Annotated in this window: 60 protein-coding genes, 2 tRNA genes and 1 pseudogene (1 of these 63 cut by a window edge); 48 read left to right on the forward strand and 15 right to left on the reverse strand. The window is 27.5% G+C overall.

Features of this window, described 5'->3' with window-relative positions; translation table 11 throughout:
* Both ACQY5W_RS04755 and ACQY5W_RS04760 read right to left on the reverse strand, forming a co-directional pair.
* Nucleotides 1-212 (reverse strand): annotated as a pseudogene (locus ACQY5W_RS04755) (C4-dicarboxylate ABC transporter); the annotation flags it as partial.
* 161 nt (nt 213-373) lie between these two features.
* On the reverse strand, nt 374-1,399 hold the full coding sequence (locus ACQY5W_RS04760) for a TRAP transporter substrate-binding protein (RefSeq protein WP_428023804.1): 1,026 nt from the start codon (nt 1,397-1,399) through the stop codon (nt 374-376).
* 277 nt (nt 1,400-1,676) lie between these two features.
* Between ACQY5W_RS04760 and gltB the strand changes: the two genes are divergently transcribed.
* The 34 genes from gltB (at nt 1,677) to ACQY5W_RS04930 (ending at nt 37,645) form a co-directional block, all read left to right on the forward strand.
* Nucleotides 1,677-6,113 carry a glutamate synthase large subunit gene (gene gltB, locus ACQY5W_RS04765; protein ID WP_428023805.1) on the forward strand — a complete coding sequence of 1,479 codons (4,437 nt, stop codon included), beginning with the start codon at nt 1,677-1,679 and terminating at the stop codon, nt 6,111-6,113.
* 3 nt (nt 6,114-6,116) lie between these two features.
* The gene (locus ACQY5W_RS04770; RefSeq protein WP_428023806.1) at nt 6,117-7,490 is read left to right on the forward strand and encodes a glutamate synthase subunit beta; all 1,374 of its coding nucleotides are present in this window, start codon (nt 6,117-6,119) and stop codon (nt 7,488-7,490) included.
* Nucleotides 7,491-7,666: 176 nt separating this feature from the next.
* Entirely contained in the window at nt 7,667-7,921 is a 255-nt protein-coding gene (locus tag ACQY5W_RS04775) for a YfhL family 4Fe-4S dicluster ferredoxin (protein WP_428023807.1), read from the forward strand.
* Nucleotides 7,922-7,924: 3 nt separating this feature from the next.
* Complete coding sequence (locus ACQY5W_RS04780; protein ID WP_428023808.1) at nt 7,925-9,394, forward strand: Ppx/GppA family phosphatase; 1,470 nt, start codon at nt 7,925-7,927, stop codon at nt 9,392-9,394.
* Between the two features lie 3 nt (nt 9,395-9,397).
* Nucleotides 9,398-10,408 carry a lipopolysaccharide heptosyltransferase I gene (waaC, locus tag ACQY5W_RS04785; RefSeq protein WP_428023809.1) on the forward strand — a complete coding sequence of 337 codons (1,011 nt, stop codon included), beginning with the start codon at nt 9,398-9,400 and terminating at the stop codon, nt 10,406-10,408.
* On the forward strand, nt 10,401-11,291 hold the full coding sequence (locus ACQY5W_RS04790; protein ID WP_428023810.1) for a lipid A biosynthesis lauroyl acyltransferase: 891 nt from the start codon (nt 10,401-10,403) through the stop codon (nt 11,289-11,291). Before waaC ends, ACQY5W_RS04790 begins: the two co-directional genes overlap by 8 nt.
* Nucleotides 11,272-11,985 (forward strand): glycosyltransferase family 2 protein, encoded by a 714-nt coding sequence (locus ACQY5W_RS04795; protein ID WP_428023811.1) that lies wholly within the window; start codon nt 11,272-11,274, stop codon nt 11,983-11,985. Before ACQY5W_RS04790 ends, ACQY5W_RS04795 begins: the two co-directional genes overlap by 20 nt.
* Nucleotides 11,982-13,091: a putative lipopolysaccharide heptosyltransferase III gene (gene rfaQ, locus ACQY5W_RS04800; RefSeq protein ID WP_428023812.1), complete on the forward strand. Its 1,110-nt coding sequence runs from the start codon at nt 11,982-11,984 to the stop codon at nt 13,089-13,091. The genes ACQY5W_RS04795 and rfaQ overlap by 4 nt, the downstream gene beginning before the upstream one ends.
* On the forward strand, nt 13,081-14,172 hold the full coding sequence (locus tag ACQY5W_RS04805) for a glycosyltransferase (RefSeq protein ID WP_428023813.1): 1,092 nt from the start codon (nt 13,081-13,083) through the stop codon (nt 14,170-14,172). Before rfaQ ends, ACQY5W_RS04805 begins: the two co-directional genes overlap by 11 nt.
* On the forward strand, nt 14,172-15,251 hold the full coding sequence (locus ACQY5W_RS04810; protein WP_428023814.1) for a glycosyltransferase family 9 protein: 1,080 nt from the start codon (nt 14,172-14,174) through the stop codon (nt 15,249-15,251). Before ACQY5W_RS04805 ends, ACQY5W_RS04810 begins: the two co-directional genes overlap by 1 nt.
* Nucleotides 15,239-17,173, forward strand: coding sequence for an asparagine synthase (glutamine-hydrolyzing) (gene asnB / locus ACQY5W_RS04815; RefSeq protein WP_428023815.1), 1,935 nt, complete (start codon nt 15,239-15,241; stop codon nt 17,171-17,173). The genes ACQY5W_RS04810 and asnB overlap by 13 nt, the downstream gene beginning before the upstream one ends.
* Nucleotides 17,154-18,131 (forward strand): glycosyltransferase family 9 protein, encoded by a 978-nt coding sequence (locus ACQY5W_RS04820; protein WP_428023816.1) that lies wholly within the window; start codon nt 17,154-17,156, stop codon nt 18,129-18,131. Before asnB ends, ACQY5W_RS04820 begins: the two co-directional genes overlap by 20 nt.
* On the forward strand, nt 18,132-18,887 hold the full coding sequence (locus ACQY5W_RS04825; RefSeq protein WP_428023817.1) for an FkbM family methyltransferase: 756 nt from the start codon (nt 18,132-18,134) through the stop codon (nt 18,885-18,887). It begins immediately after the preceding gene.
* A 10-nt stretch (nt 18,888-18,897) separates the two neighbouring features.
* Nucleotides 18,898-20,028 (forward strand): glycosyltransferase, encoded by a 1,131-nt coding sequence (locus tag ACQY5W_RS04830; protein WP_428023818.1) that lies wholly within the window; start codon nt 18,898-18,900, stop codon nt 20,026-20,028.
* A gap of 8 nt (nt 20,029-20,036) precedes the next feature.
* Nucleotides 20,037-21,059 carry a glycosyltransferase family 9 protein gene (locus ACQY5W_RS04835; protein WP_428023819.1) on the forward strand — a complete coding sequence of 341 codons (1,023 nt, stop codon included), beginning with the start codon at nt 20,037-20,039 and terminating at the stop codon, nt 21,057-21,059.
* Between the two features lies 1 nt (nt 21,060).
* The gene (locus ACQY5W_RS04840; RefSeq protein ID WP_428023820.1) at nt 21,061-22,221 is read left to right on the forward strand and encodes a glycosyltransferase family 4 protein; all 1,161 of its coding nucleotides are present in this window, start codon (nt 21,061-21,063) and stop codon (nt 22,219-22,221) included.
* On the forward strand, nt 22,218-23,570 hold the full coding sequence (locus ACQY5W_RS04845; protein ID WP_428023821.1) for an O-antigen ligase family protein: 1,353 nt from the start codon (nt 22,218-22,220) through the stop codon (nt 23,568-23,570). The genes ACQY5W_RS04840 and ACQY5W_RS04845 overlap by 4 nt, the downstream gene beginning before the upstream one ends.
* Nucleotides 23,567-24,607, forward strand: coding sequence for a glycosyltransferase family 4 protein (locus ACQY5W_RS04850; RefSeq protein WP_428023822.1), 1,041 nt, complete (start codon nt 23,567-23,569; stop codon nt 24,605-24,607). The genes ACQY5W_RS04845 and ACQY5W_RS04850 overlap by 4 nt, the downstream gene beginning before the upstream one ends.
* The gene (locus tag ACQY5W_RS04855; protein WP_428023823.1) at nt 24,591-25,517 is read left to right on the forward strand and encodes a glycosyltransferase family 9 protein; all 927 of its coding nucleotides are present in this window, start codon (nt 24,591-24,593) and stop codon (nt 25,515-25,517) included. The genes ACQY5W_RS04850 and ACQY5W_RS04855 overlap by 17 nt, the downstream gene beginning before the upstream one ends.
* The gene (locus tag ACQY5W_RS04860; RefSeq protein ID WP_428023824.1) at nt 25,510-26,382 is read left to right on the forward strand and encodes a glycosyltransferase; all 873 of its coding nucleotides are present in this window, start codon (nt 25,510-25,512) and stop codon (nt 26,380-26,382) included. Before ACQY5W_RS04855 ends, ACQY5W_RS04860 begins: the two co-directional genes overlap by 8 nt.
* 61 nt (nt 26,383-26,443) lie before the next feature.
* A complete protein-coding gene (gene rpmB, locus ACQY5W_RS04865) occupies nt 26,444-26,632 on the forward strand; it encodes a 50S ribosomal protein L28 (protein WP_428023825.1) in 189 nt (62 codons plus the stop codon).
* 26 nt (nt 26,633-26,658) lie between these two features.
* Entirely contained in the window at nt 26,659-27,789 is a 1,131-nt protein-coding gene (locus ACQY5W_RS04870) for a potassium channel family protein (RefSeq protein WP_428023826.1), read from the forward strand.
* Nucleotides 27,789-28,970 (forward strand): bifunctional glutamate N-acetyltransferase/amino-acid acetyltransferase ArgJ, encoded by a 1,182-nt coding sequence (gene argJ, locus ACQY5W_RS04875; RefSeq protein ID WP_428023827.1) that lies wholly within the window; start codon nt 27,789-27,791, stop codon nt 28,968-28,970. Before ACQY5W_RS04870 ends, argJ begins: the two co-directional genes overlap by 1 nt.
* A 143-nt stretch (nt 28,971-29,113) precedes the next feature.
* Entirely contained in the window at nt 29,114-29,335 is a 222-nt protein-coding gene (locus ACQY5W_RS04880) for a YdcH family protein (protein WP_428023828.1), read from the forward strand.
* A 114-nt stretch (nt 29,336-29,449) separates the two neighbouring features.
* Entirely contained in the window at nt 29,450-32,008 is a 2,559-nt protein-coding gene (gene gyrA / locus ACQY5W_RS04885; RefSeq protein WP_428023829.1) for a DNA gyrase subunit A, read from the forward strand.
* Nucleotides 32,009-32,010: 2 nt separating this feature from the next.
* Nucleotides 32,011-33,048 carry an aspartate-semialdehyde dehydrogenase gene (locus ACQY5W_RS04890; protein ID WP_428023830.1) on the forward strand — a complete coding sequence of 346 codons (1,038 nt, stop codon included), beginning with the start codon at nt 32,011-32,013 and terminating at the stop codon, nt 33,046-33,048.
* Entirely contained in the window at nt 33,048-33,560 is a 513-nt protein-coding gene (locus tag ACQY5W_RS04895; protein WP_428023831.1) for a YqhA family protein, read from the forward strand. The genes ACQY5W_RS04890 and ACQY5W_RS04895 overlap by 1 nt, the downstream gene beginning before the upstream one ends.
* A gap of 22 nt (nt 33,561-33,582) precedes the next feature.
* Nucleotides 33,583-34,614, forward strand: a complete 1,032-nt coding sequence (gene hemE / locus ACQY5W_RS04900; RefSeq protein ID WP_428023832.1) for a uroporphyrinogen decarboxylase — start codon at nt 33,583-33,585, stop codon at nt 34,612-34,614.
* A complete protein-coding gene (locus ACQY5W_RS04905) occupies nt 34,614-35,522 on the forward strand; it encodes a radical SAM protein (protein ID WP_428023833.1) in 909 nt (302 codons plus the stop codon). Before hemE ends, ACQY5W_RS04905 begins: the two co-directional genes overlap by 1 nt.
* Nucleotides 35,523-35,594: 72 nt before the next feature.
* Nucleotides 35,595-35,669, forward strand: a tRNA-Asn gene (locus tag ACQY5W_RS04910).
* 37 nt (nt 35,670-35,706) lie between these two features.
* Nucleotides 35,707-35,781 (forward strand) — tRNA-Asn (locus ACQY5W_RS04915).
* 258 nt (nt 35,782-36,039) lie between these two features.
* A complete protein-coding gene (locus ACQY5W_RS04920; RefSeq protein ID WP_428023834.1) occupies nt 36,040-36,357 on the forward strand; it encodes a nucleotidyltransferase family protein in 318 nt (105 codons plus the stop codon).
* A complete protein-coding gene (locus tag ACQY5W_RS04925; protein WP_428023835.1) occupies nt 36,350-36,715 on the forward strand; it encodes a HepT-like ribonuclease domain-containing protein in 366 nt (121 codons plus the stop codon). Before ACQY5W_RS04920 ends, ACQY5W_RS04925 begins: the two co-directional genes overlap by 8 nt.
* Nucleotides 36,716-37,021: 306 nt before the next feature.
* Nucleotides 37,022-37,645, forward strand: a complete 624-nt coding sequence (locus ACQY5W_RS04930) for a LysE family translocator (RefSeq protein WP_428023836.1) — start codon at nt 37,022-37,024, stop codon at nt 37,643-37,645.
* An 81-nt stretch (nt 37,646-37,726) separates the two neighbouring features.
* Here the strand turns inward: ACQY5W_RS04930 and ACQY5W_RS04935 are convergent, their stop codons facing one another.
* Together ACQY5W_RS04935 and ACQY5W_RS04940 are read right to left on the reverse strand one after the other, a co-directional pair.
* Complete coding sequence (locus tag ACQY5W_RS04935) at nt 37,727-37,993, reverse strand: type II toxin-antitoxin system RelE/ParE family toxin (protein ID WP_428023837.1); 267 nt, start codon at nt 37,991-37,993, stop codon at nt 37,727-37,729.
* On the reverse strand, nt 37,993-38,241 hold the full coding sequence (locus tag ACQY5W_RS04940; protein ID WP_428023838.1) for a type II toxin-antitoxin system RelB/DinJ family antitoxin: 249 nt from the start codon (nt 38,239-38,241) through the stop codon (nt 37,993-37,995). Before ACQY5W_RS04940 ends, ACQY5W_RS04935 begins: the two co-directional genes overlap by 1 nt.
* A 145-nt stretch (nt 38,242-38,386) precedes the next feature.
* Between ACQY5W_RS04940 and ACQY5W_RS04945 the strand changes: the two genes are divergently transcribed.
* Nucleotides 38,387-38,638 carry a type II toxin-antitoxin system Phd/YefM family antitoxin gene (locus ACQY5W_RS04945; protein WP_428023839.1) on the forward strand — a complete coding sequence of 84 codons (252 nt, stop codon included), beginning with the start codon at nt 38,387-38,389 and terminating at the stop codon, nt 38,636-38,638.
* The gene (locus ACQY5W_RS04950) at nt 38,628-38,912 is read left to right on the forward strand and encodes a type II toxin-antitoxin system RelE family toxin (RefSeq protein WP_428023840.1); all 285 of its coding nucleotides are present in this window, start codon (nt 38,628-38,630) and stop codon (nt 38,910-38,912) included. The genes ACQY5W_RS04945 and ACQY5W_RS04950 overlap by 11 nt, the downstream gene beginning before the upstream one ends.
* 69 nt (nt 38,913-38,981) lie before the next feature.
* Here the strand turns inward: ACQY5W_RS04950 and ACQY5W_RS04955 are convergent, their stop codons facing one another.
* A complete protein-coding gene (locus ACQY5W_RS04955) occupies nt 38,982-39,311 on the reverse strand; it encodes a hypothetical protein (RefSeq protein WP_428023841.1) in 330 nt (109 codons plus the stop codon).
* A gap of 197 nt (nt 39,312-39,508) precedes the next feature.
* Between ACQY5W_RS04955 and ACQY5W_RS04960 the strand changes: the two genes are divergently transcribed.
* Entirely contained in the window at nt 39,509-39,964 is a 456-nt protein-coding gene (locus ACQY5W_RS04960; RefSeq protein WP_428023842.1) for a hypothetical protein, read from the forward strand.
* A 19-nt stretch (nt 39,965-39,983) separates the two neighbouring features.
* Here the strand turns inward: ACQY5W_RS04960 and ACQY5W_RS04965 are convergent, their stop codons facing one another.
* Nucleotides 39,984-42,242, reverse strand: a complete 2,259-nt coding sequence (locus ACQY5W_RS04965) for a glutamine--tRNA ligase/YqeY domain fusion protein (protein ID WP_428023843.1) — start codon at nt 42,240-42,242, stop codon at nt 39,984-39,986.
* A 195-nt stretch (nt 42,243-42,437) separates the two neighbouring features.
* Here ACQY5W_RS04965 and ACQY5W_RS04970 point away from each other — a divergent pair, with 195 nt between their 5' ends.
* A complete protein-coding gene (locus ACQY5W_RS04970) occupies nt 42,438-42,932 on the forward strand; it encodes a redoxin domain-containing protein (RefSeq protein ID WP_428023844.1) in 495 nt (164 codons plus the stop codon).
* A 20-nt stretch (nt 42,933-42,952) separates the two neighbouring features.
* On the opposite strand, the gene ACQY5W_RS04975 is transcribed toward ACQY5W_RS04970, so the two are convergent.
* Entirely contained in the window at nt 42,953-43,702 is a 750-nt protein-coding gene (locus ACQY5W_RS04975; RefSeq protein ID WP_428023845.1) for a hypothetical protein, read from the reverse strand.
* A gap of 162 nt (nt 43,703-43,864) precedes the next feature.
* On the opposite strand from ACQY5W_RS04975, the gene ACQY5W_RS04980 reads away from it, so the two are divergent.
* The gene (locus ACQY5W_RS04980) at nt 43,865-44,695 is read left to right on the forward strand and encodes a bifunctional helix-turn-helix domain-containing protein/methylated-DNA--[protein]-cysteine S-methyltransferase (RefSeq protein ID WP_428023846.1); all 831 of its coding nucleotides are present in this window, start codon (nt 43,865-43,867) and stop codon (nt 44,693-44,695) included.
* On the opposite strand, the gene ACQY5W_RS04985 is transcribed toward ACQY5W_RS04980, so the two are convergent.
* Genes ACQY5W_RS04985 through ACQY5W_RS05005 form a run of 5 tightly spaced genes read right to left on the reverse strand, consistent with a single transcriptional unit; the run spans nt 44,685 to nt 48,723 of the window.
* Nucleotides 44,685-45,305 carry a LysE family translocator gene (locus ACQY5W_RS04985; protein WP_428023847.1) on the reverse strand — a complete coding sequence of 207 codons (621 nt, stop codon included), beginning with the start codon at nt 45,303-45,305 and terminating at the stop codon, nt 44,685-44,687. The two genes, ACQY5W_RS04980 and ACQY5W_RS04985, sit on opposite strands and share 11 nt — an antisense overlap.
* A gap of 25 nt (nt 45,306-45,330) precedes the next feature.
* A complete protein-coding gene (locus ACQY5W_RS04990; protein WP_428023848.1) occupies nt 45,331-45,912 on the reverse strand; it encodes a class I SAM-dependent methyltransferase in 582 nt (193 codons plus the stop codon).
* Nucleotides 45,913-45,944: 32 nt separating this feature from the next.
* Nucleotides 45,945-46,544, reverse strand: a complete 600-nt coding sequence (locus tag ACQY5W_RS04995; RefSeq protein ID WP_428023849.1) for a pyridoxamine 5'-phosphate oxidase family protein — start codon at nt 46,542-46,544, stop codon at nt 45,945-45,947.
* An 8-nt stretch (nt 46,545-46,552) separates the two neighbouring features.
* Nucleotides 46,553-47,134: a DJ-1/PfpI family protein gene (locus tag ACQY5W_RS05000; RefSeq protein WP_428023850.1), complete on the reverse strand. Its 582-nt coding sequence runs from the start codon at nt 47,132-47,134 to the stop codon at nt 46,553-46,555.
* Between the two features lie 11 nt (nt 47,135-47,145).
* Nucleotides 47,146-48,723 (reverse strand): molybdopterin-dependent oxidoreductase, encoded by a 1,578-nt coding sequence (locus ACQY5W_RS05005; RefSeq protein WP_428023851.1) that lies wholly within the window; start codon nt 48,721-48,723, stop codon nt 47,146-47,148.
* 87 nt (nt 48,724-48,810) lie between these two features.
* Between ACQY5W_RS05005 and ACQY5W_RS05010 the strand changes: the two genes are divergently transcribed.
* Entirely contained in the window at nt 48,811-50,178 is a 1,368-nt protein-coding gene (locus ACQY5W_RS05010) for a PLP-dependent aminotransferase family protein (protein WP_428023852.1), read from the forward strand.
* Here ACQY5W_RS05010 and aat read toward each other — a convergent pair.
* Entirely contained in the window at nt 50,173-50,844 is a 672-nt protein-coding gene (gene aat, locus ACQY5W_RS05015) for a leucyl/phenylalanyl-tRNA--protein transferase (protein WP_428023853.1), read from the reverse strand. The two genes, ACQY5W_RS05010 and aat, sit on opposite strands and share 6 nt — an antisense overlap.
* Before the next feature lie 81 nt (nt 50,845-50,925).
* Here aat and ACQY5W_RS05020 point away from each other — a divergent pair, with 81 nt between their 5' ends.
* A complete protein-coding gene (locus tag ACQY5W_RS05020; protein WP_428023854.1) occupies nt 50,926-51,258 on the forward strand; it encodes a DUF6172 family protein in 333 nt (110 codons plus the stop codon).
* On the opposite strand, the gene ACQY5W_RS05025 is transcribed toward ACQY5W_RS05020, so the two are convergent.
* On the reverse strand, nt 51,259-52,116 hold the full coding sequence (locus ACQY5W_RS05025) for a damage-control phosphatase ARMT1 family protein (protein WP_428023855.1): 858 nt from the start codon (nt 52,114-52,116) through the stop codon (nt 51,259-51,261). It lies immediately after the preceding gene.
* A 144-nt stretch (nt 52,117-52,260) separates the two neighbouring features.
* Here ACQY5W_RS05025 and ACQY5W_RS05030 point away from each other — a divergent pair, with 144 nt between their 5' ends.
* From ACQY5W_RS05030 to ACQY5W_RS05060, 7 genes are all read left to right on the forward strand, one after another.
* Nucleotides 52,261-53,559 (forward strand): NCS2 family permease, encoded by a 1,299-nt coding sequence (locus tag ACQY5W_RS05030; protein ID WP_428023856.1) that lies wholly within the window; start codon nt 52,261-52,263, stop codon nt 53,557-53,559.
* 3 nt (nt 53,560-53,562) lie between these two features.
* Nucleotides 53,563-54,012: a phosphoribosyltransferase gene (locus ACQY5W_RS05035; protein ID WP_428023857.1), complete on the forward strand. Its 450-nt coding sequence runs from the start codon at nt 53,563-53,565 to the stop codon at nt 54,010-54,012.
* 77 nt (nt 54,013-54,089) lie between these two features.
* Nucleotides 54,090-54,344 carry a hypothetical protein gene (locus ACQY5W_RS05040; protein WP_428023858.1) on the forward strand — a complete coding sequence of 85 codons (255 nt, stop codon included), beginning with the start codon at nt 54,090-54,092 and terminating at the stop codon, nt 54,342-54,344.
* 69 nt (nt 54,345-54,413) lie between these two features.
* Complete coding sequence (locus ACQY5W_RS05045; RefSeq protein WP_428023859.1) at nt 54,414-54,815, forward strand: DUF423 domain-containing protein; 402 nt, start codon at nt 54,414-54,416, stop codon at nt 54,813-54,815.
* 83 nt (nt 54,816-54,898) lie between these two features.
* Nucleotides 54,899-55,399: a YajQ family cyclic di-GMP-binding protein gene (locus ACQY5W_RS05050; RefSeq protein WP_428023860.1), complete on the forward strand. Its 501-nt coding sequence runs from the start codon at nt 54,899-54,901 to the stop codon at nt 55,397-55,399.
* A 16-nt stretch (nt 55,400-55,415) separates the two neighbouring features.
* Nucleotides 55,416-56,081 (forward strand): response regulator transcription factor, encoded by a 666-nt coding sequence (locus ACQY5W_RS05055; protein ID WP_428023861.1) that lies wholly within the window; start codon nt 55,416-55,418, stop codon nt 56,079-56,081.
* On the forward strand, nt 56,068-57,240 hold the full coding sequence (locus ACQY5W_RS05060) for a sensor histidine kinase (RefSeq protein ID WP_428023862.1): 1,173 nt from the start codon (nt 56,068-56,070) through the stop codon (nt 57,238-57,240). Before ACQY5W_RS05055 ends, ACQY5W_RS05060 begins: the two co-directional genes overlap by 14 nt.
* A 6-nt stretch (nt 57,241-57,246) precedes the next feature.
* Here ACQY5W_RS05060 and ACQY5W_RS05065 read toward each other — a convergent pair whose 3' ends face one another.
* Nucleotides 57,247-57,671: the 3' portion of a hypothetical protein gene (locus ACQY5W_RS05065; RefSeq protein WP_428023863.1), read on the reverse strand. It continues 169 nt past the right edge of the window; 425 of the gene's 594 nt are visible here — the last part of the coding sequence; its start codon lies beyond the right edge, outside the window — the gene reads right to left on this strand; its stop codon occupies nt 57,247-57,249.

Below are 57,671 nucleotides of genomic sequence, written 5' to 3' on the forward strand. Positions count from 1 at the left end.
TCTTCTAATCTTTTTTCAAAAAATTCAGCTGCTTTACCTTTTGGTGTATTTGGGCTTACAACGTGTGAAAATTTAAGCACGTATTGAGTAGAGCTAGTTTCTACAGGAGAAGTAGTCTTTGTATCTTCTACTTTACTATCTCCACAACCAGTAAATAAAAGTAAAGAAGTAATTGCTGCACTACTTACAAAACTTTTCATAGTAATTTTCATTTAATCTCCTTTTGTAATATATATAAATTATAATAAAATATTGTGTATATGTTATGTAGTTTTGTAAAGAAATTTATAATATTTTTTTATAATTATAGATTTTGATGAGAATATGTATCATCGGTTATACCGATGATACATGAGAAACATTTTAATAAATGTTATTTAGTGTTAAGAGCACCTTCAATTAAATCTTTTCCAATTAAATTATTATCATAAAATTCTGGATAGATTTTACTAACAGCTTTTTTCCAAGAAGCTCTTTGTTCAGGAGTTAATTCTAAAATCTCAAGTTTACCAGTAGATTTTGCATAATCTTTGATTAATCCAAATTGTTCATCATTTAACTCTTTTGCCCAAATTCTCTCTTTTTCAGTTGCCTCATTCATAGCTTGAGCAACATTTTTTTGTAAATCTTTAGGTAAAGATTCCCAGAATTTTTTAGACATAACAACTAAGTAACCTAAATAACCATGGTTTGAAATAGTTAAATATTTTTGTACTTCATGGAACTTTTTAGTCCAAATGTTAGAGATAGGATTTTCAGCCGCATCAATAACACCTTGTTGTAATCCAGAGTAAACTTCAGAGAAAGGCATCATTTGTGGATTTGCTCCTACAGCATGAAATTGTGCTTCAAGTACTTTTGAAGACATAATTCTAAACTTTTGACCTTCTGCATCACTTGGATTAATTAAAGCTTTTTTAGAAGATGATAATTGTTTAAATCCATTATCCCAAAATGACAATGCAACATAACCTTTAGCTGTAACTAAACCTTTAAGTTTTTTACCAACTTCACCATCTTGAACTCTATGTAAGTGATCCATGTCATTAAATAAAAATGGTAAATCAAATAGTGCTAATTGAGGTACTATTTTACCAAATTTTGAAAAAGATGGTGCTGCCATTTGAACTGAATTTAGTGTTAAAGCTTTTAATACTGCACTATCAGTATATAATTGCGAAGATGGATAAACTTGAACATCAATTCTTCCACCAGATAATTCTTCTAATCTTTTTTCAAAAAATTCAGCTGCTTTACCTTTTGGTGTATTTGGGCTTACAACGTGTGAAAATTTAAGTGTGTACTCAGCAGCCAATCCTGAAGTTGCCAATAAAGCAGTAGCAACTGCACTCATTACAAATTTTTTACCTGTAAACAGGATTCCATTACTTTTCATCATTTATTCTCCTTAGTTTTTGTTCTTAGGAAAAAGTATAATTAAAAGTTATGTCAAAGTTATGTATTTAGTAGTAAAAATTCAACAAATTTTAAGTTAGCGTAGCATTAGAATAGCATTTTGTATTTATGTATATTTTCAATAATGTAAATCTTTTAAATAGCTTTGCCGTATATTTATTAACCATTATTTAAACATTTATTTTATACAATAGCCCACTTTTTACGGAATATAAATGGTAAAATCCTGATTTCAGGTAAAAATTTTTAAAAGGACAATAATGGGTTGTAATTTAGATTTACTTACATCTTTTAAAGACAACTGTGGTTTTGGTTTAATGGCTGATTTAAAAAACAGACCAAGCCATAGCAATTTAGAAGATGTTATTCATTCGTTAGAGCGAATGATGCACAGGGGTGCAATAGCTGCTGATGGTAAAACTGGAGATGGGTCTGGTTTATTACTATCTATGCCTGATAAATTTATGAGAAAAATAGCATTTAATGAGGGAATAGATTTACCTGAATTATATGCAGTAGCAATGATTTTTACAAAAGAAGATTCTGAATTAGAAGTATTTATAGATTTTTGTGAAAAAAATGATTTAAAAGTATTATTAACTAGAAATGTTCCTGTTGATACAGAAGCATTAGGAGTGCAAGCTCTAGAGAGTTTACCAAATATTATACAAGTTTTTGTTAGACCAAATAGTTTAATGTCATCAAAAAGATTTGATGCCATGCTATATCTTACAAGAAAAGAGTGTGAACACAAATTAAAAGATAAAAAAGATTTTTATATTCCAACGTTTTCGTCAAAAGTGATTGCTTATAAAGGGCTAATTATGCCTACTCATATTAAGCATTTTTATATTGATTTAAGAGATGAAGATTTTCAAATATCATTTGCCTTATTTCACCAAAGATTTTCAACAAATACGCTTCCAAAATGGAAGCTAGCACAGCCATTTAGAACAATAGCACATAATGGAGAAATTAACTCTGTTGAAGCGAATAGATTTAATGTTGAAGTTAAATCAGAACTTGTTAAATCAGAAGTATTTACTGATGAAGAGATAAAAAGAATTTTACCAATTTTACAAACAGGTTCATCTGATTCTGCTTCATTGGATAATATGTTTGAGTTCTTAATTGCAAATGGTGTTGACTTTTTTAAAGCTGCTCGTTCTCTTGTACCTGCTCCATGGCAAAATGCACCACAAATGGATTCTGATTTAAGAGCATTTTATGAGTATGTATCAACAGCTATGGAAGCTTGGGATGGACCAGCTGCTGTATCTTTAACTGATGGAAGACATATTGGATGTTTAATTGATAGAAATGGATTAAGACCAGCAAAATATGTAATTACAAAAAATCATAAAATGTATATTACTTCAGAGTATGGAACACTAGAAATTGATGAAAATAATATTAGTGAGAGAGGAAGATTACAATCAGGTCAAATGATTGGATTAGACTTAAACCATGGAAAAGTTTTAAAAGAAGAAGATATAAATAACTACTTAAAATCTTCTCAAAACTATGTTCAATGGTTAACTAAAGACATGGAATATTTACAAGAATATATTGATGAGTCTTTCTTAGATGTAAGTGATTATAAAGTAAAAGATTTAGAGACAAAACAAAAATATTTTAATATTACATATGAAGTATTAGATCAAGTAATTGAGCCAATGGCAAATGATGGAAAAGAACCAGTAGGATCTATGGGGGATGATACTCCTTTAGCATGTTTCTCAAAAGTAAATAGAAATTTTACAGATTATTTTAGACAAAAATTTGCACAAGTAACAAATCCTCCTATTGATCCATATAGAGAAAAAGTTGTTATGTCTTTGGAAACAGGATTTGGTCCTATTCATAATATTTTAGATGAAAAACCAGAATATGCAAAAAGATTAAAAGTAGTAAGTCCAATATTAATGAAAGAAAAATATGAAGTATTGAGATCTTTTGGTGATAGTACAAACCCAAGATATAATTCTCAATATAAAAATAAAATATTTTCTACTACTTTTAAATCTGATTTAAAAGCATCATTGGAAGTATTAGCTTTAAAAGTTATCAAAGCAGTTAACGAAGATAATATTACTGTAATAATTTTAGATGATAGAAAAGGTTCTAAAGATAATAAACTAATTCCAGCAGCAATGGCAGTTGGGTATTTAAATAGAAGACTTCTTCAAGAAGGTATTAGACATCAAGTATCACTTGTAGCTGTGACTGGTGAAGTTTATGATGCACATATGGCTGCTGTTCTTTTAGCTTATGGGGTAACAGCTATTTATCCATATATGATGTATGCGTCAGTTGTTTCATTATTTACTAGAAAAGAAGTTTCTAAATATGAGATGCAAACACTACTTAAAAATACTCAAAAATCAGTAAATGCAGGATTACTTAAAATCATGTCTAAAATGGGTATTTGTACAGTTGCATCTTATAGAAATTCAACTTTATTTGATGTAATTGGATTAAGTGATGAAATTATCAATGATTGTTTCCATGGTAGTCATTCAGATTTAGCAGGTTTAACTTATGCAGATATTGAAGAGAGAATAGAAAAAATTCATTTCAACGCATACTGTGATGATACATATATGTTCCCACTAAATTTAGGTGGATTTTACAGATATATTAAAGGTGGCGAATACCATGATTATGGACCAGCTACTACAAATGCTATGCACAATAAAAAAGCAACTGAAAAAGAAGATATTACAGATTTTGATACCTTAAGAACACTTGTAGAAACAAGAGATAAAAAATTTATCAGAGATTTCTTTGAATTTAATTCAGATAGAAAAGCTATTGATGTAAGTGAAGTAGAATCTTTAGAAGATATTTTCAAAAGATTTGCAACTGCTGCAATGTCTTTAGGATCAATCTCTCCAGAAGCACATGAGGCAATGGCTATTGCTATGAATACTATTGGTGGTATGAGTAACTCAGGAGAGGGTGGAGAAGACCAAAAAAGATTTGGAACAATCAAAAACTCTAAAATCAAACAAGTTGCATCTGGAAGATTTGGGGTTACACCTGGATATTTAAGAAGTGCAGAAGAGATTCAAATTAAAGTTGCACAAGGTGCAAAACCAGGAGAAGGTGGACAATTACCAGGGCATAAAGTTACTCCATTAATTGCAAGTTTAAGACATACAGTTGAAGGTGTTACACTTATCTCTCCACCACCACACCATGATATTTATTCTATTGAAGATTTAGCTCAGTTGATTTTTGACTTAAAACAGATTAATCCAGAAGCTAAAATCACAGTAAAACTTGTTTCAACTATTGGTGTTGGAACAATTGCAGCTGGTGTTGCAAAAGCATATGCAGATAGAATTGTTATTTCTGGTTCAGATGGTGGGACAGGTGCTGCTCCACTTACATCTATTAAACATACAGGTAATCCTTGGGAAATGGGACTTGCAGAGGCTCACAATGCTTTAAAAGCTAACCATTTAAGAGAGTTTGTACATGTTCAAACTGATGGTGGGTTAAAAACTGGGCTTGATGTTGTAAAAGCTGCAATGTTAGGTGCTGAATCTTATGCTTTTGGAACAGCTGCACTTACACTTCTTGGATGTAAGATTTTAAGAATTTGTCATACAAATAAATGTTCTGTTGGGGTTGCAACTCAAGATGAAGATTTAAGAGGTCATTTCGCAGGAACTGTTGAAAGACTTATTTCATATTTTACATTTATTGCTGAAGATGTTAGAAAAATACTTGCATCTTTAGGTTATAAAACTATTGAAGAAATCGTAGGAAGAAGTGATTTATTAAAAGTAATTGATGATGAATTTGCTAAAAAATTTGATTTCCAAAATGTTTTAAGACGAGTTGATGGAGTTGATACATGTCAAAAAGCAAAAAATGAACCATATGACAAAAATGAGTTTGAAAAAGCATTATTAAAAAAAGTTCATAGAACAATAGAAAACCCTAAAATGCCTATCAAAGTTAAAGAGACTATTTGTAATTTAAATAGATCATTTGGTACTTTAATTTCTGGTGAAATTGCAAAATATTATGGGGATAAAGGTTTACCTGATAACTCTATTAATTTTGAATTAAATGGAATTGCTGGACAATCATTTGGAGCACTATTATCAAAAGGGATGAATTTAAATCTTTATGGCGCAGCAAATGATTATGTTGGTAAAGGTATGAATGGTGGTAAAATTATTGTAAATACTCCACATCAAGGTCCTGAGTTTGCAGGAGCTGGAAATACATGTTTATATGGGGCAACTGGTGGTAAACTTTATGTAAGAGCAGCAGTAGGGGAACGATTTGCAGTTAGAAACTCTGGAGCAATTGCTGTAGTTGAAGGAACAGGTGATAATGCTTGTGAATATATGACTGGTGGAATTGTAGTAATTTTAGGTGATACAGGTATCAATTTTGGTGCAGGTATGACTGGTGGGTTGGCATTTATCTATGACCCTGAAAAATCTTTTGTGGATAAGATGAATCAAGAGCTAATTGAAGCGGTTAGAATTGATACAGATGATACAGAGCGAGAAAGATTATATTTAAAAAGATTATTAATGGATTATGAGAATGAAACTGAATCAGAAAGAGCAGCTTTAATTCTAGATAATTTTAGACCGCAAATTAGAAACTTCTGGATGGTAAAACCTAAAAATATGACAGTGTTACCACTAGATCCGGATAAGGGAGATTAAGATATGTTAAACTTTACAAAATTTGAAAGAATCAATCCTGAAAAAAGAGATGTATTACAAAGATTAAAAGATTTTGGTGAAATATATGAAGTTTTCGAAAAAGGAAGAGCTAAAGAACAAGCTGATAGATGTATGCAATGTGGAGATCCATATTGCCATACAGGATGTCCTTTAGGGAACTATATTCCAGCTTGGTTAAAACAAACAGCTACTAAAAACTTGGATTTAGCATTTGCTTTATCTAATGAGACATCTCCTTTCCCTGAAATTTTAGGAAGAATATGTCCACAAGATGTTTTATGTGAAGGTGCATGTTCTTTAAATACTGGTCATGGTGCTATTTCTATTGGAGCTATTGAAACTCATATTAGTGAAAAAGCTTTTGAAAAAGGAATGGAACCAACGTATCCAGGTGTTACAAGTAATAAAAAAGTTGCAATAATTGGTTCAGGACCTAGTGGTTTATCTGCAGCTACTTTTTTACTAAGACGAGGAATTGCTGTAGAATTATTTGAAAGAGCAGATAGAGCAGGGGGACTTTTAACATATGGAATCCCTGGTTTTAAACTTGATAAAAGTGTTGTTCAAAGAAGAATTGACTGGTTAGTAAATGCTGGTATGAAACTACATTTAAATTGTGAGATTGGAAAAGATAAATCTGCGAAAGATTTAGAAAAAGAGTTCGATGCAATTTATTTAGGTGTTGGAGCTACTTTAGGTAACTATACAGGAATTGAAGGTGAAAAATCTTCAAATGTTCATTTGGCTATGGAATTTTTAACAGCTATTCAAAAAAGAAATTTTGGAAATAAACCTGAAGACTTTATTGATGTAAGTGATAAAAATGTAGTTGTAATTGGTGGTGGAGATACTGCAATGGACTGTGTTAGAACATCAGTTAGAGAAGGTGCTAGAACTGTTAAATGTGTTTATAGAAGAGATGAAGCAAATATGCCAGGATCTAAAAAAGAGGTTGTAAATGCAAAAGAAGAGGGTGTTGAATATGTATTTAATGCTTCTCCAAAATCTTTTGTAGTAGAAGATGGAAAAGTTGTAAAAATTGAATTATTAACAACTTCAATGAGTGAACCAGATGAATCAGGAAGACAAAAAGTTGTAATAAATGAAGGTAGTGAATATTTTGAAGAAGCTGATGTAGTAATTTTAGCATTAGGTTTTAAACCAGAAGTACCATCATTTTTTAATGATTTAAATGTTAAAACAAACTCTTGGGGTGGTGTAGAAACAAATAACTATATGACTTCAAATGAAAAAGTTTTTGCAGGTGGTGATTGCCAAAGAGGTGCGAATTTAGCAGTAACTGCATCACTTGATGGTAGAGAAGCTGCGAAACTAATCCTTTCAAAACTATCATAAAATAAGAGAGTATTTTTACTCTCTTATTTTTATGTTCTCCCTATTTTAACCTTTTAAAAATCTTAAAATTTTATATTATTATCAAAACTGTAAGAAATATTTGTCTAATTAAAGAAATTATTAATAAATATTAGGTTATAACTCCATAATTTAATTTTAAAAATAGGAAGATTATTATGTCTTTAATTATAACGGATGAATGTATTGCATGTGATGCTTGTAGAGAAGAGTGTCCTAATATGGCAATTGAAGAAGGGGATCCAATATATATAATAGATTCTGATAGATGTACAGAGTGTGTGGGACATTATGAAGAGCCTGCATGCGTTGAAGTTTGTCCAGTTGATTGTATTATAGTTGACCCTGATAATCAAGAAACAATGGAAGAATTAAGATTTAAATATGAGCAGTTACAGGAAGAAGAGGTATAATTAATGGCTAAGGTTACAACTATTATAGACATTGGGTCTAACTCAATGCGTATGGTTGTGATGCAAAAAAGTAGCCGTTTTGCTTTTCATCTTGTAAATGAAACCAAAGCAAGAGTAAAAATCTCTGAAGGTTCATATGAAAATGGTGGGAACTTACAAGAAGTTCCCATGCAAAGAGCATTTAACTCTTTAAAATCTTTTTTAAACATTTCAAAATCTCTAAAATCTAGAAAAATCTTCTGCGTGGCAACTTCTGCAATGAGGGATGCACCAAATTCCAAAATATTTGTAAATAAAGTAAAAAATGAATTAGGCTTAGATATCAAAATAATTGATGGTTCAAAAGAGGCATATTATGGTGGTGTAGCTGCTTTAAATCTTATAAATGCCAATAACTTTATAACTGTAGATATTGGTGGTGGTTCTACAGAGTTTGCCATAGTTAAAAATGGAAATATTGAGCATGTTTTATCTTTAAATATTGGTACTGTACGACTTAGTGAACTATATTTTTTTAAAGGTGACATACAAGGTGCAAAAAACTATATTTTAAATAAACTTGAAGAGCTTAAAACATGTGGATATGAAATACCTGAAATAGTAATTGGTATTGGTGGAAGTATAAGAGCATTGAGTAAAATAGTTATGAAAAGAAATAGCTATCCTTTAGATGTTTTACATGGATTTAGTTATGATGTTCCTTCAAATAAGTATGTTTTTGATGCAATTATAAATGCAAAGAATAATAATACTTTAAAGGTTATAGGTGTAAAAAAAGAGAGATTTGACACAATTAAAGAGGGAACTTTTATATTTAACACAATATTAGAAGAATTAAATATAAAACAAGTAATCACTTCTGGGGCAGGAGTTCGAGAGGGTGTTTATTTAACTGATTTATTAAGAAACTCAAATTGTAAATTTCCAAGTAATTTTAATGTAAGTGTTAGAAGCTTACTTGATAGGTTCGAAGTTGATAATAAAACTAGCTCTTATAATGGTGCCAACGCAAGAAAAATCTTTGATGTATTAAAACCAATACATCAACTTGATGATAAATATAGAACACTTTTAGTAATTGCTTCAAAACTTCACTCTATAGGAAATAGTTTGAACTTTTATAAGGGAAATGATAGTACGGCGGATTTTATATTAAATGGTTTAAACTACGATTTCTTGCACTCTTCAAGGGTAACGGTTGCTCATATAATTAAATTTTCTAAAAAATCATTGCCTATGCAAAAAGATATAACTAGATATAGGATGCTTCTTCCTTCTCTTGAGACAATGCAGTGGTTATCTTTTATGATATCTTTAAATCTTCTAATAAATAATGATCTCTCTTCTCCAAAAGTAGAGTATAACTTAAAAGATAGTAAACTATGTATTGATATGGAAAGTGATATCTATCTAGTAAAAAGTGAACTAGATAAATTACAAATGCCAAAGGGCATTAAAATCAAAATAAAGTAGTTTATGAATCAAATTAAGAAGCTTGCTATTGTAAAGCTTTCTGCAATGGGTGATATTATCCATGCAATGGTTGCTTTACAATATATTAAAAAAAAATATCCAAATATTTTAATTGATTGGTTTGTGGAGGAGAGTTTTTCACAAATACTTCAAAATAATCCACATATAAATAATATCTTTTCAGTAAATTTAAAAGCAATAAAAAAAAACAAATTTGAAATTATCAATCAAATAAAATTAATAAAAAAATATTCAAAAAATAATTATGACTTGGTTATTGATGCACAAGGTTTAATTAAATCAGCAATAGTATCAAAACTATTGGCTAAAACTGTAGCAGGTTTTGATAAAAACTCAATTAGAGAAAAAAGTGCAACACTTTTTTATAATAAAAAAGTAACAATTCCTTATGATGAAAATACAATTGATAGAAATGTAAAGGTATTATCTTCTCCTTTAAATTTTGAAATAACATCTAAGATGATATTAGAAAAAGAGCCTTTTTTATTTTATAAAGATGAGAATCCTATTATATATGATTATATAAAAAATGATAAAAAGAATATAATATTTGTAATTGGCTCAACATGGGAAAGTAGAAACTATCCTAAAGAGAAGTTTTTAAATATTGCAAATGAATTAAAAGAGAATTGTATAGTTGTATGGGGTAGTGAAAGTGAAAAAGAAAAAGCTTTGTGGCTTGAGGGAAATTCAAATTACATAAAAGCTTTACCAAAAATAAATCTAAATAGTTTAAAAGCACTTGTCTCAAAAGTTGATTTACTTATTGGTAATGATACAGGACCTACTCATATGGCATGGGGATTAAATATTCCATCTATAACTATTTTTGGTCCAACTCCTATTAATAGAATTTATCAAACTTCAATAAATAAAATAGTAAAATCTAATAGTAAAGTAAATCATTTTAAACTTAATAAAAATGATTTCTCAATCAAAGAGATTGATGAAAAGATAATTATAAAAGAGGCAAAGAGTTTATTATATGGATAAAATTTATTTATTTCTTTTTACTGGCTTTCGATTTTTGATAATTTATACTCCACATGTGATTTTATATACTATTTTAGATTTTTTAAGTTATATACTTTTTTCAATAAATAAAAAACATAGAAAAATTGCTAAAGCAAATTTAGATTTGGCATATGAAGATACAATAAGTGAAGATGAAAAAAATGAGATTATAAAAGGGTGTTATAAAAACTTAGTTTATACCCTAGCTGATTTTATAAGAAATCAAGGTGCAACAAAAGAAGAAGTACTAAGTAAAGTAACTTTTAAAAATGAGAGTTTTCTTACAAAGCTTATAAAAGAAAATAGAAAAATTATTATCATGACTGCACACTATGGAAATTGGGAACTTTTATCATTGGCAATTGCTGCAAAACTTACACCACTTTCAATTGTAGGTAGAGATTTAGAAAGTGATGTTATGAATAAAATTTTAACTAAAAATAGAGAACAGTTTGATGTGGAGTTATTAAGTAAAACAGGTGCTATGAAAGGTATGGTACAAGCTCTAAAGAAAAATAGACCAGTGGGAATTTTAGTTGATCAAAATACAAAAAATGAAGAGGGAATTTTAATTGATTTTTTTGGTAAAAAAGCAAGACATACTCCAAGTGCTGCTGTTTTAGCAAAAAAATTTGATGCAGTTATTATTCCTGCATTTATAAAATCTATTGATAATGAAAACTATGAAATAGAGTTTTTTGAGTCGTTTGAAGTATCAAATAGTGAAGATAAAGAAAAAGATATTTTAGAGTGTGTTCAAAAGCAAGCAGATATTACAGAGCAAGTAATTAGAAGTAAACCAAATGAATGGTTTTGGTTACATCAAAGATGGAAGAATCAGTATGAACACATCTATAAATAAACTATCTGTTGTAATAATTACAAAAAATGAAGAGAAGTTTATAAGTGATGCTATAAATTCTTCTTTATTTGCTGATGAAGTCTTGATATTAGATAGTGGCTCTACTGATAATACTTGCAAAATAGCAAGTGAATTAGGTGTTAAGGTTTATAAAGAAGAGTGGAGAGGTTTTGGTGCTCAAAAAAATAGAGCAGTAGAGTTGGCTTCAAATGATTGGGTGTTTGTACTTGATAGTGATGAAAGAATAACAGAAGAGTTAAAAAAAGAGATTTTAGAAACTTTAGAAAATCCAACTGCCAATGGATATTTTGTAGCAAGATTGAATAACTTTTTTGGAAAAGATATAAAAACTTGTGGTTTATATCCTGATTACTCAATTAGACTTTTTAATAGAAAATTTGGAAAGTTTAATGAAGTAGCAGTTCATGAAAGTGTTCAATTGCAAACAAAAGCTCAAAATTTAAAAAATCATATGATACATTTAGCATATGAAAGTATTGATGAGTTTATAATTAAACAAAATAGATATTCAACACTAAATCATAAAAAAAAGAGTTTATTTAAAGCAATCATAAATCCATATTGGACTTTTTTTAAACTTTATATTCTAAAGCAAGGTTTTAAAGATGGTTGGCATGGATTTGTTATATCGAAACTTTATGCTCAATATACATTTTGGAAATATATTAAATGAATAAAATAAATCCTAAAAAAATCTTAATAATGAAGTTTAGAAATATTGGAGATGTACTTTTAATTACACCCTTGATAAAAAACCTTAAGCTAAATTTTCCTAATGCAATTATTGATGTAGCAGTTAATAAAGGCTGTGAGGAAATGGTAACATTAAATCCAAATATAAATGAAGTAATTATTTATGATAGAGCTAAGATAAAAAAATATTCACCAATTAAGAGAATCATAGAAGAGATAAAATTTGCTTTTTCTATAAGAAAAAACTCATATGATATGATTATAAATACAACCGAAGGTGATAGAGGTGCCCAACTGGCTCTCTTAAGTGGAGCAGAAATAAAAGTAGGATATCCAGGTGGGAAAAATATTTTTACTAAGAATGTATTTACAAATTATCTACCAAAACAGGGATTTAGACACACTTTAGAGATGGACTTAGATAGTTTAAGAGAGTTTGATTTAGAGATAAAAGAAAAAAAAGTTGAGATATTTTGGTCTTTAAAAGATGAAGAAATAGTTGATAAACTTTTAAATAAAAAAGATATTATGATTAAAAACTTTATACATATTCATGCAGTTTCAAGATGGATGTTTAAATGTATAAGTGACGTAACAATGGCAAAAATCATTGATTTTTGTGAAAGTGAGTTAAAGATAAAAGTTCTTTTAACAGCAGCCCCTGTATCACAAGAGTTGGATAGATTAAATAATATATTATCTTTATGTAAAAGTAAACCGATAAGTTTAGCTGGAGAATTAACATTAAAACAGACTGCTTGTTTAAATAAAAAAGCAAAAATATTTATTGGTGTTGATACTTCAATTATGCACATAAGTGCAGCAAATAATATACCAGTATTAGCTTTTTTTGGACCTAGTGGAACTGATCATTGGGGACCTTGGGATAATGATTGTATGGAAAGTGGTTATACTAAAAGAAATGGGTTTCAAACTATGGGTAAACATAGAGTAATAGCCCAAACAAGAGATTGTCAACCTTGTGGAAAAGATGGATGTGATGGAACTAAAATAAGCGATTGTCTAATGAATTTGGATTTTGAATTTATTAAGAAAAATATAAATGAGATGGTTAATGGGTATTAAAGTTTTACATACTGAGTGGTCTGATGGTTGGGGTGGACAAGAAATAAGAATTATTAATGAAATGATTGCTGTTCGAGAAAAAGGTATTGAAGTATTTTTAGCTTGTAGAGATAATTCAACTATAAAAAACAAAGCAATTGAAAATAATATTAAAGTTTTTACTTTACCATTTAGAGGAAATGTAGATTTTAAAACAATGTTTGCTTTAATAAAGATAGTAAAAGAATATAAAATAGATATTATTAATACTCATAGTGGAAAAGATACTTGGGTTGGAGGGCTTGCTGCTAAATTTTCTGGTGCAAAATTTATTAGAACAAGGCATTTATCAAATAAGATTAGAAGTAGTAGGTTGAATTTTATTAATGAACTAGCTGATTATGTATTTACCACAGGCGAAAGTGTAAAAGCTGATATGATTAAATATAATCGAATAAATCCTAATAAAATTGTATCTATAGCTTCTGGAATTGATGAAAAAATATTTGATCCTAATTTATATGATATTGCAGAATCTAAAAAATTATTTAAAATGGATGATTCTATTATTATAGGAAATGTGGCTGTTTTAAGAGATTGTAAGAGACATGATAATTTTCTAGAAATTGCAAGAAGACTTATTGATTCATATAAAGATAAAAAATTTAAGTTTTACATTGCAGGAGAAGGTCCTATGCGTGATTTTGTTGAAAATAAAATTAAAGAATTGTCTTTGGAAAATGATGTAATTTTATTAGGTCATATAAGCAATGTTCCCCAGTTTTTAAAAACACTTGATATTTTTTTATTTACATCAGATGAAAGAGAAGGAGTTCCTCAATCTGTTATGCAAGCTTTATTGATGAATAAAAATGTTGTATCAACAAATGATGGAAGTACATCTGATTTATATAAAGAGAATAATTTTTTAATTTCAGATGTGGATTTAGAAAGTGTTTATAAAAATGTTTGCAAGATGGTTGAAAATCTAGACAATAAAAACTTTTTAAATCTTGATAGAAATTTTATAGTTGAGAATTTTTCTAAGGATTCATCAACTAAGAAAATAATTAATTGTTATAATGAAATGTTGACAGTATAATGAAAAAACTTATTAAACTATATAATAAAATTATGGTTAATTTTAAACATAAAGATGAAGCTATAAAGATGGAAAAAGTTTTAATAGTTTCAAATACTGCATTAGGTGACCTTTTATTATCAACGCCTGCTATAAAAACTTTGAGAAAAAGTTTTCCAGATATTTATATAGAATTATTAATAAATAAAAATCTAGAGAATTTATTTATTTCTTTCGAGTATGTTGATAAAGTAATTACTTATGAAAGTAACTTTTGGGGATTAATAAAGCATGTTCGACATATAAAAAAAGAGGCGTTTGATACTATCTTTTTCTTACACTCGAATGGACCTCAAGATTTATTTATTGCGCTAGCTTCAAATGTAAGAAATATTTTAAAAGCAATAAATTATCCTTCAAAGATATCTGCATCATTTTCAAAATTTATATTAAATAAACCAGATTATAATAATAAACATATTATTGAACATAGATTAGATTTAGTAAAAGTATTTAATCCTAAAATAATAGATAAAACTATTTCTTTGCCAAATTCTTTTTATGAAAATTATAAAAAAGAAAAAAAACTAAATATTGGTATTCAATTAGGAGCCGCTGACAATTATAAAATGTGGCCATTAGAAAAGTTTGTAACTCTTATAAATAGATTTGATGATGTGATTAAAGAAGAGTATTCTATCACATTTTTTGGATTAAAGAATGAACAAAAACTATCTGATTTTGTAATATCAAAGATTAATCAAAGGTATGTAATAAATCTATGTGGTAAAACAAATATAGATGAATTACCTTATAAATTAAAAGAAATAGATTTCTTAGTTACAAATGATACTGGAACACTTCATTTATCAATAGCTTTAAATATTCCAACAATTTCTCTCTTTTCACCTACTGATTCAAAAATTTTTGGTCCATATCAAGATTTTGAAAAACATATTGTTATTCAAAAAGATGGAGATTTTATAAATGATAAACCTAAAAAACAAAGAAGTCAAGATGCTATGAATCTTATAGAAGTTGAAGAAGTATTAGAGTGTGTAAAACTTCAATTAAAAAGGTTAAATAAATGTGTGGCATAGTTGGAATTTTTTCCACAAAGAGAAAGTTTAACTCATGTAATTTAGAGTCAATGTTAAACTATATTTCCCATAGAGGTCCTGATGATTCTGGAATAAAACTTTTTAATACATTTGATAATAGCAATAGTGAAGTTGAAGCAAACTTAGCTTTTGGCCATAAACGATTAAGTATTATAGATTTATCTAAATTAGGACATCAGCCTATGTCTGATAAATCAGGAAAATATTGGATTACTTATAATGGGGAAATTTTTAATTTTAAGGAAATAAAAGAGGAATTGATAAAAAAAGGTTATTCTTTTAATTCAAATACTGACACTGAAGTAATAATTTATTCTTATATAGAACATGGCGAAAAATGCCTTGATTTATTTAGAGGTTTTTTTGCTTTTTGTATTTATGATATAGAGAAACAAGAACTTTTCTTAGCAAGAGATAGATTAGGCTCAAAACCATTAAAATATTATTTTGATGGTGATACTTTTGCTTTTGCATCTGAATTAAAATCTTTTTATCCAATACCTGAAATTAAAAAAATAGTAAGTTTAGATTCTATTAGTGAATATCTTTCTTTAAAATATATTCCTTCCCCTAAAACAATATTTAAAGATATTAAAAAATTATCCTCAGGACATTTTATTAAATTTTCTTTAATTAGTAAAACATTAGTAGTAAAAAAATATTGGCAACCCCTTTTTGAACCAAAAGAAAAAATATCTTATGATGAAGCTAAAATAAAAACTAAAGAGTTATTATCTGATTCAATTAATATTAGAATGATTTCTGATGTTCCAGTTGGAGTTTTTTTAAGTGGAGGAATAGACTCTTCATCTATAGTTGCACTGTTAAGAGAAAATGAAAATACAAAAGATATTAATACTTTTTCTGTAGGCTTTAACGATTCAAAATTTGATGAAAGAGTTTATGCAAAAGAGATATCAACTATATTTAAAACTAACCATACAGAGTTCTTAGTTGAGCCAAATTTGGAAAATGATTTGGAAATGATAATTAACAATTATGATGAGCCTTTTTCTGACCCCTCAATAATACCTACATATTATTTAGCAAATAGAGTTTCTGATTATGTAAAAGTTGTTTTAGGTGGAGATGGGGCAGATGAAATGCTTAGTGGATATAAAAGATATAATATTCATAAAAGAAATGCCTTTTTAAACTATTTTCCTAATAGTTTTTATGATTTAAATAATAAATTACTTTCTAGGTTAGATTTGAGTTTAAATAAATCAAAAGGGATAGGAAAACTTTCTCGTATAAGTGAGTCTTTATCTGGAAATTTGTTGGATACATATTACTTAAGGTTAACAGGCTTTTCAAGAAAACAAAAATTTGAATTATTTAATAAAGATTTTATGCAAATTACTAAAAAAGTATGGAATAATGACATATATGATTATTTTGAAACACATAAAAATTTAAATAATATAGATTCTTTAATGGCAATAGACCAAATAACTCATTTGCCAGAATATATACTAACAAAATCTGATATTTCAGGAATGGCAAATAGTATAGAAGCTAGAGCTCCTTTTATTGATGTAAAATTTATCGAATGGATTAATAAATTAGAACCATCTTTTAAAAATAAAGGTTACAGTAAAAGAATATTGAAAGATATTTTAGAAGAAACAGGTGTTCCAAAACATATAATTCATAGAAAGAAAGCAGGTTTTACTCCTCCTTTACAAGGTTGGATAAAAGACTTAGATTTATTAGTAAAAAAATATATTTTAGATAGTAATATTTTAGACTTTTTTGATAAAAATATACGAAAAAAAATTTATGATTTTAATATAGAAAATAAGTATAGCTTTTCTAATCATGTGTGGATATTATTAGTACTTGCCATTTGGCTAGAATCTAATAAAGAATTTATAGAAATTGAGAAAATTGATGGTTGATTTAAATAAGAAAAAAATACTTCTTGTTAGAAATGATAATGTAGGTGATTTAATTTGTACAACTCCTGCAATAGAAGCATTAAGAAAAAAATATCCAGATAATCAGATTGATATAGTTGTAAATAGCTATAATTATTCTGCAATTGATAAAAATCCTTTTGTTGATAAACTTTATTGTTATACAAAACCTAAACATAAAAAAGGTTTTTTTGGAAAAGTTAAAGCAGCTTTAGGGAAGTTGGCAATTATAATTAATATTATAAAAGAAAAATATGATGTTGTAGTTGTATTTAGAAGCGATTATTCAAAGTCTGCTGAACTGTTTTCAAATATTACAAATGCTAGATATAAAGTTGGAGTAAAAAATTTAAAAGGGAAAGATAATTTTAATATTCATATTCCTGTAGATAATACAAAACATGAGGTTGAATTTTGTTTTGATTGTTTAAAAGAATTTGGAGTTAATTATGATAATGAAAATATATTTTTCTATGTACCAAAAGAATATGTTGAAAAATATGTAAAGTATAATAATGCTATTCTTTTTCATATATCATCAAGACGAGAGAACAATAAATATAAAAATGAAAAATTTATTAAAATTATTAATAGTTTAGCATTAGAAAATATATTAATATCCGCAGAACCTGAAGATTTTTTAAATGCTGAGTTAATAGCTAAGAAAACAAATGCAAAATTTATAAAGACATCTTCTTTAATAGATTTAGCAGGGCTTATAAAAAATGTAAAATTATTTGTAACTCTTGATGGAGGTGCAATGCATGTTGCACCTGCACTAGGTGTAAAAACAATATCAATTAGTGGAGAAACTAATATGGATAAGTGGTATCCATGGGGATATAAGGACTTAGTAATACAAGATAGTACAAAGATTGCAAATAATATTAAAAACGAAGATGTAAGTGATATTATTAATAAACTAATGGAGATAATATAAATGAGAAATGAAAAGAAATATTTTAGAAAACTTGGACTAAAAGGATTATATTTATATTGGTTAAAAAAATATAAATGGAAAGATTTAGTTGAGGTTAATTTACCAAATTATAAAGCTTCTTTTAATTTACGTGTAAATGATGCAGATATTGGTACTTTTGAAAAAATATTTATAGATGAAGAGTATAAATTTACTTTTGAAGATATGAATCCTAAAGTCATTGTTGATATTGGAGCTAATATAGGTCTTTCATCTGTTTATTTTGCTAATAAATATCCTAATTCTAAAGTTTATACATTAGAACCAGAAAAAAATAATTTTAAATCTTTAGTAAAACATACTAAAGAGTATAAAAATATAATAAATACTAATTGTGGTTTATGGTATGAGAATAAATTACTTACAATAGATAACCCAAATGTAGAATCTATATCTTTTACACTTAATGATAATATTACTTCAGAAGATAATTCTTTGCAAATAGAAGGAATAACATTAGAAAAATTTATGTTAGACAATAATATTAATTATATTGATATCTTAAAAATTGATATAGAAGGTGCTGAAAAGGATATTTTTATGAATAATCCAAAATGGCTTGATAAAGTTGGATTATTAATTGTTGAATTACATGATAGAAAAGTGAAAGGATGTTCACGTGCATTTTTTTCTGCAATCAATAAATATACAAAAGATGAACATTATTTAGGAGATAATATATTTATAAAAATTGATGCTCCAAAAAATAATTACTAATGGAATCAATATGAAAAAAATTGGTCTTTTAATCGATACCTTAATTGGTGGTGGAGCAGAGAGAATTGTTTTAAATTTTGCTGAAACTTTTAATAAGTTTGGACATGACGTTCATATTATTCTTGTTGAAAATAAAATTGAGCATGAAGTAGATACAAGCTTGTATCATATTCATTATTTAAGTGAAAATGGGGTGTTGTCAAAAAGTAAATTTTTCAATAAGTTAAAATTGACTACTAAATTAAAAGAGAAAGTTAAAGAAATACAGAGTGATGGAAAGAAATTTGATTTATTTATTTCAAATTCTGAAGATATGGATTTATTAGGTAAAAAAGCTAAACTTGATAATTTTTATATTAGATATAGAAATTCAATGTATGAATACTATAAAAGCAAATTTAAAAATACTAAAGGTTTAAAAAAATTAAGAAGACAATTAAAGTTTTTTTTACAATTTAAAAATCGATATGATAATCAAAATATAATAACAGTTTCAAAAGCTTTAGTAGATGATATTACTTTGAAAATGGGTATAAAACCTAAAAGTATTCAAAATATATATAATCCTTTTGATTTTGAAAGCATAAGAAAAAAAGCTGAAATTTTAGATGAAAATATACCTAAAGAAAAATATATTATTTATGCGGCAAAGTTTGAAAATAGAAAAAATCAAAAACTCTTATTAGAGGCATATAAAAAATCTAATACTCAATTACCACTTGTTTTAATTGGGAATGTTCATACTGATTCAGATAAGGAATATTTAAAAGAATTAAAAGAGTTAATTATAAAGTTAGGCATTGAAAATAAGGTAATCTTTCCAGGTTTTCAGAAAAATCCTTATCCTTGGATAAAAAATGCAGAATTGTTTGTAATGTCATCAAATAGTGAAGGACTACCATTAGTTTTAGTTGAGGCTCTTATTTTAGGTACAAAAGTAGTTAGTACAGATTGTCCAACTGGACCTAGTGAGCTTTTAATAGGTAATTTGAAAGAGTTTTTATCTCCTGTCGGGGATGTTGATAAATTATCAAAAAATATAACAAACGCATTAAATTATTATCCGGCTATTGAAGATGAAGTTCTTGATAGATTTAATGCTGAATATTCAGTACGTAAATATTTAGATTTGTGTAATTAGGGATTATTTTGAATTATTTGATTAATAAGAGATTAGAGAAATATAAACATAAATCTAGAGAAATAAGTGATATTGAAATTGATACAGCAAAAAGTATTTTATTTTCAATTTTTTCTAGATATGGTGATACAATCATATCTTTAAAAATAATTAATGAATTTATTAAGAAATATCCAAATAAAAAATATGTTATTCTTCTTCCTCGACAGCAGTTAATTTATGCAAAAGAAATTATCTCTTTTTCTAATGTGGAATTTATTCCTGTTAATAAGCGAAATCCAATAAGTTTTTTGTGGGCAATATATTATCTTAAAAAATCAAATATAGATATTGGCTTTAATCCTTGGGGACATGGTAGCGATAGTGAATACTATTTGACATATACAAAGAGATATTATTTTTTTAAAAAGTTTGATAATTTTAAAAAAATGGATAATTTATATTTGAGAATTAGGTTATATTTAAATATAGAAATACCATCTAAAATATTTAATATAGTAAAACCTAATTTTAAAAATGTGAATAAAATTTTAATTGCTCCAATTTCAACAGATATTAAAAAAAATTTAACAGTTCAACAGACTAATGTATTAATTGAAAAATTACAAAAAAAATTTTTAGGTATAGAAATAGTTGTTGCAATACCCAAAAACTTAATTTTAGAAAAATTCAAAGCTAAAAAGTTTATTTTTACTAAAAGTAATTTTAATTCTACTAGATATTTAAAATTATTAAAAAGTTCTGATATTTTTATTGGTGTAGATTCTGGGCCTTTACATTTAGCTTTAGCTCTGGGAATTGATACTATCGGCATATTTGGACCTACTGCGCCAAATACTATATTGGATTATAATGCAAAAATTTTAATTTTAAGAGATAAAAGTATAAAAGATTATTTTTGTCATGTAAGAGCTTGTAAAGATCCTTTATGTATCGATAATATAGTTAATAATAGTGATATTTTTGAATTTGATTATGATATTCCTGAAAAAATTACATATGATGAAAATATATGTCAGTTAAAGGTTTAAAGTGAAAGTTTGTCAATATATACCTCATGGTTCTATTCCAGATGTTAGAGGATTTGCTCCTTCAATTGTTGCTCAGATGTTTTATAAATATTTTTCAAAGGAAATTGAACATTATTTTGTATGTAATAAAGAAGAGTATACTAAAGATGAAGAAAAGACAGAATTTGGGAAAGTTTTTAGAATAAGTGAAAGTAAATTATACGTTAGATTGTTTAAAAAAATTACAAAATTAGATCCTTATCCATTACATATAAAATTAGCTAAGATTATTAATAAAAATCCCGTTGATATTTTACATGTACATCAACTTGAATTTCCAGTTAATGATTTTAAAAAGCATTTAAAAAATAAGAATATAAAAATTATTATACATTCACATGTAATGAGAAAATTTGATAGTTCTTTGGGAATGCCTGATAAATATATTGCAGTATCTAATTTTACTAAAGAAGGTCTTATATTGGACAAAGGTTATCCAAGAGAAAAAATAGAAGTTGTATATAATGGTGTCAATACTAATCTGTTTAAATTAAAAACTGTAGATGAAATAAGAATTTTAAAGAAAGAATTTAATATAAAAGAAGATAGTACAATAATTTCATATATAGGTAGAAAACAAGAAAAAAAAGGTTTTTATAATAGTTTAAAGACATTTAAGTACATTTTAAATAAATATAATAATGTTATTTGTATTGCAGTTGGACCTACTCCTTATAACGCATCTGAAAGTAGCCAATATAAAGAAAGTATTGATATTATTAAAGAGTTAGAAAAAAATAGTAGATTTATTAATTTACCGCCTCTTAAGCATGATAAACTATCAAATATATTTAATTTTTCTGATATTATACTATTTCCTACTTATGCAGAACAACATCCTTTAGTTGCATTAGAAGCAATTTCTTCAAATAATATTTTAATTTCATCAAATAATTCAAGTTTACCTGAAATTATAGAAAATAATAAAACAGGTTTTTTAATAGAAAATCCAAAAGATTTAAATCAAATTATTGAAATAACAGAATATGTAATTAATAATATTGATAAGTTAAATGATTTACGATTAAAAGCTAGAAATAATGCAGTTAATAAATTTGATTGGAAAATATCAAGTCAAAAATTAGAAGATATTTATAAAGAAGTCAAAAAAGGAAGCAGATGAATTTAATTTTAAATAGAGCTATTTTATTTTTTGTGGGATTATTAGTTTTTATTCTACCAATTGCACATACTATTGCTGTAAGAAATATCTCAATCTTGATTTTAATATTTTTAACAATTTATATCTTACTTAAAAATAAGACTATTAAGTTTAATATTTCTTTTACAAAAGAGATAAAGAATATTTTATTTATTTTAATAATATTTACTACTTGGTTGTATTTTATTGCTTTTTTTATTTCGAATGAAACATCATGGACCGTAGGTGAAATAAAAAGTCAGTGGATAACTCCATTATCTTATTTTATTACTTTTGGGTTATTAAGTGTTTATTTCTCTAAAGAAAGTAAAGATTTACAAAAGAATTTTTATAGCTTAATATTTTTAATGCTTTTTGTTCATGTTTTGTATGTTGATTTATATGCTTTAAAATATTATATACAGACAAAGTCAATAATTAGTAGATTTTCAGGTTTAACTGAAGGGCCAGATAAATCGAACTATATTACAAATGTATTATTGGCATTTTTAGTATCAGAAGTAATTTATCGTTTTAGAACATCAAAAAGAGTTTTAAATATTAACAATTTTGTTCTTTTAATAATAATTTTATTAACCCTTTTAAGTTCTATTTTTGAAGGAATGAGAAATGGAGTAGTTGCAATTATATTTTTAACAATTAGTGGTTTATTTTTCTCTTTTTATAATAATGACAAATATACAAAAAAGTTTAAGTTTATTATTTCTTTTGGGATATTTATTTTATTAACATTTCCTGCTATGTATAATTTTAAAAATGATAAAAGATGGGATACTCTTATTCAAACTATACCTTATGCATTGGATACAAAAACTAATAAAAATTGGTTAAATAATGAAAAATATAAACGGCCTGTTCTTCCTAACGGCGAATCAGTAGAAACTTCAGCTTATTTAAGAATAGCATGGGGATATGAAGGATTAAAATTAATTTATGAAAATCCTTTTGGAATTGGATATGGAAGAAATGCTTTTAGTCATGGATTACAAATTAAATATGGTGATGTACAAAAAGTTGGGCATTCGCATAGTGGATTTATTGATTTAGCTATAGGTATTGGAATTCCTGGTTTAATTATTTGGTTAAGTTTTGGGATATACTTGATGTATGTATCTTATACTTTTTTTATGAAATATAATAGTTTTTATGCCTTAATATTATTTTTTAATGTATCTGGATTTTTTGCTAGGTTTATTGTAGATAGTAATATGCGAGACCATATGTTTCAAACATTTATGTTGATAATTGGATTTTCATTTATATTTATGTTAAAAGATAAGTATCAAAATGAAGAGCTTAATAATAAATGAAAAAAATAAAATTTATACGTGCAAATAAGACAAAATTTGGTGGAGCAGAAGTATATCTTTCAAGATTGTCTGATGAATTAAATAAGTTAAGTATTGGACATGAATTAATTTATTCAACTATACCAAAGTTTTTGCCATCTTGGATTAGAGTTATTTTATTTAATAGACAAGTGTGTAGTTTAAAAAAAAATAGCTTTTATTTTTCATTAGAGAGAATTTCTTGTCCTGATATATATAGGGCAGGTGATGGTGTTCATAAAGTTTTTTTAGATATTGAAAAAAAGTCTAAACTTAATCCTTTACACAAAACTTATTTATATTTTGAAAAAAAATGTTTTAATAATGCAAAAAAGATTATTTCAAATTCAAAAATGGTAAAAAAACAAATTATAGATACTTATGGAATAAATGAATCAAAAATTGAAGTAATATACAATGGAATTAATCTTGAAAAATTTGATTTTGAAGTGGCTTTTGAAAAAATTAATAAAGAGTTCTTTTTTGATAAATTAAAAAGTGAGACTATTTTCACATATGTTGGAAGTGGATTTAAACGAAAAGGTGTAGAGGAATTTTTACATATTCTTTCAAAATTAAAAAATAGAAATTTTAAAGCATTTGTTATAGGTAAAGAGAAAAAACTTTCATATTATGAGGATTTAGCAAAACTTTTAAGAATTGAAGATAAAGTTATTTTTACAGGAGCTCGAAATGATGTTAAAGATTTCTATACCATTTCAGATATATTTTTATTTCCAACAAGATACGAGCCTTTTTCAAATGTTGTATTAGAAGCTATGAATTATGAAAATGTAATAATTACAACAAAACAAAATGGTGCCCATGAAATTTTAACCGATAAGTATATAATGCAAACACCAACAGATTATTCAATAGTGAATAAAATAGATGACTTATTAGAAAATCCAGAAAAGATATCTGAAATAAAAGCTCAAAATTTAGAAATTGTAAAAAACTTTTCAATTGAAAAAAACGTAGAGCAAACTTTGAAAGTGATAAATGAAGTTATTAATTGAACTACCAACTTGGCTTGGTGATACTATTATGGCAACGCCTGCCATTGAAAATCTTTTAAAAACTTTTATTGATTATGAGGTTACAATTGTTGGGTCTTTTGTCTCAACTGAGATTTTTAAAAACCATCCAAGAGTTAGTACTATAGTTGTTGATGATACAAAAAAGAAAAAGAATCGTTATATTTCTTTATATAAGTTAGCTAAACAACTTGGTAAATTTGATATGGCAGTTAGTTTTAGAAGCTCATTTACTTCTAAATTATTACTTTTTTTTACTGGTTCAAGAAAAAGATTTAGTTATAAAAAAATTAAAGAGGAAAAACATCAAGTTTTAAAATATAATGATTTTATAAATAAGATATTAAATCAAAATAATAGTGCAGGTGATTTGAAACTTTATTTTACGCCATTTCAATATTCAAAATCAACTTTAGGAATAAATCCAGGGGCTACTTATGGAAGTGCAAAAAGATGGTATCCAAATGAGTTTGCAAAAGTTGCAATAAACTTAGCTTCAAAATATGACATCGTTATTTTTGGAGGTTTAGAAGAACTTGATATTGCAAAAGATATTGAAGACTTTTTAAAAGAGAATGGTATAACAAACTATCAAAATATAGCTGGGGAAACTACAGTTTCTGAATTAATTGAAAAAATTGCAGGATTAGATTTATTTATTACAAATGATTCTGGTCCTATGCACATTGCTGGAGCCTTTAAAGTTCCCACATATAGTATTTTTGGCCCTACAAAATATAAAGAGACAAATCAGTGGAACAATCCCCATGAACACATTATTACTAAGAATTTAGATTGTGCTCCTTGTATGAAAAGGGTTTGTCCCTTTGGTCATCATGATTGTATGAAACTTATAACTTCGGATGATGTATTAAAGGTAATAAATGAATAAAAATTTATCAATTTATTTTAAACAAAAAAATGTACTAATTGATGAAATTTTAAAGAAAGAAAATATAAAAGTTTTTAAAAAACAATCAATTTTTGAGAAATTAACATTTAAAACAAAAACTTATCCAGATGTTTACTTTCATAGTGGAGTTTTAGATGAAGAGTCAATTGAGATGGTTGAAAACTCTAAAAAAACTATTGCTAACTCATACACTATGAAACAAGAGATGATTAAGGTCTGTAATATTACTAATGATATGGTTGAAGTTGTTTATCCTACGATTACATCTTCATATCTTAAACCAAAAGATTCAAAAGAATTTTTAGCACAAGAGTTTAATTTTAATAAAAAAGATAAAATCATTCTTTTTCATGCAAAAAATTTAATGAAAAATGGTGTAATAGAATTTTTAAATATTATTTCAAGTTTAACTACTAATAACTTTAAAGCAATAATTGCAGGTGATACTAAGCAAATTTATACTTTAAAATTTAAATTTACAAAGTATAATTTGGATGATAAGGTAATTCTTTTAGAAGATTATGCAAATATTGATTTATTGTATAGTGCTGCAGATATTTATATACTGCCAACTTATGTAAAAACTTTTTCTTCAAATGTTATAAAAGCTATGTTTTTTAAAACAGCTGTTTTTGTAAGTGCCAATAGTGCATCTAGAGAAGTTGTGGATATTTTTTCTACAATGGATTCTCCAACTGATAGGTCAATGCAGTTTAAAGTTGAAGCATTATTATCAAACAAAGATGAACTAAAAAATATAAAAAAATCAAATAAAGAGACTGGGGATGAATTTTTATTTGAGATTCAGATTAGAAGATTAGAAGGAATACTTTCTAATGTTTAAATTAAACTTAAGATAAAAAAGATATAATTCGCAGATATTTTGAAAACAGAAGGAAACTAAGATGTCAAGAAGATGTGCAATATCTGGAAAAGGACCAATGGTTGGAAACAACGTTAGTCACGCTAAAAACAGAACTAAAAGAAGATTTTTACCAAATTTAAGAACAATTAGAGTTACTTTAGAAGATGGTACTTCTCAAAAAATCAAAATCTCTGCAAAAGAGTTAAGAACTCTTAAGAAAAACTCATAACAGAGGCACTAATATAAAGTGCTTCTATGAGCATCTTTCGTCAAATAAAAAAATCCCTTGGCTGGGAAATAAGATCTACAAAGCCAGAATACGACCTTAACCCCTTAATATACCAACAGTTAAAACCTTTTAGAGTGCCCTTAGTACTCGTTCAATTATTGATGATGATTGGTACAGTTGGATATGTAGTAATTGATGATTTTCCAATTTTAGATGCAATTTATCAAACAGGTATTACTTTTACAACAGTTGGTTTTGGAGAAATTGCTCCAATCTCTGATGCGGGTAGGTTTTTTACCGTCACACTTATTATTATTGGGTTTGCTTTGTTTACACTTTCAATTGCTGTACTGGTTGAAGCGATTGTAAAAGGTAACCTGATTGAACTATATAAGGAAAGAAATATGCTTTATAAAATTGCAAGACTTCGTAAGCATTTTGTAATATTTTATCACAATGAATATACAATTCAATTAGCTAGACAGTTTAGAGAAAATCATGTGCCATTTGTGGTTGTTGATCCAAGTGAAAATATTGAAGAGATAGCAAAAGAGTTTAATTATCCTTATTTCGTAAAAGAAGAAGCTTTTACAGAAAAAGCATTTTTAAAATCTCATCTATCATCTGCAAAAGGTGTTATAACACTTTCAAGAAATATTTCTGATAATATTACACTTATTGCTTCAGTTAGACTTTATGAAAAAGAGTTAGGAAGAAATAATCCATTTTTGATTATTTCAAATGCTGAAACGCAACATGATAAAGAGAGACTTAAAAAACTTGGAGCTGATAAAGTTGTTGCTCCTCCATCACTTATGGCAAAAAGAGTTTCAGCTATGGCAGTACGTCCAGATATGGAAAATGTACTTGAAGAGTTTTTATACAAACCTGATACTCCAATTGATATGGAAGAAGTTCTTGTAAAAGAGACTTCTTGGTTAGTGAGTAGACAATTAAAAGATATTCATTTAAGAGATAGATATAAAGTATCTGTAATAGGTATTACAGAAAAAAGAGGAAGATTTATTCAAATGCCTAAAGGTTCTACTATTATTGAAGGTGATTGTAAATTACTTTTAGTAGGAAACCAAAAAGGTATTGCAAAAGCAAAAATTTTAGTTAATCAAAAAAATGTACCAGAGGAGTGCTGTAAATAATGTTTTCAATTTTTCCAATAAAAGGTTTTATTGACCAAATTGATGGTTTTTTTTGTGATGGAATTCATGCAGGTTTAAAACCAAATAATAAAAAAGATATAGGTTTTATATATAGTGACACCTTATGTGAAGTAGGGGCAGTTTTTACTAACAATAAATTTCAAGCAGCTCCACTAAAACATTATCAAAGATATGCTGATGATTTTAAAACAAACTTTGTTTTAATAAACTCTAAAAATGCAAATGCTTTAACTGGTGAAAAAGGAATAGAAGATATTAATACTATTTTTTCTTCTTTAAAATTTGATTTACATAATCCTATTATGAGTTCAACAGGAGTTATTGGAAATAGACTTCCAATACAAAAAATTGTTGATGGTGCTAATAGTTTTGATTTAAATAGTAAAAATGGTGAAAATTTAAGTCAGGCAATTATGACAACAGATGCTTATCCAAAAACTTGTATGTATGAAGTAAAACTTGAAGATGGAAGTAGTTTCAAAATTGGTGCAGTTGCAAAGGGTGCTGGAATGATAAACCCAAATCTTGCAACTATGTTATGTTTTATTTGTACTGATGCAAAAGTTTCAAAAAAAGATATCGAAGAGGCATTATTAGAAAATAGTGAAACTACATTTAATGCAATTTCTGTTGATGGAGATACATCAACAAATGATACAGTTTTAGTTCTTGCAAATGGTAAATCAAATGCTTATGATAAAGAGGCATTTAAAGAAGTATTAAAACTAATAATGCACGATATGGCAATGTTAATGGTTGCTGATGGTGAAGGTGCTAAAAAATGTGTTGCTTTTGAAGTGAAAAATGCTGTAACAAAAGAAGATGCAATGAAAGCTGCAAAAGCTTTATCAAACTCATTATTAGTAAAAACAGCACTATTTGGAGAAGACCCAAACTTTGGACGAATTGCTTCAACAATTGGAGCTAGTAGAATCGAGTGTGATGCAAATACTTTAGTTATCTCTTACAATGATGTAGTAGTATTTAACAAAGGTGAAATAGTTTTTGATGCAAAATGCGAAGAGGCTGCAGGAAAAGTATTACAAAATAAAGAGTATAAAATCATTTGTGATATTGGTTTGGGAGATGAAAGTTTTACTGCATACGGTTGTGACTTAGGTTATGAGTATGTAAAGATAAATGCGGATTATAGATCGTAATTAATTATTTCAAAAGTGACTAGATGTCACTTTTGTACATACGAAAATGTAAAGATAAATGCGGATTATAGATCATAATTTTAAGTCTGAATATAAGAAATTACTTGATATAATGTAATCACAATTCAACAAAAGGATTTAATATGTTACATGAATATAGAGAAGAAATAGCAAAATTAAAAGCAAGTGATAATTATTTTCATAATATTTTTGAAAAGCATAATGCTTTAGATGATGAAATTGAAAAGCTAGAAAAAGCTCATGCTGATCAGTTTGAGATTGAAGCGAAGAAAAAAGAGAAACTTAAATTAAAAGATGAAGTTTATAATGCAATTATCAAGTATAAAAAAGATAATAATTTATAAAAATTAGATTAATTTCACATAAGGGGGAGAGTTTTAGACTTTCCCCCTTTTTTATTCACTAATACTAAGAAAGATTTAGATAAAATATCTAAATTTTATAACAAGGCAATATCAATGGAAAACCTTTTTGAAAATCAAGATATTATAGATATTAATATCGAAGATTCCGTAAAGTCTTCATATTTAGACTACTCGATGAGTGTAATTATTGGTCGAGCTTTACCTGATGCTAAAGATGGATTGAAACCAGTACATAGAAGAATATTATATGCTATGCATGATTTAAATATGAGTGCAAGAGCACCATATAAAAAATCAGCAAGAATTGTTGGAGATGTAATTGGTAAGTATCACCCACACGGAGATACTTCAGTTTATGATGCACTTGTAAGAATGGCACAAACTTTCTCAATGAGAGCACCTCTAATTGATGGACAAGGAAACTTCGGTTCAGTAGATGGTGATAGTGCAGCGGCGATGAGATATACAGAATCAAGATTTACAAGAATTTCTGAAGATATATTAAAAGATATTGATAAAGATACAGTAAACTTTGTACCAAACTATGATGATACATTAAAAGAACCATCTGTTTTACCTACAAGAGTTCCTACACTTTTATTAAATGGAAGTGAAGGTATCGCAGTTGGTATGGCTACAAAGATTCCACCACATAATTTAGGTGAATTACTTGATGCAACAATGCATATTCTTGATAACCAAGATGCTACGGCTGATGAATTAATGGAGTTTATTCAAGGTCCAGATTTCCCAACAGGTGGAACTATCTTTGGAAGACGTGGAATTATTGATGCGTACAATACTGGACGTGGAAGAGTTAGAATTAGAGCTAAGCATCATATTGAAACAAGAGGTAAAAAAGAGATTATTGTACTTGATGAATTGCCTTATCAGGTAAATAAAGCAAGATTAATTGAGCTTATTGCAAATCTTACAAAAGATAAACAAATAGAAGGAATCTCAGAAGTAAGAGATGAATCTGATAGAGATGGTATTAGAGTTGTAATTGAACTTAAAAAAGATGCTATGAGTGAAATAGTTTTAAATAACTTATATAAGTCAACTCCTATGGAGACAACTTTTGGAATTATCCTTTTAGCTGTATATAATAAAGAGCCAAAGATATTTACTTTACCACAGTTATTAAATGTATTTATTTCACATAGAAAAACTGTAATTATTAGAAGAACAATATTTGATTTAGAAAAAGCAAAAGCAAGAGCACATATTTTAGAAGGTTTAAAAATTGCCCTTGATAATATTGATGAAGTAGTTAAAATCATCAGAGCAAGTGCAAATGATGCTGAAGCAAAAGAAAAATTAGAAGAGAGATTTGGTTTAAGTGAAATCCAATCTCAAGCTATTTTAGATATGAGATTAGGAAGATTAACAGGTCTTCAAAGAGATAAATTAGAGGCTGAGTATCAAGAACTTATGGCTTTAATTGCAGAATTAGAATCTATTCTAAAATCAGAAGAAAAATTAGTTGAAATTATCAAAGAAGAATTATCTGAAATAAGAGAAAAATATACAACTAAAAGATTGACAGATATTGAAGATAGTTATGATGAGATTGATATTGAAGATTTAATTCCAAATGAGCCAATGGTAGTTACTATTACTCATAATGGTTATGTAAAAAGAGTACCAATTAAATCTTATGAAAAACAAAGAAGAGGTGGAAAAGGTAAAGTTGCAGTTACTACGCATGATGATGACTTTATTGAAAGATTCTTTGTAACCAATACCCATGATACCTTAATGTTTGTTACAAACATGGGGCAACTATATTGGTTAAAAGTTTATAGAATCCCAGAAGGTTCTAGAACAGCAAAAGGTAAAGCAGTTGTTAATTTAATCAACCTAAGACCTGATGAAAAAATTATGGAAATTATTCCAACAACTGATTTTGATGAATCTAAATCTTTAGCATTCTTTACAAGAAATGGTGTTGTAAAAAGAACATCATTATCAGAATTTAGTAATATAAGAAGCAACGGTGTAAGAGCAATTGTTCTTGATGATGCAGATGAGATTGTTACAGCTAAGATTACAACTCCAAGTACACAGTTCTTGATGATTTTTACAAGTCTAGGTCAATGTATTAGATTTGATGTTGAGAAAACAAGAGAGCAAGGAAGAAGTACAAGAGGAGTTAGAGGTATTAAGTTCAAACATGAAACAGACTTCGTAGTTGATGCAAATGTTGTTGATAATATTGAACAAGAGTTATTAACAGTATCTGAAAAAGGTATTGGAAAACGAACAACAGTAGAAGAGTATAGAGAGACAAATAGAGCTGGAAGTGGTGTTATTTCTATGAAACTAAGTGCTAAAACAGGAAATGTTGTAGGTGCAGTTTTAGTTGATGAATCACAAGACTTGATGGCACTTACATCTATTGGTAAAATGATTAGAGTAGATATGGAAACAATTAGAAAAGCTGGAAGAAATACTTCTGGTGTAATTATTGTAAACGTTGATGCAAAAGATAAGGTTGTATCAATTGCAAAATGTCCAAAAGAAGATGATGATGAATTAGATATCGAAAATGCAGATACTATGGATGGTATCAATTTAGATGAATATAATTTAAAAGATAAAGAAGAAAATAATTCTATAGAAGATGATAATATATTAGGAGAGGAATAGAAATGAGAAAATTTAATGTAGCAGTAGTTGGGGCTACTGGTGCAGTTGGGGAAGAACTGTTTAGAGTTTTGGAAGCGTATGACTTCCCAGTTAATAAAATTGTTCCATTAGCAAGTGCTAGAAGTGTAGGAAGTACTATTGAGTATAAAAACAAAGAAGTAAAAGTTTTAGAATTAACAGAGACTTGTTTTGAAGAAAATGATGTTGAAATTGCTTTTTTTAGTGCTGGTGGATCTATATCTGAAAAGTTCGCAAAATATGCTGTAGAAGCAGGTGCCGTTGTTATTGATAACACAAGTCATTTTAGAATGGATGAAAATGTACCTTTAGTTGTGCCAGAAGTAAATCCACAAGATATATCTTTATGGAAAGAGACAGGAATTATTGCAAATCCAAATTGTTCTACTATTCAAATGGTATTATCTTTAAAACCACTTGATGAACTTTATGGAATCAAAAGAGTTGATGTATCTACTTACCAAGCTGTATCAGGTGCTGGTAAAAAAGGTATGGAAGAGCTAGTACGTCAGATGCAAGATATGTTAAGTTTTAAATTAGATGATACAAAAATTGAAGCCTTTGCTCATCAAATTGTAAACAATGTTATTCCTCAAATAGATGTTGCGCAAGATAATGGGTTTACTAAAGAAGAGATGAAAATGGTAAAAGAGACTCAAAAAATAATGCACAAAAATATGCAAATAGCTGCTACTTGTGTAAGAGTTCCAGTTTTAAGAAGTCATAGTGAATCTATTACAGTAACATTTGAAGATGGTGTTGATGTTGATGTAAATGAAGTAAGAGAAGCTTTAGAAAAATTTGAAAATGTTGAACTAATTGATGATTTAAAAAACAGTGCATACCCAATGCCAATAGTATCAACTGATACAGATATTACTTATGTTGGAAGAATTAGAAAAGATGTTTATGCCTCTAATATTGTTCACTACTTTAATGTTGCTGACCAAGTAAGAGTAGGGGCTGCAACAAATGCAGTTAGAATTGCTTTAAAATGGATAGATTTGGAGAATGATATCTAATGATAGAGAAGATTTTTGAAGCTTGCATGTGGAAGACAAGATTTCTTGTCCTCCTTGCAGTTATCTTTGGTCTTATTGGAGCGTTAGTTTTATTTGTAGTAGCAAGTATGGATGTGTATGGAATAGCAAAATATGCTTATACTACAATTATTACCCATGCCCATCCAGAAAACTTCCATGAAGATATAGTAAGTGGGATTATTGGTGCGGTTGATTTATACTTGATTGCTGTTGTAATGCTTATATTTTCATTTGGGATATATGAACTTTTTATTTCACCAATTGACCACTCACAAGAAGCAAAAGATGATTCGAAAATTTTATCAATAACAACATTGGATCAGCTAAAAGATAAAATAGCTAAAGTAATTGTAATGGTTTTAGTTGTTAACTTTTTTCAAAGAGTTTTACATACTCAATATAATGGTGCACTAGAAATGTTATATTTCGCCCTTGCAGTTACTGCTCTTGCAGTTGGACTTTTCTTTCTAGGAAAAGTTGGAAAACACTAAGAATACTAAAGGAAAATTATAAATGTCAAAAATATTTGTTGATGCATGTTTTAGAAAACCAACTCCATACACTCCTGTATGGATGATGAGACAAGCGGGAAGATACCTACCAGAATATATGAAAGTTCGAGCACAGGCAGGAAATTTTTTAAATCTATGTCACAATCCAGAACTTGCAGCTGAAGTTACTATTCAACCACTTGATATAGTTGGAGTTGATGCAGCTATTTTATTTAGTGATATTTTAGTTATTCCAAATGAAATGGGTATGCACTTAGATTTTGTAAAAGGTGAGGGTCCTATTTTTAAAGACCCAATTAAAACTGAAGCTGACATTGATGCTTTAATTGGTGAAAGTGAAGCTGCTGACAAATTAACTTATGTATATGAAACAATTAAGATATTGAAACAAAGATTACCAGAAGATAAGGCTCTTATTGGATTTACTGGTGCACCTTGGACACTAGCAACATATATGATAGAAGGACAAGGAACTAAGACATACAATATCTGTAAAAAAATGATGTACTCAAATCCTGAACTTTTACATAAGATTTTAAGAAAAGTTACTGAAGTAGTAAAATTATATATGGAAAATCAAATCAAAGCAGGAGCAGATGTTGTTCAGATTTTTGATTCATGGGCAGCTGCAATAGAACCAGCAAAATATGATGAATTTTCTTGGAAATACATGGTTGAGATAGCAGAATACTTAAAAGAAAAATATCCACATATTCCTGTAATCATGTTCCCAAAAGGTATTCCGGCATTTTTAGATAAAGTATATGGAAACTTTGATGTATTTGGTGTAGATTGGGGAACTCCAATGGCATTAGCTAAAGAGAAACTTGGGGACAAATATGTTTTACAAGGAAATATGGAACCTTGTAGATTATATTCTAAAGAAGCTACAACTATGTGTGTTGAAGCAATCCAAAACATTATGCAAGGGGAAGGGCATATTTTTAATCTTGGTCATGGTATTTTACCTGATGTTCCAGTTGAAAATGCTATTCACTTTGTAAAAGAGTGCCAAAGAGTAAGTAAAAAATAGTGTCAAATATAATCTTTGGTCCTATTCCCTCACGGAGATTTGGTATCTCTTTGGGAGTAGATTTATCTCCTGATACAAAACAGTGTAATTTTGACTGCTTATACTGTGAATTAAAGCCTGCTAAAACAATAGATAAGATGACTAGCTATCCAAGTGTTGATGAAGTCTTAGAAGCTATTCAAAACTCATTTGCAAAGCATCCTAAAATAGATGTTATTACTATAACAGCAAATGGAGAACCCACCCTTTATCCAAAACTTGATGAATTGATTACAAAAATAAATGAAATCAAAAATGATACTAAAACCTTGATATTATCAAATGGAAGCACTATTTATAAACAAGAGATTTTTGATGCCTTATTAAAATTTGATATGGTAAAACTATCACTTGATTGTGTTAGTCAAAAGTGTTTTAAAAAACTTGATAGAATCCATGCTAACATTGATATAGAAAAGATAGTTGAAGCTATGATTGAGTTTAGAAAAGCTACAACTAATGATTTTGTTTTGGAAATACTTTTTGTAAAAGATTTAAATGATAAAGATGAAGAGATAGAACTTCTATATGAAGCTGTTAAAAAGATAAATCCACATAGGGTAGATATTGGTACAATAGATAGACCACCAGCTTATGATGTAAAGCCAGTGAGCTTTGAAACACTAGAAAGTATTGCAAAAAGATTTGAAAATATAAATGTAAATATTGCATATAAAAATAGACCTAAACAGATAAATTCATATACTAAAGAAGAAATTTTATCTATGCTCGAGAGACGACCTTTAACTTTAGAAGATATAGATAATATGTTTGATGAAAATAGTAAAAAAGAGTTAGAAAAGCTAATAGAAATGTCAAAAATTTCTTTAGTTGATAGTGCAGGCTTAAATTTCTATAAAATTTGTTAATTTTCATCAAAATTACTTGACAATAAAAACAAATTTTACTATACTTCCACTCCATTTAAAGAGAAGAAAGATTCCGGCATAGCTCAGCGGTAGAGTAGATGACTGTTAATCATTTGGTCCCTGGTTCGAACCCAGGTGCCGGAGCCATCAAACTTCTTTTTAAATTGACTTTTTATACACAAGTTCCGGCATAGCTCAGCGGTAGAGTAGATGACTGTTAATCATTTGGTCCCTGGTTCGAACCCAGGTGCCGGAGCCACTTTTTATTTTCATCAGAAAATAAATCAAATCACTAAACATACTTTTTAAAGATTTCTGCTTCAAATCAAAAAAATATCATAGTCATTAACAGACGTTAACTCCCATAATATTTTTTCAATTTTCATTGAACTATTTAAAAATTATATTCATTGATTTGATTCTAGGAATATTGAAATAATAATTCTTTTGCTGGTATCTTATATTGTTTTTTTTAAATATTTGTTATACTTATCCTAATTAAAAAGGAATTATTAAGATGTCAGTATTAGCTAAGAGCGAAATTTTATCAAAATTAAAAGAATTGAAACCTCAATTTAACAAAGAGGGTTTTATTATAAAAGCACTGTTTGGTTCTTATTCTAGAGATGAAGCTACTGAAAATAGTGATATAGATATATTAGTTGAAGCTACACCTGAGTTTGCAAATAGATATGGTTTTCAAGCTATTAGTAGAATAAAAGAGATTCAATCAGAAATAAGCTTATTATTTGGCGTACCTGTTGATTTAGCCGACAGTTCAGGTATGGGAAAAACTGCTAAAAAATTTATTTTAGATAGAGCAATATATGTCTAAAGAATCTATAAGTAAAATATACTTAATAATAGAAAAGATAGAGTATATTGAAAAAATAGTTGATAATGCTGGAAGTATAACAAAAGCCTTAGAAGATGTTATAACAATAAGACCTGCAATTTTGATGCACTTAACAGCTATTGCTGAACAATTTGATAAACTAAAAAAATCCCATGCTGATGATATATTAAGCGAATTTGATAAAGAAGACTTAAAAGGTCTATATGATGTAAGAACATATATCGCTCATGATTATGAAGGTATAAATTTAGCAATCATAGAGTGGATTATAAGAAATGGCTTACCCAAATTTAAGATGCAATGTGAAAAAGTTATCGAAAATAAATCAAATCACTAAACATACTTTTTAAAGATTCCTACTTTAAATCAAAAAAATATCATAGTCATTAACAGATGTTAACTCCCATAATATTTTTTCAATTTTCATTGAACTCTTTTAAAATCTTATTCACTAAATTAATGATGGAAAAAGAAAATTTTTTCAAGAATTAGAAAAATATTTTAAAAATTTAAAATAAATTATTAAATAGTACTTCCCTCTATCAATTTTTATAATAGATAAATTTCCTTATGAAATTGCTATTTGTTACTTAAATTATTATATAATGAATATCAGATAATTTTATTTAATGAAAGAATAGAAATGGAAATAATTAGTTTTTTATTTATTGCTTCATCAATTGTCATTATATTAATACCTGGTCAAGATATGATTTTAGTTATGTCTAGATCAATTGCACAAGGAAAAAAAGCTGGAGTAATGACGGCTTTAGGTGTAAGTATTGGTCTTATGGGACATACAATTCTTGCAACTTTAGGGCTTGGAGCATTATTAATTGCTAGTGAGTGGCTTTTTAATTTAATAAAGTATATTGGTGCAGCTTATTTAATATATCTTGGATATCAACTCATTATGTCAAAAACTCATAAATTAGCAATGAATGATATCCCTCTAGTCTCTTATAAAAGAATGTTTATACAAGGTGCAATTTCTAATATAAGCAATCCTAAAATCACAATATTTTATTTTTTATATTTACCACAATTTATAATACCAAATGGTGGAAATGAAACATTGCAATTATTTATTTTGGGTTCAACTTTTGCCTTAATTACTTTTTTCTTAAAAGCACCAATAGGATTTATTTCTGGATTACTTTCTTCTTGGATAAAAGAAAGACCTATTGTTCTAAATTATATTCATAAAACAAGTGGTTTAATACTTATGCTTTTGGGATTGAAATTAGCAATGAGTGAAAGAAATTAAGTACATAATTATAATTTCATAAAATTCTAGAGACAGAATATATAATAGGATATTCTTACGTGCTTTTTGTGTTAAATAAACTTATTTGAAAAGCTGACTATGTGTTCCTATTCTTGCTAAGGTTATTTTATCTTCGCTTCTATGATAGATGACTAACATATCTCCACCTAGGTGAAATTCTCTGAAATCTTTCCATTCTCCATTTAGTGGATGGTCAATTACTTCTGTTGGTAGTTCTTTTTCTTCAAGGAGTAGATTAAAGTATTTAATCATTTTTTCAAATTGTGAGTTTGATAAGTTTGCTTTTTTTAAGTCATTGATAAATTTTTTATGACGAAAAAGAGTCATTATTTTTTTAACTCATTTAAGTCAAGTTTTTCAATATTTTTATTTTCTAAAATATCTTTCATCACAGATTTTGTTTCTTTATTTGGTATTTTTATTTCAAAAGGAATACCATTATTTAAAGCTACTTGAGTAAAAAACATATTTACTGCATCTCCCATACTAATACCTAGTTGTGCAAAAATCTTTTTTGCTTCTTCTTTTGTATGTTTATCTAGTTTTATACTAGTTGTTTCTCTAATTGCTACCATAATTCACTCCTTGTAATACTATAGTATTATAGTATAAGTTTTGTGAGTATGTCAAGCTCGTGTATTGTACTAATACAACTATTTGACATAAGTTAATTTAAATGCTAAAATAAGTACTAAAAAAGGTATTTAAAAGGATATTAAAATGAACTCTATTTTAGCAAACTATTCTGCTAGTATTAGTGAGCTTAAAAAGTCTCCATCTTCTATAATTGAAGATGCTGGTAGTGAAGCTGTGGCTATTTTAAATCATAATAAAGCAAGTGCTTATTTAGTACCTGCTCAAACCTATGAAAAACTTATGGAGATAGTCGATGACTATTTAGTTTCAAAAGAGATTGATAAGAGGCTTCATGATGGCTCAAATCTTGTAAAAGTAAATATCGATGAGTTATAGTCTTAAATTCCATGAAAAGGCTTTAAAAGAGTATAATAAACTAGACTTATCCATAAAAGAGCAGTTTAAAAAGAAGATTATAGAACGCCTTGAAAATCCAAAAATCTTAAAAGATAAGTTAAGTGGTTATGATAATATTTATAAAATAAAACTTAGAAGTTCTGGGTTTAGACTTGCTTATGAAGTTAGGGATGCAGAAATAGTAGTCATAGTTTTAGCTGTAGGAAAAAGAGAAGATAATAAAATTTATGAGATGCTAAGAAAGAGATTTTAAATTTTAATTTTAGCCGTTGAGTTTTCTATTCTTACTAAGGTCATTTTATTTTCGGTTAAATGATAACTATCAGAGTTTTGCCAACATAACTAGAATAAATGGAACATGGTATTTAGGTGCACCAACGATATTAAATATTTTACATGTTACACCGGCAAATTTTAAAATATCATCTTTAGTATATTCATGTTCGTAGGCATTATCAAATAACTCTAATGTTTTTTGTGATACTAACTCTAAGTCATCACAATTAACAATATCCTCATCAAGTGATTTTACAAATTTGCATGCATGTGGGAATATTTCTAATAACTCTTTTAACTCTTGCTCTTCAATACCTTCTAAAAGTTGTGAATACTTATGGAAAAAATCGCTTATCTCTTGAAATTTACAAACCATATTATTACCTTCTGTTTATTTTTTAATATACAAAAAGTGTGCCATGTCCTTTTTTCAATCAGAAAAAATAAAGATAATAAGTGACGAAAATTTATACTTTTTAGGCATGAATTTAATATTAATAATAATATTCCTCTTTTTAACTTTTTTCTGCATATTCTTTCTGTATAATCCAAATTAACTTATGTGGAGTGCAAATGCAGATAAATGAACTAAAAGAATATATAAAAGAGAATTCTTATTTGATATATGAATATATTAATAGTGAAGTATTAAAAGGAATAGGGAAGATAAATCATGATTATTTTTTAAAACTCATAGAGGATATTTTTGAAAAACAATCTTATATAAAAATAGATGAATTAAATATCAATCCTAATATATTCCCTTATTATATTTTTACTTTGCTTTTTGGAAAAGGGAAGATGGATTATACCTCTTTTAGAAATGAAACGATTAATTTTAGTGAAATAAATAAAGAAGCCTCTGTTTATTATAATTACGCACGATTTAGCTTAGAAAATGATTATTTATGTGTTGATTTGATGCAGACTAAAATAGGTGGTATGCCTATATCTGAAGATATCGTAAAATTTTCTAAAAAAATCCCTATAAAAAATGATGGCTTAGAGAAGTTTATTAAAAAAAGCTAGTATCAAACTAGCTTTTGATTTATGAATTTAATTGCTTTGTAACTAACTCATTTACTACTTTTGGATTTGCTTTTCCTTCAGTTGCTTTTAAAACTTGTCCTACAAAGAAACCAAATAGTTTTTGATTACCACCTTTGTATTTTTCTTTTATTTCTGGATTTTTTGCGATAATTTCATCAATAATAGGCAAAATAATATTTGGGTCACTAATTTGTATCAAGCCTTTATCTTCAACTATTTTTATTGGTTTCTCTCCACTTTGTGCCATCTCTTCAAATACTTGTTTTGCTATTTTATTTGAGATAGTTTCTTCATCTACCATTTTAATAAGTTCTGCAATTTCAACTGCTGTAAATTTAAGCTCATTGAGTTTTTTTTCTTTTAACTCTTTTGCTACTTCGTTTGTCACAATATTTGCTAAGGTAATAGGGCTGTTTAGTTGTGATAAAGCTTCTTCATAAAATGATGATAGTTGTTCATCTCTAGCTAAGATATTTGATACTTCATTGTTTAGGTTAAGCTCATTTGTATATTTTTCAAAAAGTGCTTTTTGTTCTAGGTTTAAAGGTTCTGCTTCCCCATGAATCACCTCTTTTTTAGGCTCAATTTTTGGTGCAGGTTTTGTTTCTGTTTTAGTTGTTTTTTTAGCCCAAGAATCTTTTAGTCCTACGATTTTGTTAAATACAGGTTTCTCACCACTGTAATCTATTGGGTCAGCATAAAAATAACCTTGTCTTTCAAACTGAAATCTCTCATCAACTTTATCAGTTATAACTGCAGGTTCTACAAGTGCATCTTTTATGATTGATAAAGAGTTTGGATTTAAATCTTCTAAACCTTCTGGTGCTTCATTTTTGTACAATCTATCATAAAGTCTTACTTCGATTTGTTTTGCTTCTTTAGCATCAACCCATTGAATAGCACTTTTTACTTTTATACCACTTGTATCTTGCCCACTTTTTGAGTTAGGATTATATTCTGCTTTTATTTCTATGATATTTCCATTGGTATCTTTAATTACTTCTTTACAAGTGATAATATAAGCATGTCTTAGTCTTACACTTTGTTCAGGTGTTAGACGATTATACTCTTTTGGAGGATTTTCCATAAAATCTTCACGTTCAATATAAATTTTTTTTGAAAAAGGTATTTTTCTTGAACCCTCTTTTGGTACATCATGTGGGTAGTATGAAGCTTCTATTTCTTCAGTTCCCTCATAGTTTTCAATTGTTATTTTAAGTGGGTCAAGTACACACATAACCCTTGGTGCTTTTTTATTTAAATCATCTCTGATACAAAACTCTAGTTGTGATACATCAACCATAGAGTTTGCTTTTGCAATACCGATTTGGTCACAGAAGTTTAAAATAGATTCAGGTGTGTATCCTCTTCTTTTATATCCAGCAATAGTAGGAAGTCGTGGGTCATCCCAGCCATTTACATAGTTACCATTTACAAGCTCTAAAAGCTTTCTTTTACTCATAACAGTATAATTAATACCTAATCTTGCAAATTCATGTTGATAAGGTCTTGGGGGAGTTAGATTAAGAGTATCTAATACCCAGTCATAAATATCTCTATTATTTTCAAATTCTAGTGTACAAATTGAGTGAGAAACCCCCTCAATATAATCAGATAAACAATGAGCAAAATCATACATAGGATAAATACACCACTCATCACCTGTTCTAAAATGATGTGCATGTCTGATTCTATATAAAAGAGGGTCTCTCATTTTCATATTAGCTGCACTCATATCAATTTTAGCTCTTAAAACATGTTCCCCTTCTTTAAATTCACCTTTTTTCATTCTTTCAAGTAGGTCAAGGTTTTCTTCAATAGAACGTTGGGCATAAACACTTCTTTTCCCAGCTTCTGTAACAGTTCCTCTATATTCTCGAATTTCTTCTTCATTTAGACTATCAACGTATGCTTTCCCCATCTTAACAAGTGCAACTGCATAGTTATATATTTTAGGAAAGTAATCAGAAGTAAAATATACGTTATCTCCCCAATTAAACCCAAGCCATTGAACAGCATCTTTAAGAGCCTCAACATATTTTGTATCTTCTGTAGTTGGATTAGTATCATCCATTCTAAGGTTACAATAACCATTATAATCACGTGCAATACCAAAATTTATACAAATAGATTTTGCATGACCTATATGTGGAAAACCATTTGGTTCAGGAGGGAATCTTGTAATAATTTTTTTATATTTGTTTGATTTTAAGTCCTCTTCAACTATTGTACGTAAAAAATCTTTGCTCTCACTCATTGTTATTAAACCTTTAAATAAATCGTTTTAATTTTGAAACTTTTATAAAAGCAATATTTTATCAAATTAGTGCTTATATTAGAGGTTTTGATTAAAGTACAAAATATGTGATATCAGATATTTATAAAATTCTAAACATATTACTAACAATAATAAACTATAATTTATTTAATATAATCTTTTATAAGGAAAAAATTGAATAATAAGATAAAAAAGTACCTAAAAGAAGCTGTTATACTTATGTTTGTATTAGCAATAGCTATGAATATAATTAGTTATTATAAATCACTTGATTTAAATAAAGACAAACTAGATATCACATCTTTTACACTTCTTGATAAAAATACTTTCATAATATCAAAAGCTAAGCCTTTACTTCTACATTTTTGGGCTACATGGTGTCCTATTTGTAAACTTGAAGGAGAAAATATTGAAAAAATATCTAAAGAGTATGAGGTAATTAGTATAGTAGTTCAATCTGGAAGTGATGAAGCGATACAAAATTATATGAAAGAGCATAATTTAAGTTTTAAAGTTGTAAATGATAAAGATGGAATTTATTCACAAAAATTTAATATAAAAGCTTTTCCCACAACATTTATATATGATAAAGATAAAAAACTAAGGTTTAGTGAAGTAGGGTATACAAGTACTTTTGGGCTTTATACTAGAATGTTATTAATTAAATAAAAAGAGAGAAAACTCTCTTTTTAGAATTTGTATGCCAATCCTACATAAGCTCCTGAGTAGTCTAATTCTAACTTCTCATTTGAATCTGACTCTATGTTAAGATTTTTTGACATATATCCAGCTTTTAGGCTTAGGTTTTTAACTGATGGAATTCCTACATTAAGTCCAGCATAATATTCTGAATAATCTCCATAACTTCCAAGTGTCATAAATGCTCCTTTTACTTCTAGTGCAAAATCATCAACTATATCGTATTTTAAGTCTAATGCTAAAGTAGGTAAAGGTGCTGTAACATCATAAGATTCATTTATTCCTGTTGTTACTAAACTTGTTTGTAAGTCAATAATATTTAAATCAATACCTGCATCAATATTTAATTTATTATCAGCTAGAGGTTCAAAATTATATCTATAACCTAGTTGGTACCATTGTGTTTTTAGTTTTGTATTTACATTTGCACCTATTGTATAAACTTTATTATTAAAAGTAATACTTCTAGTAATTACACTTGATTTATCATAATTACTTTTTTCATAATTTAAGAAAAATTTGTGTTTTTTACTATCTGTTGTATAAGTAAGTGTTGGTTTTATAGATGTTTTTGTGTCATCAAGTTTCAAATCATTTTTAAGATCGATTTTTGTTCCTTTATATTGAACACTACCACCAACTTCAATTCTTTGTGCTCCCAATTCTAAACCAAATTCATCTGCATATAAAGATGAACTAATTCCAAATATCATCATACTTGTTATTATTTTTCTTTTCATTTTCTTGTCTCCTAAAATAATTGTATTAATAATAACATAAAAAATCTTATATTAATTGAGCTTTGTATAAAAAATAATTTTTAAATAAATAGATTATAATTATTATTTTAAAATAGCAAGATTCGGATTGTAAATTTTTATTTAAAATAATATACTTTGAGTATGAATAAACTAGAAGAAAAAAGTAAATACTACGAAGATATTAAAAAAGCTATTGAATATTTTGATAAAAACTATTCTACTCAACCAAACTTAGATGATGTTGCTAAATATATAGGAATGAGTAAACACCATTTTTCAAGAGTTTTTAAAGAGTATGTTGGAGTTAGCCCTATACAGTTTTTACAAGCAACTACCTTTTCACATGCAAAAGAGAAATTAAAATCTTCAAAATCCTTACTCGATACTACTTATTCTTTAGGATTATCAAGTTCAAGCAGACTTCATGAATTATTTGTTAATTTTGTTGGTGTAACTCCCAATGAATATAAAAAAATGGGTGAAAATCTTGAAATAACCTATGGATTTGGATTTTCTTATTTTGGTAAAACTATGATAGCAATGACACAAAAAGGTATATGCTCTTTGGAGTTTTATGATGAGCTTCCTGATGAGGTATTTAAAAGGCTTCAATCCACTTGGTATAAAGCAAAGTTTATCCATGATGATAAAAAAGCCCAAGAACAGTTGAATAATATATTTTTAAATAATGGAAAAGTAAATCTTTTTGTAAAAGGAACAAATTTTCAAATAAATGTATGGAAAGCCATACTAAATATACCTAAAGGAGAAATTTCAACTTATAGTAATATTGCAAATAGTCTTGGCAATCCAAAAGCTACAAGGGCAGTTGCAAGTGCAATTGGCTCAAATCACATTGGTTTTTTGATTCCTTGTCACAGGGTTATTTCAAAAAGTGCAGCAATGGCTGGCTATAGATGGGGAATAAATAGAAAAAGAGTTATTATAGCTTATGAACAATCTAGATGTTAAAAGCTAATTTTATTCCCATCAATCCTAAAAATCCACTAAAAAAAATACTAATTCTTTTTTTATATTTATAATAAGTATTTTGTGCTTTCTTTGTGGACATAAGATATGCAACAATTATATACCATGTGGCATCAACCAAAAATGATAAAATGCAAAGAATTATATATGAATACGCAGGAACATTTGCTGGTAAAAAAGCAGCAAAAATTCCTCCAAAAACGATTGCTGTTTTAGGATTAGTTAGTTGAGTAAAAAGTCCTAATAAAAAGGATTTAAATAAGCCATGTACTTTTGTTTTTTCTATTTTTTGAATATCATTTATTTTAGAACTTCTCCAAATTTTGTATGCTAAAAAACATAAATAAAACCCACCTAATATTTTAAAAAACACATACATCCATGGTACATTTTCAAGTATGATATATAAACCAATACAAGCCAATAATGCAAAAAATGAAGCACCAACACCTAGCCCCAAAGCTATAGCGATAGCATCATTTCTTGACTTAGACATAGCTGTCTGCGTAACTATAAAAAAACTAGGACCAGGTGATATTGAACCTAAAAGTATAGATAAAATTATAGGTAAAATAAATAAATATTCTGACATTTAAACTCTCCAATACTTTATAAATTTATTCTTTTGAAGCTTTTTTTACAACAATATATTGTTTCATCATTTTATATAATTCATAATCTTCATTTTCAAATTCATCATAATCTAAAATCTCAAATTTATTATCAAAAAAACTTTTTAACTCATCTTTTTGCAACAAAAAATCAGGATTTGATGGTGGCTTTTCATTTATCTCATCATACATGTATGTTTCAATAAATAGTATTCCATCGTTTTTAAGGGCAGTTTTTAATTTTGGTATTAAATTTCTATCAAGAAAGTTTGTCATAATGATGAAATCATAGGAGTTCTTAGGTATTTCATATTCATCTAAATCAACTAATTTACAAGTGATATTCTCAAAGCCTTTTTTTTCAAGTTCATTTAGGGCAATTTGAGAAATATCTATTGCTTCAACTTCAAAACCATTTGTTGCTAGATAAATAGAGTTTCTTCCAGCTCCACTTGCTACATCAAGAGCTTTTTTGCCTTTTACTTTTGTAAGTAAGTTGATTAGTTTATTACTAGGCTCTCTTTTTTCTAGTAAAGAGGGCGTAGTTTGGTATTTTTTATCCCATTTCAATTTATCATTTAGTGCCATATTTTCTCTTTTTGATATTTTTTGATAAATAATTATACTCTTTTAAACTCTTCAATTAACTTCAAGGTTTCTAAATCTTTTGTTGTGCCTCGTTGTTTTAAATGGCTTGTAACTCTTTCATATCTCTCTTTAGTAAAATTTTGACCTAATTTAAATTTTGCCTTTGTTTGCATTGGTACAAGTTTATATATACATGTGGCAGCAATGATTTTTTCATACATGGCATCATTTAGAGGAGTGTAGTTTCCTTCTTTTTGATATTTTTTCATCAACGCTTCTAAGGCTTGGGCTTTTTTATCATAATCTTCTACAAATTCAATTTTACCATCTATAATGATGGATTTAAATAGATGAGTTGCTGGTGCTGCATTTCCTGTATCTGTACTAAAATAAGATGGAAGTAAAGAATAAGCTTCAACAACTGAAAAACTTGCATTTGCATTTTTATTTATATAATCTATTTTTTTACCCTTTTTTGCTCCATGAAAAAAGATTTCATTGTTATATTCTACAAAATTTATAGGAAGAGAATAGGGTTTATTTTCCATACATAAAGCAAGAGTTCCATATTCTGCATTATCTAAAACTTCTTTTATTAGTTTTTTATCTGTTATTTCTACAATTTTTTGCATTTTTTACCTTAATTCATTACCCAATCAAATTGCATTTGTTTGGCTGTTTTATTTGCCAATTCTAAATTTTTCATTTTTGAAACAAGGTGTAAACTCATATCAATACCTGCTGAAATACCAGCACTTGTGAGTATATTCCCTTCATCTACCCATCTTACATTTTCAACTACATCTAAACTTGGATAATCTTTTCTTAAATCAGGAATATCTTCCCAATGTGTTGTTACAGTATGATTTGTAATAATTTCTGCTTGGGCTAATAAAAATGCACCAGTACAAACAGAAGCTACTATTTTTGTATTTTTTGATTGTTTTTTTATCCAATTTATTACAGTAGTTTTTTTTACTTCTTCTGTATGAATTCCACCTACTATGATTAATACATCAGTTTGGGGTACATTTTCAAAAGTATAGTGCGAGTTGATTTTATAATTACCCCTTGCTATTATAGTAGTCTCTTTTTCACTTATTAAAAAAACATTAAACTTTTCTTTCTCTTCTAAAAATCTAGAAGCCACAGAAAATACTTCAAAAGGTCCAGAAAAATCTAAAACTTCTGCATCATCATAAATATAAATTCCAACATTCACTTTAATCTCCTTTATCTTACAGCCAATTTTATATCTTGAAAAGTCGCATTTGTACCACAATCACTTAGTTCATTTGAGGTAATTTTGTTTACTTGCTTATTTCCTGCATATATTAATATAGAGTTTGGATATACCTTTTCATCATTTTTGACTTTGATTTGTATTGTATCTATTTTAGATGAAATTATTATTATTTGATTATCAATAAATCCTCTACTTGGATGAACATAAGCATATTCATCATATTTAAATTGTGAGTTCAAAGTATTTGTATTTTTTGATGTTAGAAGATAATATTCATCATCTTCTAAATCTAACAATTCTACATTTTTTGTATCTTGTTCGATAAATTTTATATTTGGCTTATCCTTTGTTTTAGTCTTAAAACAATCAAGGTATTCATCTTCACTAAGAAGCCCATCAAATTCAAACTCTTTAAACAAATAGGAAGTAAGTTCATATTCACTAATTGCATAATCATTTTCTTCACATATTTCACAAAATGTAAGTTCATCATGTCCATAACTAAGTCTTACATCTCTTTTTTGTAAAAAAGTTTTTGAAGGAATGATTATATCAGCATATTTTGAAGTTTCATTAGCTGTTGTACCCATAAAAATAACAAAGGTATTTTTTAGTGATTCTACAATATAGTTGCTATTTGGAGCAGATATTACAGGGTTTGCTCCTTGTATAAATACCACATCATAATCATCAAATTTAATATCTGCATAACTACAAGTTTTAGTTGGAGTTACAGATATTTTATTATCAAAAGGGAAGGCACTATTTTCTAAGTACCAAACACCTTTATTTTTACCATCAAAAAGATTTAGTTTGTTACATACTTTATCTATCTCATGAAATATAACTGCACCTTCTTTATATTTTTGAGCTCCAATACCAAGCATTACAGATACTTTTTTATTGGTTAATAGTTTTATTGTTTTTTTAAACTGTTCTTGTGTGATATTGAGTTTTTTTAAATCATTTACGTCTATATTTTCATTATCAAAAGCTTTTTGTAATAACTTTGCTAAAAGATAATCTCCCTTTGGAGGTATCTGTAAAAAAACTTCAGATTTTGAAGCAATGGGTGTTTTTACTGGGTCAATAGTGATAAATATTTTATCTTTTATTAATTTGTAAATATGAGCTGATGTTTGTGTAAGATTTCTTCCCCAAACTAAAATCACTTCACTATTTAAAAGATCTTTTATGTTTGGATTTACATTATATTTTCTACCTAGTTCAATACCAGCTTCTCCTCCAGCATCACAGATACTTCCACTTGCAAAGGTGGCACCAATTTTTTCAAAGAATTTCATTGGAATTTTTTGCATAACACCCATATTTCCTGTTCCTTTGTAGTATAAAACTTTTTGATTGGGTTGTTTTAATTTATCTATAACTTTTTTTAGTGTTACTTCTAAGTTTTTATCAATAATATTTTCTTCTTGTATAAGATATGCAAAATTTTTACAAAGTTTTTTATTAGTTATGTAGTCATCATTTGGTTTACAAATCCCATCTTTATATACAACTTTACAAGCATCAAAACAATCCATTGGACATGCTGTTAGTTTCATTTTGAACCTTTAAATTTTTTGTGATAATATATCATTTATCTGTACTTGTAACAAGTGCCAAAATATTTATAAAGTTAGGGGACAGTTTTGTATTTTATTGATAAAAATAGTAAAACACCTCTTCATATCCAATTATATGAAGAGATAAAAAAAGAGATAATACATAATCTAAAAGTTGGGGATAAACTTCAATCTATAAGGAAAGTTGCTACAATATATAACTTAAGTAAAACAAGTGTTGAATCAGCATACTCTCAACTTGTAGTAGAAGGGTATATTGATAGTTATCCCAAAAGTGGTTATGTTGTAACTGATACAAATTATAAAAACTTTTCAAATGATTTTAGTACAGATATTGAAGTGGAAGAAGAAAAAGATGAATTTCTTTATGATTTTTTTCATGCAAGATTAGAAAAAGGTTCTTTTCCTCTTAAGTTATGGAAAAGAATTTTTAATAAAGCTATTGATGAGAGTTTAGATTTTTGTACTTACCATGATTCTAAAGGAGAGTACGGTCTTAGACTTGAAATTGCAAAATATTTAATAGAATCAAGAAGTGTAAAGTGTAGTGCTAGTCAAATAATTATTTGTAATGGTTTTGGCGATTCTATAGAGCTTTTGATAAGACTTTTAAACAAAAGATATGATACTTTAGCTATAGAACATCCTGGTTATTATGTGGCTAGAAAAGTTTTTGAAGCAAATAATTATAAAATAAAAAATATTCCAGTAGATAAAAATGGGATTGATTTAGAAGAACTGAAAAATTCAAAAGCAAAATTAGTTTATATTACCCCTTCTCATCAATACCCAACCGGAGTTACTATCCCCATATCCAATAGATTGAAATTATTGAATTGGGCAGAGACAAATGAAGCTTTAATTATTGAAGATGATTATGATAGTGAATTAACATATGAAAATAGACCAATTCCTTCATTACAAGGTTTGGACAAAGTTGGAAGAGTTGTATATGTTGGAACTTTTGCTAAATCTTTATCTCCTGCAATTAGAGTGAGTTATATGGTAGTTCCTAAATTTTTATTAGAAGAATTCAATGAAATATATGAATCAAGAGTATGTTTATTTACACAAAAAACTTTAGAAAGATTTATGAGTGAAGGGCATTGGGACAAACATTTACGTAAAATAAGAACACTCAATAAAAAGAAACATAACCTAATGAAAAAATATCTTGAAGAAAAATTAGGAACTACTGTGAAAATAGTAAATCAAGGTGGAGGATTATCTATTCAAATTAAGCCTTGTGTTTCTTTTGATTGGGAAAAATTAAAAAAATTAGCACTTAAAAATAAAATAAAACTTTACTATGCAAAAGAGAGATGTGGTGGAGAATGGGAAGCTCTTATGATGGGATTTGGTGGATTTAGGGAAGAAGAGATAGAAGAAGCGGTAAGTGCTTTTTCTAAGATTTGGTTTGAGTGTATTTTATGAGTTACTTTTTAAGATTTTAAAATACTCTTCTCTACTTATCTCTTTTGCACCCAAACTTGCAAGATGGTCGTTATAAACTTGACAATCAATTATTTTGATACCATTTTGTTTGGCTTGATTACATAAGTGGTAGAAAGCTACTTTTGAAGCATCTTTTTCTAGGGAGAACATACTCTCTCCACAAAAAACATTTCCAATAAGTAACCCATAAAGACCACCTACAAGTTTGTCATCTAAATAACACTCTATGGAAAAGGCATATTCAAGATGGAAAAGATTTGTATAAGCTTGTATAAATTCATGGCTTATCCAAGTGCTATCTTCATGTTTTCTTTTTATATTAGCACATGATTTTATAACATCTTCAAATCTTTCATTTGATTTCACTACAAAACCTTTGTTTTTTATAACTCTTTTTAGGCTTTTAGTTAATCTAAACTCTTCTGGATAAAGTACCATTCTTTTTTTTGGGCTGAACCAATGTATATAATTGTATTCGTCAATAAACCATGGAAAGATTCCATTTTCATAGGCATTGATCAATCTTTGAGGATGAAAATCTCCTCCAATAGCAACTAAATCATCATCCATCATATTTAATGTTGGAAAATCGAAGTTATTATCATCGAGAAGGTAAATTTTGTGTTTTTCATCTAGTATTTTCATATGAAAAATGTTATCTCATTTTCACTAAAAATTATCATTAAATAGAGTAATTTTAGATACAATTACAAAAAAAGGAAAAATTTGAAAAAGACTTTTAAACTTCATGTAGAAAATAAAAAAACAGAACGAGTTGTAGAATCAATAAAAAATGAGATAAGAAAATATATAAAAAGAGAACAAAGAAAAGCATTACCAAAAGATAAAAACTATTGGTTTTTTGATTGTAAATTTGGAAAAGGTGAAGAAACACCAGTTGAAATCCCACTTTCTCACGTAATTAAATCTATTGATTTAGCAGCAGCAGATAATTGCGAAACTTTTTATTTAGAAATTATTGCAAGAGCAGAATTAAGAAAAGAGAAACAAAGAGTTCAATCTCTTTATGATGAAGAGATTGAAGAAGAGGATATTTAGTTATCCTCTTTTTAAAACTATTTCTCCTAAATTTCTTGAAATAGTATTTGCAACAACATTACATTTAACTTTAAATAAAAAAAAGACTTTATTATCATTGTGTGATTCTAAGCACTCAAAATTACCCATGCCTTTTGATAATATCAACGGTGTTTTGTTAAATAACTCCATAAACTCTTTTGAAGCTCTACTTTTATCAAGTCCTGGAGTATCAACACCAGAACTAATCACTTCACAATATTTGTCAATACCACTTTGAAAAGCTTCTTTAGTAGTAATATCATTTATGATAGCTTTCCCTCTCGTTGCATAATATATTTTTAAATTTGGATATAAACTACTTATAGTTTTAATTAAAACCTTGTCAAATATATTTTCTCCTGCATTATCTGCTAAGATAATCAAAGAGTCCGTTTTTTCTAACTTTTCTTTAAATATTTTATAATCATTTATCGAAAAATCTGTTTCAAATATACTATTTATCTCTTGATCTAAACAAAACTCTTTTGTAGTGGCAAAATCAATTACATTGCCTGCAACAGCTGCTTTAATAGCTGTGAAAAGTTTATCTTCACTTAAAGAGATTTTTTTTTCTATTAAAGGTACATAGGTAGTTGCTTTTTTTATGGATTTTTGTTTTAGTTTTTCTAGTGGGTCTTTTAGATTAGTTTTTATTGCTAAATATTCATAAACATCTTTTGCGACAAAAGGAGGTGATTTTTTAAAATCAAAATTTAAAGCTTTTTTTTCTACTTCCTTATTTATTTCATTAGCTAAATCAACATCTAGGTCAAGGAGTTTTGTAGCTTTATTAATTTGTCCTACAATACACTCTACACAATCTTTTGTAATATTCATCTCTTCACTTTAAAATTTTTATAATTATAGAAAATAATTCTTTATCTTGGGTAAGTTTTATTTAGTTTAATAAGAAATAATCCAATTTAGGCTATTATTTTGCAACAAAAAATAGAGAAAACACTCTTTTTATTAGGATTAAAAATGGGATTTTTTAAATTAAAAAAAAATAGTACAGATGTAAAAACTGAATTTACAGCTGGGTTAACTACGTTTTTAACGATGATGTATATTGTTCCAGTTAATGGTTTTATACTCGCTGATGCTGGGTTACCTATGGATGCAGTAGTAACTGCTACTGCTTTAATTACAATTTTAGCAACACTTTTTTCAGGAATTTGGTCAAATACTCCTATTGCTATGAGTGTAGGAATGGGACTAAATGCTTATTTTTCCTATGGGTTAGTTTTAGGTATGAAAATACCTTGGCAAACGGCTTTAGGAATTGTATTTTTATCAGGTGTACTTTTTGTTATCTTGTCTTTTACTAATTTTAGAGTTTGGATAATGACTTCTATCCCTATGAATCTTAGACGTGCGATTAGTGCTGGAATTGGTACTTTTATTGCTTTTATCGGATTAAAACAAATGGGAATGATAGTTGATAATCCAGCAACATTAGTATCTTTAGGTGATTTTACAAAAGATACTGTTTTATTAGGTACATTTGGTTTGATATTAACTTTTGTTCTGTTTTCATATAGATTAAAAGGTGCTTTTATTTTTTCTATTCTTATAACTTCAATTATTGGTTGGATATTTGGAATAGGTATTGCTCCAGAAAAACTATTTTCAGCACCTGCTTCAATTGAGCCTATATTTATGCAACTTGATATTATGAGTGCAATCAGTTTGTCACTTTTACCAGTTATTATTACATTTCTTGTAACAGATATGTTCGATACTTTAGGTACTTTAACAGGTGTTGGTTCAAGAGCTAATCTTTTTCAAGAGAATAATAAAGAAGACAAATCATTACAAAAAACCCTTGAAGCAGATGCAATAGCAACAGTTGGTGGAAGTTTGTTGGGTGTTTCAACTACAACATCTTTTATTGAAAGTGCTTCAGGTGTTGAGCAAGGTGGAAGAACTGGTTTAACAGCAGTATTTACAGCATTGTTTTTTGTGACAACGCTGTTTATGTTACCTTTGTTTAAGGCAATTCCATCAAATGCAATTTATCCTATCTTGGTAGTTGTTGGTGTTTTAATGTTTAGTGAGCTTGGAAAAATAAATTTTGAAAAAGTAGATTTTGCCACATCAGCTGCTGCATTTTTCATTGTATTGCTTATGCCATTGACGTTTTCTATTACAAATGGAATCGCAACAGGGTTTATTGTTTATACGATTATCAAGTTAGTTAAAAATGAAAAAGAAGATTTAAATTTAGGAATTTTTCTTTTAACATTTATTTCACTATTAGTTTTTGTATTAAGAGGATAAAAGTTGCAAGAAAAATATTATTATGGTTATGAAGAGTTTAGAGAAGATACTCAAGTTTTAGTAGATAAATGTAGAGATTTTGAGCCTGAGATTTTATTGGGTGTTGCGCGTGGTGGTTTGACTTTGTCACATCTTATGGGACAAGCATTAGATATGAGAAATGTATTTACACTTAATTCTATTCATTACGAAGGTGAATTAAAATTAGATACTTTTAATATCTTTAATATACCAGATTTGTCACATGCTAAAAGGGTTTTGGTTATTGATGATATAGTTGATAGTGGTGAAACGATGAGAGAAATTTTAAGAATATTAAAGGAAAAGTTTCCAAATACAGAATTTAAACTAGCTACTATTTTTTATAAACCAACTGCTTGTATTACAGCTGATTATTCAGTGAAAATTGCAGATAAGTGGATTGAGTTTTTTTGGGAAGTAGATATTAAATAATATAGTTAGTATATAAATTATATATATTTAGTATATGTTGAGTATAATTTTAAGATTATAAAAATAGGAGATAATATATGACATTTATAGATTTTAAAAAGCTTCTTTTGGATGCTGAACTTACAATTCCAAAGTTTACTGCACTAATTAAAGTGAGTGAAAAAAATATCCAAGCTTATAAAAAGAAAAAAGAAGTTCCAAACGCTATAGCTGTTGTAGCTGCATGTTTTGCAAAAATGAATCAAGATGGTGTAGATTTTAGAGAAATTATTGACGAACTTGATTTAAAGAAAAAAGAGAAAAAAGGTGCAGGTTTCTCCTCTAAAAAATAATTATTAAATTTTTTAATTAAATTTAATTAATTTTTTTTCGATATACTTCCTAAAAACTAGGGAGTATAAATGTTAGTTACAAAAAATACAAAAATATTTTTAGTTATTGCCTCATTTATGATGGCTACTGTTATTGCAATTGGTGCCTTTGGTGCACATGGATTAAAAGCAACTACTGATGAATATTTAATGGCAGTTTATAATACTGGAGTTCAGTACCATTTTTATAATACTCTTGGGCTTTTTGCTGTTGCTTTAATCACTTACTTTTTACCAAATTCAAAACAAATTGTTGTTTCTGGATATCTACTTATTTTAGGTACTTTAATCTTTTCTTGTTCTTTATATTTGTTAGTTATTTTAAAAGTTTCATGGTTAGGTGCTATAACGCCATTTGGTGGAACTTTAATGATTATTTCATGGATGGTTATTGGTTTTACTTTAATAAATGAGTTAAAAATAAAAGAATAAAACGCATAAAGATAATCTCTTAACAATCATTACATAAAATTTTTATATAATGTATTAGTTAATTATTATAAATAGGAGAGAATATGGCAGTAAAAGAACATAGTTTTGATATATCAGCAAAACTTGATATGCAAGAGATGAAAAATGCAGTAATTCAAGCACAAAAAGAGATTGAAAACAGATATGACTTTAAAGGTTTAAAAGCTGAGATTGATTTTAACCAAGGAGCTAAAACAATTACACTTATTTCTTCAAGTGATAATAAAGTTGATGCTATGTATGATATTTTGATTTCAAAAATGAATAAAAGAGGTTTATCTATAAATTCACTTGATGAAGCTAAAAAAGAGGATAGTTCAGGTGGAAATAGAAAATATATTTATGCTGTTGTTGATTCAATAAAACAAGATGAAGCAAAACAAATTCAAATAGAGATAAAGAATTTAAAACTAAAAGTAAAAGCTGTAAATCAAGGTGATGAGATAAGAGTTACTGGAAAAAATATTGATGATTTACAAACTATAATGAAACATTTAAAATCACTTGATTTAAAATCACCACTTGTGTTTGACAATTTTAAATAATATATAAAGGAAAAGCATGAAGGTTTTACTTTTAGAAGATGATAATGCTTTAAGTGATATCTTAAATGATTATTTAAATCATAAGGGATATGAAGTAACTTTATGCACAAAGGGTGAAGATGCTTTGGAACATCTGATAGATGATGTTTATGATTTTGCAATATTAGATGTAAATACACCAACAATGTCTGGTCTTGATGTTTTAAAGCAATTAAGAAATGACTATAAAAGTCAAACACCAATTATTGTAATAACTGCTTACCAAGATACCAAACATCTAAAGTCAGCATTTGAACTTGGAAGTGATGATTATATTAAAAAACCTTTTGATTTAGAAGAGTTAGAACAACGAATAAATAGACTTTGTAGATATTTTTCTTTGGGAACGTCAAATGAGATAAAAATAGATAACAATATCTCTTTTATTCCCCAAGAGAGTATTGTTTTTAAAGATGATAAAAAAATACATTTAGCTCAAAAAGAAAGAGATATTTTAAAGTATTTTGTTAATCATTCAAATAGAGTAATTTCATCGGATGAATTATTGCAAAATATTTGGCAATATGATGAACAACCAACTGATGCTACAATCAGAGTTTATATTAAAAATCTTAGAGAAATTTTAGGAAAAGATAAAATAGAAACCATACGAGGTATAGGATACAAATTTGAACAAAAATGAAAAAAAGGCACTATATAGTTTTCTTTTTATTTATATAGGCTCAACTGTATTGATGCTTTTTATTTTATTATTATCCTATTATCAAAAAGAGATTGATATGGTTGACCGTCAATGTTCAATCGAAATGAGAAGTGCTGCCAATATGTTAAAAGCTGCAATTTTAAATGCAGAAATGGAACATAAAAAATTTATACCAAAAGATTTAGAAAATAAAAACTTGCGATATGGTCTTTTTGATAAAAATGGTAATGTACTTTATTCAAAACTTGAAAATAGTGAAATAGATTTGAATGATGAGGCTTCACATAATTCAACACACTCTTTTCATGTGGCAAAACTTGAAGACCAACACCATGATAAAATCAAAATTAAATATATAGTTTTGGAGACAAATCAAGTAATTAGCGAAATCCAAAAACTAAGAATTTATATAGTAGTTATTTTATTGTTAAGTACAGTTTTTGTAGGATTTATAGGCTATTTACTTGCTAAGTTATTATTAAAACCTGTTCGTGAAAAAGTTGAACAAATGGATAAATTTATAAAAGATTCTGCCCATGAACTTAATACTCCAATTGCAGTATTAATGACCTCTGCTTCAACGTTGAAACAAGGTCGTAATGTGGAAAAAATGTTGAAGTATATTGTAAGTAGTGCAAAACAAATATCCCAATTATATAACGACATGCACTACAGTGCCTTTAGTAAAGAAGATGTTTTTTTAGATGTGGATATAGATTTTTGTGAATTGATTAATGAAAGTGTTGATTTTTTCCAAGATATAGCTGTTACAAAGTCTATAAAGATAGATTGTGAACTTGAAGAATGTGTTATTTTTATGGATAGAACAAAAACTCAAAAAATAGTAAATAATCTTATTTCAAATGCAATAAAATATTCAAACAAAGATTCAAAAATAATTGTTAAATTAAAAGATGGAACTTTTAGTGTGGAAGACTTTGGAATAGGAATAGATGAAAAAGACCAAAAAGATATATTTAAAAGATATAAAAGAGGTCAAAATTTTGAAGGTGGTTTTGGAATTGGTTTAGATATTGTAAATGAGGTTTGTAAGCAATATAATTTAAAACTAGGTTTAAAATCAGTAGTAAATGAAGGCTCTATTTTTTCTGTTGATTTTAAATCAGTTTTAAAATAAATTATTTTATAAAAAATCCATCTCTAATTCAAGAGTAGAATCTGATTTTTCATGTAAACTTGATTTTACATAATTTTTACCGTTTGCTAGTTCCCCTTGAATGGTCTGCATTATATGCCAAAATCTTTCATTAAAAGGGGTACTTATATCTCTAATTTTGTGCTCTTTTATCATATCTGATATTATTTCTATTATGTGCATATAATAGATTTTATTAATAGCTCTTTGAATTCTATATTCGTGCATGATTTTTAGATTATTTTTAAAAGCACTTAGTTCTAACTCATTTAATAATGGATGTGAAGTTGCTATTTTTTCAATCTCTTCATTTAAATATATTTTATATGAATTAATCTCTTTTTCAATGGTAGATTTTAATTCTGGTTTATATTTTATAATTGTATCTTCAATCTCTTGGTCACTCAATTTTA

This window comes from Arcobacter sp., assembly GCF_050300555.1.
Taxonomy (GTDB): Bacteria; Campylobacterota; Campylobacteria; order Campylobacterales; family Arcobacteraceae; genus Arcobacter.

What these genes read in the sequence shown, in the direction of transcription:
- ACQY5W_RS04775 (WP_428023807.1), top strand. Translation starts at nt 7,667, where the DNA reads ATGTCTTTAATTATAACGGATGAATGTATTGCATGTGATGCTTGTAGA.
- ACQY5W_RS04945 (WP_428023839.1), top strand. Translation starts at nt 38,387, where the DNA reads ATGAACTCTATTTTAGCAAACTATTCTGCTAGTATTAGTGAGCTTAAA.
- aat (WP_428023853.1), bottom strand. Translation starts at nt 50,844, where the DNA reads ATGAAAATACTAGATGAAAAACACAAAATTTACCTTCTCGATGATAAT.
- ACQY5W_RS04830 (WP_428023818.1), top strand. Translation starts at nt 18,898, where the DNA reads ATGAAAAAAATTGGTCTTTTAATCGATACCTTAATTGGTGGTGGAGCA.
- ACQY5W_RS04925 (WP_428023835.1), top strand. Translation starts at nt 36,350, where the DNA reads ATGTCTAAAGAATCTATAAGTAAAATATACTTAATAATAGAAAAGATA.
- waaC (WP_428023809.1), top strand. Translation starts at nt 9,398, where the DNA reads ATGAATCAAATTAAGAAGCTTGCTATTGTAAAGCTTTCTGCAATGGGT.
- ACQY5W_RS05005 (WP_428023851.1), bottom strand. Translation starts at nt 48,723, where the DNA reads ATGAAACTAACAGCATGTCCAATGGATTGTTTTGATGCTTGTAAAGTT.
- ACQY5W_RS04805 (WP_428023813.1), top strand. Translation starts at nt 13,081, where the DNA reads ATGGGTATTAAAGTTTTACATACTGAGTGGTCTGATGGTTGGGGTGGA.
- ACQY5W_RS04940 (WP_428023838.1), bottom strand. Translation starts at nt 38,241, where the DNA reads ATGGTAGCAATTAGAGAAACAACTAGTATAAAACTAGATAAACATACA.
- ACQY5W_RS04950 (WP_428023840.1), top strand. Translation starts at nt 38,628, where the DNA reads ATGAGTTATAGTCTTAAATTCCATGAAAAGGCTTTAAAAGAGTATAAT.
- ACQY5W_RS04995 (WP_428023849.1), bottom strand. Translation starts at nt 46,544, where the DNA reads ATGCAAAAAATTGTAGAAATAACAGATAAAAAACTAATAAAAGAAGTT.
- rfaQ (WP_428023812.1), top strand. Translation starts at nt 11,982, where the DNA reads ATGAATAAAATAAATCCTAAAAAAATCTTAATAATGAAGTTTAGAAAT.
- ACQY5W_RS05025 (WP_428023855.1), bottom strand. Translation starts at nt 52,116, where the DNA reads ATGAATATTACAAAAGATTGTGTAGAGTGTATTGTAGGACAAATTAAT.
- ACQY5W_RS04930 (WP_428023836.1), top strand. Translation starts at nt 37,022, where the DNA reads ATGGAAATAATTAGTTTTTTATTTATTGCTTCATCAATTGTCATTATA.
- ACQY5W_RS04975 (WP_428023845.1), bottom strand. Translation starts at nt 43,702, where the DNA reads ATGAAAAGAAAAATAATAACAAGTATGATGATATTTGGAATTAGTTCA.
- ACQY5W_RS04845 (WP_428023821.1), top strand. Translation starts at nt 22,218, where the DNA reads ATGAATTTAATTTTAAATAGAGCTATTTTATTTTTTGTGGGATTATTA.
- ACQY5W_RS05030 (WP_428023856.1), top strand. Translation starts at nt 52,261, where the DNA reads ATGGGATTTTTTAAATTAAAAAAAAATAGTACAGATGTAAAAACTGAA.
- ACQY5W_RS05045 (WP_428023859.1), top strand. Translation starts at nt 54,414, where the DNA reads ATGTTAGTTACAAAAAATACAAAAATATTTTTAGTTATTGCCTCATTT.
- ACQY5W_RS04795 (WP_428023811.1), top strand. Translation starts at nt 11,272, where the DNA reads ATGAACACATCTATAAATAAACTATCTGTTGTAATAATTACAAAAAAT.
- ACQY5W_RS04760 (WP_428023804.1), bottom strand. Translation starts at nt 1,399, where the DNA reads ATGATGAAAAGTAATGGAATCCTGTTTACAGGTAAAAAATTTGTAATG.
- ACQY5W_RS04860 (WP_428023824.1), top strand. Translation starts at nt 25,510, where the DNA reads ATGAATAAAAATTTATCAATTTATTTTAAACAAAAAAATGTACTAATT.
- rpmB (WP_428023825.1), top strand. Translation starts at nt 26,444, where the DNA reads ATGTCAAGAAGATGTGCAATATCTGGAAAAGGACCAATGGTTGGAAAC.
- hemE (WP_428023832.1), top strand. Translation starts at nt 33,583, where the DNA reads ATGTCAAAAATATTTGTTGATGCATGTTTTAGAAAACCAACTCCATAC.
- ACQY5W_RS05040 (WP_428023858.1), top strand. Translation starts at nt 54,090, where the DNA reads ATGACATTTATAGATTTTAAAAAGCTTCTTTTGGATGCTGAACTTACA.
- ACQY5W_RS04895 (WP_428023831.1), top strand. Translation starts at nt 33,048, where the DNA reads ATGATAGAGAAGATTTTTGAAGCTTGCATGTGGAAGACAAGATTTCTT.
- ACQY5W_RS04850 (WP_428023822.1), top strand. Translation starts at nt 23,567, where the DNA reads ATGAAAAAAATAAAATTTATACGTGCAAATAAGACAAAATTTGGTGGA.
- ACQY5W_RS04890 (WP_428023830.1), top strand. Translation starts at nt 32,011, where the DNA reads ATGAGAAAATTTAATGTAGCAGTAGTTGGGGCTACTGGTGCAGTTGGG.
- ACQY5W_RS05050 (WP_428023860.1), top strand. Translation starts at nt 54,899, where the DNA reads ATGGCAGTAAAAGAACATAGTTTTGATATATCAGCAAAACTTGATATG.
- ACQY5W_RS04780 (WP_428023808.1), top strand. Translation starts at nt 7,925, where the DNA reads ATGGCTAAGGTTACAACTATTATAGACATTGGGTCTAACTCAATGCGT.
- ACQY5W_RS04790 (WP_428023810.1), top strand. Translation starts at nt 10,401, where the DNA reads ATGGATAAAATTTATTTATTTCTTTTTACTGGCTTTCGATTTTTGATA.
- ACQY5W_RS04880 (WP_428023828.1), top strand. Translation starts at nt 29,114, where the DNA reads ATGTTACATGAATATAGAGAAGAAATAGCAAAATTAAAAGCAAGTGAT.
- ACQY5W_RS04985 (WP_428023847.1), bottom strand. Translation starts at nt 45,305, where the DNA reads ATGTCAGAATATTTATTTATTTTACCTATAATTTTATCTATACTTTTA.
- ACQY5W_RS04955 (WP_428023841.1), bottom strand. Translation starts at nt 39,311, where the DNA reads ATGGTTTGTAAATTTCAAGAGATAAGCGATTTTTTCCATAAGTATTCA.
- ACQY5W_RS04980 (WP_428023846.1), top strand. Translation starts at nt 43,865, where the DNA reads ATGAATAAACTAGAAGAAAAAAGTAAATACTACGAAGATATTAAAAAA.
- argJ (WP_428023827.1), top strand. Translation starts at nt 27,789, where the DNA reads ATGTTTTCAATTTTTCCAATAAAAGGTTTTATTGACCAAATTGATGGT.
- asnB (WP_428023815.1), top strand. Translation starts at nt 15,239, where the DNA reads ATGTGTGGCATAGTTGGAATTTTTTCCACAAAGAGAAAGTTTAACTCA.
- ACQY5W_RS04920 (WP_428023834.1), top strand. Translation starts at nt 36,040, where the DNA reads ATGTCAGTATTAGCTAAGAGCGAAATTTTATCAAAATTAAAAGAATTG.
- gltB (WP_428023805.1), top strand. Translation starts at nt 1,677, where the DNA reads ATGGGTTGTAATTTAGATTTACTTACATCTTTTAAAGACAACTGTGGT.
- ACQY5W_RS04770 (WP_428023806.1), top strand. Translation starts at nt 6,117, where the DNA reads ATGTTAAACTTTACAAAATTTGAAAGAATCAATCCTGAAAAAAGAGAT.
- gyrA (WP_428023829.1), top strand. Translation starts at nt 29,450, where the DNA reads ATGGAAAACCTTTTTGAAAATCAAGATATTATAGATATTAATATCGAA.
- ACQY5W_RS04855 (WP_428023823.1), top strand. Translation starts at nt 24,591, where the DNA reads ATGAAGTTATTAATTGAACTACCAACTTGGCTTGGTGATACTATTATG.
- ACQY5W_RS04935 (WP_428023837.1), bottom strand. Translation starts at nt 37,993, where the DNA reads ATGACTCTTTTTCGTCATAAAAAATTTATCAATGACTTAAAAAAAGCA.
- ACQY5W_RS04960 (WP_428023842.1), top strand. Translation starts at nt 39,509, where the DNA reads ATGCAGATAAATGAACTAAAAGAATATATAAAAGAGAATTCTTATTTG.
- ACQY5W_RS04965 (WP_428023843.1), bottom strand. Translation starts at nt 42,242, where the DNA reads ATGAGTGAGAGCAAAGATTTTTTACGTACAATAGTTGAAGAGGACTTA.
- ACQY5W_RS04870 (WP_428023826.1), top strand. Translation starts at nt 26,659, where the DNA reads ATGAGCATCTTTCGTCAAATAAAAAAATCCCTTGGCTGGGAAATAAGA.
- ACQY5W_RS04810 (WP_428023814.1), top strand. Translation starts at nt 14,172, where the DNA reads ATGAAAAAACTTATTAAACTATATAATAAAATTATGGTTAATTTTAAA.
- ACQY5W_RS04825 (WP_428023817.1), top strand. Translation starts at nt 18,132, where the DNA reads ATGAGAAATGAAAAGAAATATTTTAGAAAACTTGGACTAAAAGGATTA.
- ACQY5W_RS04990 (WP_428023848.1), bottom strand. Translation starts at nt 45,912, where the DNA reads ATGGCACTAAATGATAAATTGAAATGGGATAAAAAATACCAAACTACG.
- ACQY5W_RS05055 (WP_428023861.1), top strand. Translation starts at nt 55,416, where the DNA reads ATGAAGGTTTTACTTTTAGAAGATGATAATGCTTTAAGTGATATCTTA.